Origin of the sequence: Cellulomonas soli (genome assembly GCF_052036975.1) — a bacterium.
GTDB lineage: Bacteria > Actinomycetota > Actinomycetes > Actinomycetales > Cellulomonadaceae > Cellulomonas > Cellulomonas soli_A.
The window spans coordinates 1-57,314 of record NZ_JBQIAR010000002.1 but is presented as its reverse complement, the minus strand read 5'-3'; the positions used below and the strand labels follow the sequence as shown (position 1 = coordinate 57,314).

General features: G+C 73.0%; 50 protein-coding genes and 2 tRNA genes (1 of these 52 running past the window's edge). 14 read left to right on the top strand and 38 right to left on the bottom strand.

Translation table 11 applies throughout. The features are described from left to right. The 7 genes from ACTHAM_RS02740 to ACTHAM_RS02710 form a co-directional block, all read right to left on the bottom strand. Window positions 1–387, bottom strand: partial view of an ammonium transporter gene (locus tag ACTHAM_RS02740; protein WP_440684237.1) — the start only. Its footprint begins 894 nt before the window's first position; only the first 387 of its 1,281 coding nucleotides appear in the window; the start codon lies at window positions 385–387; the stop codon falls past the left edge of the window. 127 nt (window positions 388–514) lie between these two features. Continuing rightward, on the bottom strand, window positions 515–1,294 hold the full coding sequence (locus tag ACTHAM_RS02735) for a glucosamine-6-phosphate deaminase (protein WP_440684236.1): 780 nt from the start codon (window positions 1,292–1,294) through the stop codon (window positions 515–517). Then, a complete protein-coding gene (locus ACTHAM_RS02730; RefSeq protein WP_440684235.1) occupies window positions 1,291–2,325 on the bottom strand; it encodes an SIS domain-containing protein in 1,035 nt (344 codons plus the stop codon). The genes ACTHAM_RS02735 and ACTHAM_RS02730 overlap by 4 nt, the downstream gene beginning before the upstream one ends. After that, entirely contained in the window at window positions 2,322–3,989 is a 1,668-nt protein-coding gene (locus ACTHAM_RS02725; RefSeq protein WP_440684234.1) for a hypothetical protein, read from the bottom strand. Before ACTHAM_RS02725 ends, ACTHAM_RS02730 begins: the two co-directional genes overlap by 4 nt. A gap of 5 nt (window positions 3,990–3,994) precedes the next feature. After that, window positions 3,995–4,897: a carbohydrate ABC transporter permease gene (locus ACTHAM_RS02720; protein WP_440684233.1), complete on the bottom strand. Its 903-nt coding sequence runs from the start codon at window positions 4,895–4,897 to the stop codon at window positions 3,995–3,997. Further along, window positions 4,887–5,849: a carbohydrate ABC transporter permease gene (locus ACTHAM_RS02715; protein WP_440684232.1), complete on the bottom strand. Its 963-nt coding sequence runs from the start codon at window positions 5,847–5,849 to the stop codon at window positions 4,887–4,889. Before ACTHAM_RS02715 ends, ACTHAM_RS02720 begins: the two co-directional genes overlap by 11 nt. Window positions 5,850–5,915: 66 nt before the next feature. Continuing rightward, complete coding sequence (locus ACTHAM_RS02710) at window positions 5,916–7,172, bottom strand: ABC transporter substrate-binding protein (protein WP_440684231.1); 1,257 nt, start codon at window positions 7,170–7,172, stop codon at window positions 5,916–5,918. A gap of 288 nt (window positions 7,173–7,460) precedes the next feature. Here ACTHAM_RS02710 and ACTHAM_RS02705 point away from each other — a divergent pair, with 288 nt between their 5' ends. From ACTHAM_RS02705 to ACTHAM_RS02690, 4 genes are read left to right on the top strand one after another with little or no spacing between them, the layout of a single operon-like run. Next, the gene (locus ACTHAM_RS02705) at window positions 7,461–8,618 is read left to right on the top strand and encodes an ROK family protein (RefSeq protein ID WP_440684230.1); all 1,158 of its coding nucleotides are present in this window, start codon (window positions 7,461–7,463) and stop codon (window positions 8,616–8,618) included. Then, window positions 8,611–9,564, top strand: a complete 954-nt coding sequence (locus ACTHAM_RS02700; RefSeq protein WP_440684229.1) for an N-acetylglucosamine kinase — start codon at window positions 8,611–8,613, stop codon at window positions 9,562–9,564. The genes ACTHAM_RS02705 and ACTHAM_RS02700 overlap by 8 nt, the downstream gene beginning before the upstream one ends. Then, window positions 9,561–12,503 (top strand): glycoside hydrolase family 2 TIM barrel-domain containing protein, encoded by a 2,943-nt coding sequence (locus ACTHAM_RS02695; RefSeq protein WP_440684228.1) that lies wholly within the window; start codon window positions 9,561–9,563, stop codon window positions 12,501–12,503. The genes ACTHAM_RS02700 and ACTHAM_RS02695 overlap by 4 nt, the downstream gene beginning before the upstream one ends. Continuing rightward, entirely contained in the window at window positions 12,500–13,726 is a 1,227-nt protein-coding gene (locus ACTHAM_RS02690) for an MFS transporter (RefSeq protein ID WP_440684227.1), read from the top strand. The genes ACTHAM_RS02695 and ACTHAM_RS02690 overlap by 4 nt, the downstream gene beginning before the upstream one ends. 62 nt (window positions 13,727–13,788) lie before the next feature. Here the strand turns inward: ACTHAM_RS02690 and ACTHAM_RS02685 are convergent, their stop codons facing one another. Next, a complete protein-coding gene (locus ACTHAM_RS02685; protein ID WP_440684226.1) occupies window positions 13,789–13,986 on the bottom strand; it encodes a hypothetical protein in 198 nt (65 codons plus the stop codon). Window positions 13,987–14,538: 552 nt separating this feature from the next. Between ACTHAM_RS02685 and ACTHAM_RS02680 the strand changes: the two genes are divergently transcribed. After that, window positions 14,539–15,021, top strand: a complete 483-nt coding sequence (locus ACTHAM_RS02680; protein WP_440684225.1) for a DUF1269 domain-containing protein — start codon at window positions 14,539–14,541, stop codon at window positions 15,019–15,021. Between the two features lie 72 nt (window positions 15,022–15,093). Continuing rightward, window positions 15,094–16,437 carry a threonine/serine ThrE exporter family protein gene (locus ACTHAM_RS02675; protein ID WP_440684224.1) on the top strand — a complete coding sequence of 448 codons (1,344 nt, stop codon included), beginning with the start codon at window positions 15,094–15,096 and terminating at the stop codon, window positions 16,435–16,437. Window positions 16,438–16,529: 92 nt separating this feature from the next. On the opposite strand, the gene ACTHAM_RS02670 is transcribed toward ACTHAM_RS02675, so the two are convergent. The 7 genes from ACTHAM_RS02670 to ACTHAM_RS02640 form a co-directional block, all read right to left on the bottom strand. Then, a complete protein-coding gene (locus ACTHAM_RS02670; RefSeq protein ID WP_440684223.1) occupies window positions 16,530–18,134 on the bottom strand; it encodes a methyl-accepting chemotaxis protein in 1,605 nt (534 codons plus the stop codon). A gap of 263 nt (window positions 18,135–18,397) precedes the next feature. Further along, window positions 18,398–18,470: transfer RNA gene (locus tag ACTHAM_RS02665), tRNA-Arg, on the bottom strand. An 83-nt stretch (window positions 18,471–18,553) separates the two neighbouring features. After that, window positions 18,554–19,846 carry an LCP family protein gene (locus ACTHAM_RS02660; RefSeq protein ID WP_440684222.1) on the bottom strand — a complete coding sequence of 431 codons (1,293 nt, stop codon included), beginning with the start codon at window positions 19,844–19,846 and terminating at the stop codon, window positions 18,554–18,556. A 95-nt stretch (window positions 19,847–19,941) separates the two neighbouring features. Next, entirely contained in the window at window positions 19,942–20,853 is a 912-nt protein-coding gene (locus ACTHAM_RS02655) for a methyl-accepting chemotaxis protein (RefSeq protein ID WP_440684221.1), read from the bottom strand. Then, window positions 20,850–21,386 carry a PAS domain-containing protein gene (locus tag ACTHAM_RS02650; protein ID WP_440684220.1) on the bottom strand — a complete coding sequence of 179 codons (537 nt, stop codon included), beginning with the start codon at window positions 21,384–21,386 and terminating at the stop codon, window positions 20,850–20,852. Before ACTHAM_RS02650 ends, ACTHAM_RS02655 begins: the two co-directional genes overlap by 4 nt. 146 nt (window positions 21,387–21,532) lie before the next feature. After that, window positions 21,533–22,474 (bottom strand): formate/nitrite transporter family protein, encoded by a 942-nt coding sequence (locus ACTHAM_RS02645; RefSeq protein WP_440684219.1) that lies wholly within the window; start codon window positions 22,472–22,474, stop codon window positions 21,533–21,535. 23 nt (window positions 22,475–22,497) lie between these two features. Further along, entirely contained in the window at window positions 22,498–23,241 is a 744-nt protein-coding gene (locus ACTHAM_RS02640; RefSeq protein ID WP_440684218.1) for an SDR family oxidoreductase, read from the bottom strand. Window positions 23,242–23,343: 102 nt separating this feature from the next. On the opposite strand from ACTHAM_RS02640, the gene ACTHAM_RS02635 reads away from it, so the two are divergent. Next, window positions 23,344–24,183, top strand: a complete 840-nt coding sequence (locus tag ACTHAM_RS02635) for a helix-turn-helix transcriptional regulator (RefSeq protein ID WP_440684217.1) — start codon at window positions 23,344–23,346, stop codon at window positions 24,181–24,183. 29 nt (window positions 24,184–24,212) lie between these two features. On the opposite strand, the gene ACTHAM_RS02630 is transcribed toward ACTHAM_RS02635, so the two are convergent. The 5 genes from ACTHAM_RS02630 to ACTHAM_RS02610 all read right to left on the bottom strand — a co-directional run bounded on the left by ACTHAM_RS02630 (window position 24,213) and on the right by ACTHAM_RS02610 (window position 31,360). Further along, a complete protein-coding gene (locus ACTHAM_RS02630; RefSeq protein ID WP_440684216.1) occupies window positions 24,213–25,562 on the bottom strand; it encodes a hypothetical protein in 1,350 nt (449 codons plus the stop codon). Window positions 25,563–25,647: 85 nt separating this feature from the next. Beyond that, window positions 25,648–28,053, bottom strand: coding sequence for a glycoside hydrolase family 3 N-terminal domain-containing protein (locus ACTHAM_RS02625; RefSeq protein ID WP_440684559.1), 2,406 nt, complete (start codon window positions 28,051–28,053; stop codon window positions 25,648–25,650). Between the two features lie 104 nt (window positions 28,054–28,157). After that, a complete protein-coding gene (locus tag ACTHAM_RS02620; protein ID WP_440684215.1) occupies window positions 28,158–29,036 on the bottom strand; it encodes a carbohydrate ABC transporter permease in 879 nt (292 codons plus the stop codon). Beyond that, window positions 29,036–30,022, bottom strand: coding sequence for a carbohydrate ABC transporter permease (locus ACTHAM_RS02615; protein ID WP_440684557.1), 987 nt, complete (start codon window positions 30,020–30,022; stop codon window positions 29,036–29,038). The genes ACTHAM_RS02620 and ACTHAM_RS02615 overlap by 1 nt, the downstream gene beginning before the upstream one ends. 42 nt (window positions 30,023–30,064) lie before the next feature. After that, window positions 30,065–31,360, bottom strand: a complete 1,296-nt coding sequence (locus tag ACTHAM_RS02610; RefSeq protein ID WP_440684214.1) for an extracellular solute-binding protein — start codon at window positions 31,358–31,360, stop codon at window positions 30,065–30,067. Window positions 31,361–31,607: 247 nt separating this feature from the next. Between ACTHAM_RS02610 and ACTHAM_RS02605 the strand changes: the two genes are divergently transcribed. After that, window positions 31,608–32,615: a LacI family DNA-binding transcriptional regulator gene (locus ACTHAM_RS02605; RefSeq protein ID WP_440684213.1), complete on the top strand. Its 1,008-nt coding sequence runs from the start codon at window positions 31,608–31,610 to the stop codon at window positions 32,613–32,615. A 40-nt stretch (window positions 32,616–32,655) separates the two neighbouring features. On the opposite strand, the gene ACTHAM_RS02600 is transcribed toward ACTHAM_RS02605, so the two are convergent. The 8 genes from ACTHAM_RS02600 to ACTHAM_RS02565 all read right to left on the bottom strand — a co-directional run bounded on the left by ACTHAM_RS02600 (window position 32,656) and on the right by ACTHAM_RS02565 (window position 41,217). Next, complete coding sequence (locus ACTHAM_RS02600; RefSeq protein ID WP_440684555.1) at window positions 32,656–33,657, bottom strand: LacI family DNA-binding transcriptional regulator; 1,002 nt, start codon at window positions 33,655–33,657, stop codon at window positions 32,656–32,658. A gap of 94 nt (window positions 33,658–33,751) precedes the next feature. Further along, a complete protein-coding gene (locus ACTHAM_RS02595) occupies window positions 33,752–35,173 on the bottom strand; it encodes a wax ester/triacylglycerol synthase family O-acyltransferase (RefSeq protein WP_440684212.1) in 1,422 nt (473 codons plus the stop codon). 93 nt (window positions 35,174–35,266) lie between these two features. After that, complete coding sequence (locus ACTHAM_RS02590; RefSeq protein ID WP_440684211.1) at window positions 35,267–35,839, bottom strand: TetR/AcrR family transcriptional regulator; 573 nt, start codon at window positions 35,837–35,839, stop codon at window positions 35,267–35,269. A gap of 3 nt (window positions 35,840–35,842) precedes the next feature. Next, window positions 35,843–36,427, bottom strand: coding sequence for a sugar O-acetyltransferase (locus ACTHAM_RS02585; protein ID WP_440684210.1), 585 nt, complete (start codon window positions 36,425–36,427; stop codon window positions 35,843–35,845). Window positions 36,428–36,574: 147 nt separating this feature from the next. After that, window positions 36,575–36,665, bottom strand: a tRNA-Ser gene (locus tag ACTHAM_RS02580). A 65-nt stretch (window positions 36,666–36,730) separates the two neighbouring features. Beyond that, a complete protein-coding gene (locus tag ACTHAM_RS02575) occupies window positions 36,731–37,996 on the bottom strand; it encodes a threonine/serine ThrE exporter family protein (protein ID WP_440684209.1) in 1,266 nt (421 codons plus the stop codon). A 164-nt stretch (window positions 37,997–38,160) separates the two neighbouring features. Further along, window positions 38,161–38,736 (bottom strand): GNAT family N-acetyltransferase, encoded by a 576-nt coding sequence (locus ACTHAM_RS02570; RefSeq protein WP_440684208.1) that lies wholly within the window; start codon window positions 38,734–38,736, stop codon window positions 38,161–38,163. A 3-nt stretch (window positions 38,737–38,739) separates the two neighbouring features. Continuing rightward, window positions 38,740–41,217: a glycogen/starch/alpha-glucan phosphorylase gene (locus ACTHAM_RS02565; RefSeq protein ID WP_440684207.1), complete on the bottom strand. Its 2,478-nt coding sequence runs from the start codon at window positions 41,215–41,217 to the stop codon at window positions 38,740–38,742. A gap of 185 nt (window positions 41,218–41,402) precedes the next feature. Between ACTHAM_RS02565 and ACTHAM_RS02560 the strand changes: the two genes are divergently transcribed. From ACTHAM_RS02560 to ACTHAM_RS02540, 5 genes are all read left to right on the top strand, one after another. Continuing rightward, window positions 41,403–42,212, top strand: coding sequence for a class I SAM-dependent methyltransferase (locus ACTHAM_RS02560; RefSeq protein WP_440684206.1), 810 nt, complete (start codon window positions 41,403–41,405; stop codon window positions 42,210–42,212). A gap of 55 nt (window positions 42,213–42,267) precedes the next feature. Next, the gene (locus tag ACTHAM_RS02555; protein ID WP_440684205.1) at window positions 42,268–43,965 is read left to right on the top strand and encodes an AMP-binding protein; all 1,698 of its coding nucleotides are present in this window, start codon (window positions 42,268–42,270) and stop codon (window positions 43,963–43,965) included. Window positions 43,966–44,015: 50 nt separating this feature from the next. Beyond that, a complete protein-coding gene (locus tag ACTHAM_RS02550; RefSeq protein ID WP_440684204.1) occupies window positions 44,016–45,338 on the top strand; it encodes an MFS transporter in 1,323 nt (440 codons plus the stop codon). Window positions 45,339–45,367: 29 nt separating this feature from the next. After that, window positions 45,368–46,564 (top strand): TIGR04053 family radical SAM/SPASM domain-containing protein, encoded by a 1,197-nt coding sequence (locus ACTHAM_RS02545; RefSeq protein ID WP_440684203.1) that lies wholly within the window; start codon window positions 45,368–45,370, stop codon window positions 46,562–46,564. Between the two features lie 134 nt (window positions 46,565–46,698). Next, entirely contained in the window at window positions 46,699–47,181 is a 483-nt protein-coding gene (locus ACTHAM_RS02540) for a DUF2809 domain-containing protein (RefSeq protein WP_440684202.1), read from the top strand. Here the strand turns inward: ACTHAM_RS02540 and ACTHAM_RS02535 are convergent. Both ACTHAM_RS02535 and ACTHAM_RS02530 read right to left on the bottom strand, forming a co-directional pair. Next, window positions 47,165–48,619 carry an RNB domain-containing ribonuclease gene (locus tag ACTHAM_RS02535; protein WP_440684553.1) on the bottom strand — a complete coding sequence of 485 codons (1,455 nt, stop codon included), beginning with the start codon at window positions 48,617–48,619 and terminating at the stop codon, window positions 47,165–47,167. The genes ACTHAM_RS02540 and ACTHAM_RS02535 overlap by 17 nt on opposite strands. Before the next feature lie 186 nt (window positions 48,620–48,805). Next, a complete protein-coding gene (locus ACTHAM_RS02530; RefSeq protein WP_440684201.1) occupies window positions 48,806–50,020 on the bottom strand; it encodes a trans-sulfuration enzyme family protein in 1,215 nt (404 codons plus the stop codon). A gap of 118 nt (window positions 50,021–50,138) precedes the next feature. Between ACTHAM_RS02530 and ACTHAM_RS02525 the strand changes: the two genes are divergently transcribed. Next, window positions 50,139–50,522, top strand: coding sequence for a NifB/NifX family molybdenum-iron cluster-binding protein (locus ACTHAM_RS02525; RefSeq protein WP_440684200.1), 384 nt, complete (start codon window positions 50,139–50,141; stop codon window positions 50,520–50,522). 41 nt (window positions 50,523–50,563) lie between these two features. Here the strand turns inward: ACTHAM_RS02525 and ACTHAM_RS02520 are convergent, their stop codons facing one another. From ACTHAM_RS02520 to ACTHAM_RS02485, 8 genes are all read right to left on the bottom strand, one after another. Next, window positions 50,564–51,055 carry an SRPBCC family protein gene (locus tag ACTHAM_RS02520; RefSeq protein ID WP_440684199.1) on the bottom strand — a complete coding sequence of 164 codons (492 nt, stop codon included), beginning with the start codon at window positions 51,053–51,055 and terminating at the stop codon, window positions 50,564–50,566. Then, window positions 51,052–51,417: an ArsR/SmtB family transcription factor gene (locus tag ACTHAM_RS02515; RefSeq protein ID WP_440684198.1), complete on the bottom strand. Its 366-nt coding sequence runs from the start codon at window positions 51,415–51,417 to the stop codon at window positions 51,052–51,054. Before ACTHAM_RS02515 ends, ACTHAM_RS02520 begins: the two co-directional genes overlap by 4 nt. A 25-nt stretch (window positions 51,418–51,442) precedes the next feature. Further along, window positions 51,443–52,330, bottom strand: coding sequence for an oxygenase MpaB family protein (locus ACTHAM_RS02510; protein ID WP_440684197.1), 888 nt, complete (start codon window positions 52,328–52,330; stop codon window positions 51,443–51,445). 50 nt (window positions 52,331–52,380) lie between these two features. Then, window positions 52,381–52,917: a hypothetical protein gene (locus ACTHAM_RS02505; protein ID WP_440684196.1), complete on the bottom strand. Its 537-nt coding sequence runs from the start codon at window positions 52,915–52,917 to the stop codon at window positions 52,381–52,383. Window positions 52,918–53,147: 230 nt separating this feature from the next. Further along, window positions 53,148–53,708: a hypothetical protein gene (locus ACTHAM_RS02500; protein WP_440684195.1), complete on the bottom strand. Its 561-nt coding sequence runs from the start codon at window positions 53,706–53,708 to the stop codon at window positions 53,148–53,150. Window positions 53,709–53,769: 61 nt separating this feature from the next. After that, window positions 53,770–54,720, bottom strand: coding sequence for an alpha/beta hydrolase (locus ACTHAM_RS02495; protein WP_440684194.1), 951 nt, complete (start codon window positions 54,718–54,720; stop codon window positions 53,770–53,772). A gap of 41 nt (window positions 54,721–54,761) precedes the next feature. Continuing rightward, the gene (locus tag ACTHAM_RS02490) at window positions 54,762–55,670 is read right to left on the bottom strand and encodes a cation transporter (protein ID WP_440684193.1); all 909 of its coding nucleotides are present in this window, start codon (window positions 55,668–55,670) and stop codon (window positions 54,762–54,764) included. A 147-nt stretch (window positions 55,671–55,817) separates the two neighbouring features. After that, the gene (locus tag ACTHAM_RS02485) at window positions 55,818–57,125 is read right to left on the bottom strand and encodes a DUF4232 domain-containing protein (protein ID WP_440684192.1); all 1,308 of its coding nucleotides are present in this window, start codon (window positions 57,123–57,125) and stop codon (window positions 55,818–55,820) included. Between the last annotated feature and the right edge of the window lie 189 nt (window positions 57,126–57,314).

The window sequence follows — 57,314 nt, the reverse complement described above, 5'->3', positions numbered from 1 at the left end:
CCGGTCGGCCGAGGCCCCGCTGATCAGCGCTGCGGTGAGGATCGCGAACATCATCTGGAACGCGACGAACGCCAGCGGCGGCACGCTCAGGTCGAGCCCCGGCACGGCGAGGTCCGCGCCGTGCAGCCCGACGAACCCGAGCCCGCCGACCAGCCCGCCGCCCGCGTCCTGGTCGAACGCGAGCGAGTAGCCGATGACGACCCACGTCACCGACACCACGGCGATCGCCGCGAAGCTCTGCATGATCATGCCGAGCACGTGCCGCGACCGGACCATGCCGGCGTAGAAGAACGCGAGCCCCGGGGTCATCAGCAGCACCAGTGCGGTGCACACGATGATCCAGGCGGTGTCGCCCGTGTCGACCGGCACCTCGGTCAGGAGTGGCATCGTCGGCATCCCTCGTTCACGGCCCGCACACCTCGTCCGTGCGGCGCAGCCGCGTCAGGGTAGTGGCTCGCCCGAGAGCCGCGGACCGCCGTCTCGACGGCAGTCCGCGGCACCCCTGCCGATCACTTCACCGCGGTTCGGCCACCCCCGCCAGGCGTGCGGCGCCCACACCGAACGATGCCGGCAGGTGGCGCGCGGCCGCGGCGTCCAGCAGCACGGTGACCTGCGGGTGCCGCTGGACGAGCGAGGCGGGCACCTCGGCGGACTGCTCACCGGTCAGGGCGGCGGCCACGGCCTCGGCCTTGTCCGCACCGGTCGCCACCAGCAGCAGGTGCCCCGCGGCGCCGATGGTGCCCAGACCCTGGGTGATCGCGTGCGTGGGCACGGCGTCGACGTCGCCGCCGAAGAACCGGGCGTTGGCCTGCCGGGTCCGGACCGTGAGCGGCACGACCCGGGTGCGCGAGCCGGCCGGGGAACCGGGCTCGTTGAATGCCAGGTGCCCGTTGTGGCCGATGCCGAGGATCTGCAGGTCGACGCCGCCGGTACGCGCCAGGGCGGCCTCGTAGTCGGCGGCGGACGCGTGCGGGTCGCGAGCCGCGCCGTCAGGGACGTGCACGGACGCCGGATCCAGGCCGAGCGGCCCGGTGACCGTGCGGGCCACGACGGCGTGGTAGCTCTCGGGGTGCGACGCCGGGAGGCCGACGTACTCGTCGAGCGCCCACGCCTGGACCCCGGAGGTGTCCAGACCCTCACGGACCCGCTGGGCGAGCGCGTCGTACAGGGGTCCCGGCGAGGACCCGGTGGCGACACCGAGCACCAGGTGGGGTCGGGAGATAAGTGCGGCCACGACGACGGCGGCCGCGGCCGCGCCCACGGCGGCAGCGTCGGGCAGGACCTCGATCCTCATGCCGGGACCTCCTTGCTGCCGAGCCGCGCGTGGAAGTCGGGGAAGACGTCCTCCTCGGGGCTCAGACCGCGAGCGCCGGTGAGCTCGATCGCGAGCAGCTGCAAGGGGACCAGTGCGGCGAGGCGGGCGGCATCGCCGTCCTCCGGCAGCGCGATCCTGACCTCACCCGCACCGGTGGACGCGAGGCCGCCGGCGATCACGTGCAAGGCCCGTCCGCCGAGCTCGACGACGAACCGGGCCAGCCGGTCGGCCCGGTCGGCGAGCGGACCGTGCCCGCCCACCACCACCAGCAGGCTGCCGGGGTGCAGCCGACGGTGCGGGCCGTGCAGGAACTCCTCGACGTCCCAGACCTCGACCGGGACCCGAGCGGTCTCCAGGATCTTCAGCGCGCCCTCGTCCGCGACCGGGCGCCAGGGCCCCCACGTGACGACGTGCACCTCGGTGGGGGTCGGCGCGGTGACCAGGCCGGCGATCGGCGCGGCGGCCCGGGCGACTGCGGCGGCGACGGCGTCCGGTGCCGTCCCGAGGTCGCTGTCCGGGTCGGCGTCGTCGAGTGCGCGCGCCAGCAGATGCAGGGCCATGACCGTGCCGGTGCAGCCCTTCGTCTTGGCTCCGACGCCCTCGGGGCCGCACGCGATGTCGAGCGACGGGTACCGGTCGTCGGTGGGTTCCCCGGTCACGAGGAGCGTGGCAGCACCGGCGGCCCGCGCACGCTCCAGGACGGCGAGCGTCCCGGTGCTGCGCCCGCTCTGGGAGACACCGACCACCAGCAGGTCAGGTCCGAGCACCAGGTCACCGGGGAAGTGCAGGGCGTCGGTCGGGACGAGCACGCGGACCGGGCGGGCGAACGAGGACGCAGCCAGCCGGGCGGCGTGGTGCGAGGTCCCCGAGCCGACGAGCAGCACGCGCGCGGTCCGTTGCGCCCCCGCCGCGCGCAGGGCATCGGCCGCGGCCGACGGCAGGCTCGTCAGCTGCCGTGCGAGGACCCCCGGCTGCTCGCGGACGTAGGACGCCACCGTTGCGGCGGTCATGCCGTTCCCCCCGTCGTGATCGTGACCTGCAGGGGTTGGTCGGTCCAACCCCCGACGAGGACGCGCACCCCGGGGACGCGGTCCTCGCCATGCACGTAGGTGAACAGCTCACCGTCGTCGTACCGGGGTGGCAGCCCGCTGTCGTGCCCGGACACCTGCACGCGCAGCTCGTCGCTGCCGGATCGCAGGGTCAACGGACCCTCGCGCAACCAGAGGGCGTCGGCGAGCTCCGGGTGCGGGTCGGCGCCGACGAGCACCCCCTGCCCGAGTGTCAGCTCGACGGCCAGCCGGGTGCGTGGACCCTGGCAGCGCACCTCGACCGTGGCACCGTCGTCGCGCAGGTCGACCACCACGGTGGTGGCCAGACGCAGGTCGCTGCGCTCGCGCGCCGGGAAGTCCATCTGGGCGAAGAACCGGCCCTCGTCGGTCAGCAGGTAGGCGCCGTCCGCGCGGCGCCTGTCGGCGGCGAGCGGTTGGTAGTACCCGCTGACCGTCGAGCCCGTGAGGACCACGCGCTCGTCGGTGACCTCGACGGTGTCGGGACGGAACGCGCCGGTGTCGAAGAACGCCGGCGCGACGCGCAGGGCGTGCAGGCGCGCAGCCCCGCGGCGGTGCTGGAGCAGGGCGGCGGAGTTCGCCAGCCCGGAGGCGATCCGCCGGGTGCGGGCGTGGTCCGACCCGCCGAACACCGTGCTCGCCGCCGCGCCGGAACGACGCCGGACCAGGCCGATGGTCCGCAGGGTCACCGTCCCGTCCCGCGGTGCCGCCGCCGCGGGGAGCGACCGCAGGCGCGCCGGGTCGACGAGCCCGTCCGCCAGCTCCCGTGCGCACTCCAGCCGCGGGTCCTCGCACGCAAGGACGGCGAGGCGGGCGAGCGCCCCGTCGTCATCGGTCACGGCGAACCGGCGCAGCTGACCGGCGAAGGAGTGGACGCGGAAGGTCTCGCGCTGGTCCTGGCGGCGGGAGTGGATGCTGACCACCTCGCCGTCGTCGTCCACCAGCGGGACCAGCGAGCGCAGGGAGGCGCGGACCGGCTCGAGCAGCTCCGGGCGGCCGAGCAGTCGGGCGAGGGTCAGCAGCGACGGGTTGGACACGTAGGCGGCGTAGTTCGGGCTGCGCTCGGAGTAGAAGCCGTCGGCGTCGATGTCGACCCCCTCGGCCAGCCACTCGTCGATCCGCCCGATCAGCCGCTCGTCGCCCGTCAGCCGGTGCAGGCCCGCCAGCGCCGCGGACAGCTCCCACCGATGGTTCGGGGTGTGCACACCGCCGACCAGCAGGGCCTCGACGGCCCGCTCGCCGACGGCCCGGAGGCGACCGGCGACGTCCGCCGGGCCGGGGTCGCCCTGCGACTCGAGGAGCTCGAGCGTCAGCGACAGGTCGTTGATCGTGAACGAGGTGTCCGGCGGCGAGACGAGGTTGTCGCCGTCGAACAGCCCGGTCGGCCCCTGGGACCGTTCAAGGTGCGCGACCAGGGCCGAAGCGGCCGCGGCCCGGGCGGGCGCCGGCGCGTCCACCAGGTCGGCGAGCACGAGCACTCGCACGGCGTGCATGGCGGCGCGGTGCGGCGTCGTGGGCCGCACGCCGTCCCGGACGGCGGCGAGGATCCCCTCCGCCTCGGCCAGCGTGCCCGTGACGAGGCGGGCGCGGTAGGGCTCGTCGATCACGGGCGTCAGTCCTTGAGCCCGGAGTTGAGGTCGGCGCTCATGACGTACCGCTGCGCGACGAAGAACATCACCACGAGCGGGACGATCGAGATCACCGAGGCGGGCAGCAGGAGCGTCCAGTCGATGTTCTCGGCGCCGACCAGGCTGCGCAGTGCGACCTGGAGCGTGAACTGGTCGGGGTCCGACAGGACGATCAGGGGCCAGATGTAGTCGTTCCACCGCCACTGGAAGCTGAAGATCGCCAGGGTGATCGCGATCGGTCTGGCGAGCGGGAGCATGATCCGGAAGAAGATCGTCAGCTCCCGCGCGCCGTCGATCCGGGCGGCGTCCAGCAGCTCGTCGGGCACCGTGAGGAAGAACTGCCGGAACATGAAGATGCCCGAGGCGGTGATGACCGACGGGACGATGATGCCCGCGAGCGTGTCGTACAGGCCCAGGTCGCGGATGACGGTGAACGTCGGGGTCAGGATCACCTCGGTGGGCAGCATGGTGGTGGCGAGGACGCACACGAACAGGGTGCTGAGCCACCAGGCGCGGTACTTGGCCAGCGCATAGCCGGTCGCCGCGCTGAAGAACACCGTGAGCACGGTGGTGACGGAGGCGACGACGAACGTGTTGCGGAAGTACAGCGAGAAGTCGACCCGGTCCCAGGCGCGCCGGTAGCCGTCGAAGGTCCAGGTCTCCGGCCAGAGCGTCAGCGGGAAGCGGAACAGCTCGCCGCCCGGCTTGACCGAGCTGAGGACGAACCAGACCAGTGGGAACAGGAACAGCACGACCAGGACCGCGAGGGCAAGGGTTGAGGGCAGCGAACGGGTGAACCGCACGCGCAGGGGCACGCGCCGTAGCCGCAGCGGCGGTCGGTCGACCGGCGCGGGAGCGGGACGGACGGACGTGGTCTCAGAGGCCATCGCGGATCCTCTTCTCGAAGCGGAGCTGGACGAGGGCGACCACGAGCAGGATCGCCATCAGGACCATCGAGACGGCGCTGGCGTAGCCGACCTGGGCGCGATCGAAGCCGGTCTCGTAGATGTACTGGACGATCAGACGGTTCTCCGTGCCGGGTCCGCCGCCGTTGAGCGCCTGGACCATCGCGAACTCCTTCATCGACCCGATGGTCGACAGCAGCACGACCATGAAGGTGGTGGGGGCGATACCCGGCAGGGTGATGGCCCGGAAACGCTGCCAGGCGTTGGCGCCGTCGAGCTGGGCGGCCTCGTAGTACGAGGTCGGGACGTTCCGGATGGCGGCGACGTAGAGCAGCATGGTGAAGGCCGTGTTGGCCCAGGCGGTGGCGACGATGACGACGGCCAGCGCGAGGTTGGCGTCCGAGCTCCATGCCAGCGGGTCCATGCCGAGGCGGCCGAGGACGTCGTTGACGATGCCGAAGCTCTCGCCGAACAGCCACCGCCACACCACGCCGGTGACGATCGGGGAGACCAGCCAGGGGATGAAGAACACGACCTTGGCGAACCCGGTGCCACGGGCCCACTTGTTCGTGAGCAGCACGGCGATGCCGAGGGACAGCGCGACCGTTGCGGGGACGGCCAGGACCACGTACAGCGCGGTGCGGCTCAGCGCCGCCCAGAAGTCGGTGTCTCCCGCCAGGTCGGTGTAGTTCTCCAGCCCGACGAAGTCGAGGTCGCCGATGCCGCGGTAGTCGGTGAAGGAGTACAGCAGCCCGAGCGCCCCGGGCCAGACGAAGAAGAGGCCGAAGAGGACGATGACCACCGCCGTCAGCAGCAGCGGCGCGAGCGTGTACCTCCCGTAGGGGCGACGGCGGCGCGGTCGCGGCGTGGGTGCGGCGGGCGCGGGCCCCGCGAGGGGCACCACGTCACGTCGCGGTGCGTGAGCCAGGGTCATCAGGTCCTCCCGGGTGGATCGGGCGGGTGCGCCGGCCGCCCGCGACGGGGCGACCGGCGCACCGGGTCAGTCGGAGTACGCCTCGGTGGTCTGCTCACCGATCTCACGCACGGTGGTGGCGAGGTCCTGCTCGCCGTTGAGGTACTTGACCGTCTCGTCCTTCAGCGGCTCGTACTCCAGGACGCGCCCCTCGTAGGAGTTGCGCAGCGCGGTCGTGGCCTGGTCACCGGCGATCGGGTCGGACGCCTCGATCTCGGCGTAGTACATGTCGAACGCCTCGGCGTTGTCCGCGTACTCCACGTCGAGGCCCTCGACCGCGGGCAGGAAGCCGGAGATCTGGGAGAGCTCGGCGTAGTTCTCCTGGGTGTACATCCAGTCGATGAACGCCTGCGTCTCCTCCTCGACGCCGGTGCCGTCGAACGCGACCATCCAGTTGGTGCCGAGGTTCGTGGCGCGGGTGGGCTGCGCCGGCATCAGGGCAGTGGTCCACTCGAAGTCGGTGATGTTCTGCGAGAAGTCCGTGACCTGCCAGACGCCGGAGTAGTACGCGGCGACCTGCCCGCTCTTGAACATCGCGGACGGGTCCTCGCCGGACAACCACACCGAGCGCGGCATCAGCTGGTCGTCGTTCATCGACGCGAAGTACTCGAGCGCCTCGGCGCCTGCCTCGTCGAGCGTCCACGTGCCGTCCTCGTCGGGCTGCACACCCTGCGAGCCGAACTGGTACATGAAGGAGCGCAGGCGGTGCGCGGAGCCGTCCATGACCATGCCGTACCGGGCACCGGTCGCCGACTGGACCTGACGGAGAGCCGCGGTGAGCTCGTCCCAGGTCCATGGCTCGTCGCCGATGCCGGGGTAGGCGACCCCGGCCTGGTCGAACAGGGACTTGTTGAGGAACAGGCCGACCGCGGTGAGGTCGCTGGGCAGCGCGTGGATCTCGCCGTCCTCGTTCTCGACCAGGAGCGACTCCATGACGTCGCGCTCCTGCGCGATGCTCGTCAGGTCGAGCAGCTCCGACTCCCACAGCGGGTCGATCTCCGAGGCGCGGGCCAGTGCGGGCAGGTCACCTGCCTGGGCGCCCGACCGCAGGCGGGTGACCAGGTCGTCGTAGGGCACGTCGACGATCTCGACGTGCACGCCGGTCTCCTCCTCGTACTTGTCGGCCATGGCCTGGTAGCCGCCGCCCTGGTTGGCGTCGCCCGACAGGACGAACTCCAGCGAGACAGGGTCGTCGGAGGCGGCCTCGGAGCTACCGGCGCAGGCGGTGAGGGTGAGTGCGACGGCGGCCAGCGCCGATGTCGCGGTGAGGGTACGAAGCTTCACGTTTCCTGACCTCTCGGGGAACCTCCTCCCGGGCGGGCCGGGTCGGAGGGAAGGGCGGACGGGGCGGAGCTGGGGCGCGTCCCGGGGACACCGAGGTTGCGCGTGGTGGCCTTTGCTATCAGTGCGATGGCAAAGAGTTCAAGGCCGGAAACCGCCTCAGGGCCTGCGAGAAACCCAGAATTTACGTGGCGACACACGGCGGCTACATCCGAAGCAGCGACCTTGCCGGATGACCCTCGGAGTGGTTTCATCTCGCACTGATAGCAAAGTGAGCGAGAGGCGGAAGCAATGGTCAGGAACGCAGCGCGCACCGCCACGACGCGCACGGTCACGGACATCAACCGGACGGCGGTGCTGGACGCGCTCACTGCGCACGGGCCCCTGTCACGCTCCGACCTGCGCCGCGTGACCGGGTTGTCCCCAGCGACGATCGACCGGCTGTGCGCGGCACTGCTCGAGGAACAGCTCGTCGTGCGCGCCGGCGTCGAGCGGTCCTCCGGGGGGCGGCCCTCCACTCTGCTGCGGTTCGCCGGCGAGCGGCGCGTCATCGTCACGGTCGAGGTCGCCGCCGCCGGGCCGCGCGGCATGCTCATGGGCCTGGACGGGTCCCGCAGCGACCGCAGGGAACTCCCCACGCCGACCGGCTCGGACCCGAACGAGCGCCTGGAGACGCTGCTCACCCTCATCGACGACCTCCTCACCTCCGCGAAGGTCGCCGGCCGCACGTGCCTCGGGATCGCCGTCGTGGTCCCCGGCGTCGTCGACGACCGCGGACGGGTGTCGAACTCCGCCGAGCTGGGCTGGCAGCAGCTCGACGTCGGCTCGATCGTCGGGCACCGGTTCGGGTTGCCCACCCTGGTCGAGAACGACGCCAACGCGATCGCGTTCGGCGAGTGGGCGCACGGCCCCGGGGACGGCGTCCAGAGCCTGGTGGCGCTGGTCCTCGGCGTCGGCGTCGGCGCGGGCATCGTCTCGGACGGCGCGCTGGTGCGCGGCGCACGGTCCGGCGCCGGCGAGGTCGGCTACCTGGTCACCGACCGGTCCGCGTTCGGGCGGGTCTTCGCCCGGCAGGGAGACCTGGAGTCCCGGATCGGTGCAGTGCCGGCGCGGTACACGGGCCCGGACGCGCCCACGGACGCCGCCGGGTTGCTCGCCGCCGCAGCCGCGGGCGACCCCCTCGCCACCGAGCTCGCCGCCGAGCTGCTCGACCACCTGGCATTCGCGGTCGTCGCGCTGGCGACCGTGATCGACCCGGCAGTCGTCGTCCTGCACGGCCACCTGCCGGCCGACGGCGACTGGGTGGTGCGCCAGCTCGAGCTGCGGCTCGCCGGTCGCATCCCGTTCCCGCCCACCATCCTCCGGTCCGGGCTCGGCACCGACGCGGCCCTGGCCGGTGTCGGTGAGCTCATGGCCCGGCGCACGAAGGGATCCGTCTACCTTGCCTGAGATCGCGCCCGAGCGGATCGGCCGCTCCCGCACGACACCCACGACCGGGACTGCGACCGTGGGCGTCGACGTCGGAGGTACCAAGACCCACGTCGTCGCGCTCGGCCCCGATGGCGGACGTGCCGACCTGGTCGTCCCCTCGTCCGAGTGGCGGCACGGTTCGCTGTTCGCGAGCACGGAGAACTTCGCCCGGCTCGCCGCCCTCGTGGCGCGAGTGGTGCCCGCCGGTGCAGGCACGACGCGCGTCGCGTACGGGATGCATGGCATCGACACCGCGGCCCAGCAGGCGATCGCCACGGCCGAGCTGGTCAGGCACACCCCCGGTCCCGTCCTGGTCGTCAACGACGCGCTGCTGCTCGGCCCCGCAGCCGGGTACACCGAGTGCCTCACCCTCGTGGTCGGCACCGGAGCGGCACTGCTCGGCACCACCCGGGACGGCACCCCGCTCAGTGCCGACGGCTACGGTGCGGTGCTCTCCGACCACGGCAGCGCGCCGGCCCTGGTCCGCGAGCTGGTCCGCTCCGCCCTCCGCTCCGCGGACTGGGGCACCCCGGCAGCGACCCTGGACGACCCGGCGGTCCGTGCGCTGTGCGACGCGTACGCCGTGACCACGCTCCAGGACCTGGCACTGGCCGTGTCCCTGCAGCCCGCGATGACGTGGGGCGTGCATGCGCCGCTCGTGTTCGACGCGGCGGCACGTGGATCGGCACTGGCGGGCGGTGTGCTGCGCGACGCGGCCGACGTGCTCGCACGCAACGTCGCCGCACTGCGGCGCCGGGGAGCGGTCGGTGACGTCGTGGTCGCGGCGGGTGGGGTCATCACCCAGCAGCCCGTGCTCCGCGAGCTGCTCGCGGCGCGCCTGACCGAGGAAGCCGCCGACCTGCGCCTCGAGGTGCTCCGCACGCCCCCCGTCGAGGGCGCCGTGGCACTGGCGGCGGATCTGTGATCTCGGGCGCCGACCTGCGCAGGACGAACCTGATCGCGGAGCTGGCCTCCACCGACCCGCCGCGCGGGACGCTCCCCCCGCGCGCGCACCTGCTCTCCGACGCCCCTCAGCAGTCCCTCGACGGGACGTGGCGACTACGGACCTGGCCCTCCCCACGTCACGTGGTCGACGACGCGTGGACCACTCCCGCGGCGACGGACCCCACGGCCTGGTCCGACGTGCACGTACCGGGGCACTGGGTGCTGCAGGGGCACGGCACCCCGGCCTACAGCAACCTGCAGCTCCCTTTCCCCGTCGACCCGCCGCACCCCCCCGACACGAACACGATCGCCGACCACCGGCTCGTGTTCACCGCCGACGAGTCCGTCCTGGAGCACCCGACCGCGTTGCGGTTCGAGGGGGTGGAGGGCGCCGCCACCGTCTGGCTGAACGGCGAGGAGCTCGGGACCCTGCGCGGCAGCCGACTCACCCACGAGTTCGCCACCACCGGGATCGTCCGGCACGGCCAGAACGTGCTGGCCGTGCGGGTCGCGCAGTGGTCGGCGGTCAGCTACCTCGAGGACCAGGACATGTGGTGGCTGCCGGGCATCTTCCGGTCGGTCACACTCCTGGCCCGGCCCGCCGGGGGCGTCCGGGACGTGTTCGTGCACGCGGGCTACGGCCACCGCGACGGTACGGGCACCCTGCGGGTGCAGGTCGAGCTCGAAGGGGGCACCAGCGGGACCGCGCTGCTCGACGTGCCCGCGCTGGGCCTCAGCAGCGCCCCGGTCGGCGTCGAGCACCGGCTCCCGGCGGTGCGGCCGTGGTCGGACGAGGACCCGCACCTGTACGACGCCACCGTGCGCACCGCCACCGAGACCGTGCGGTTGCGTGTGGGGTTCCGCACCGTGCACGTCGAGGACGCGACCCTGCTGCTCAACGGACGCCCCGTGCTGCTGCGCGGCGTCAACCGTCACGAGCACCACCCGGTCCGAGGCAGGGCCGTGACCCCGCAGGACGACCGGGCCGAGCTGCTGGCGATGAAGCGGCACAACATCAACGCCATCCGGACCTCGCACTACCCCCCGCGCGCGGACCTGCTCGACCTGGCCGACGAGCTGGGGTTCTTGGTCGTGCTCGAGAACGACCTGGAGACGCACGGGTTCGAGCTGGTCGGGTGGCGTCGCAACCCCTCGGACGACCCTCGGTGGCGAACGGCCGTCCTCGACCGGGTGCGGCGCACGGTCGAGCGGGACAAGAACCACGCCTGCGTGCTGCTGTGGTCCCTCGGCAACGAGGCCGGGACCGGGCAGAACCTCGTCGCCGCCGCCCGCTGGGTCGCCGAGCGCGACCCCGGCCGGCTGGTCCACTACGAGGGTGACCGGTCCTCGACGGACGTCGACGTCTACTCACGCATGTACGCCACCACCGACGAGGTCCTGGCGATCGCCACCGAGCCGCCCGGCGGGGCGACCGAGGCGGAGCGCCATCGCCGTTCCCTGCCGTTCGTCCTGTGCGAGTACGCCCACGCGATGGGCAACGGACCGGGCGGTCTCAGCGAGTACCAGGAGCTGTTCGAGGCCAACCCGCGGCTGGCGGGCGGGTTCGTGTGGGAGTGGGTCGAGCACGCACTGCTCGACCCGACCTCGCCGACCACCCCGGACGGACGGCCCCGGTGGCGGTACGGCGGGGACTTCGGCGAGCAGGTGCACGACGGGAACTTCGTGATCGACGGTCTCGTGCACGCCGACCGTACCCCCGGACCGGCACTGGCCGACCTGGCCCAGGTCTTCGCCCCTGTCCGGCTGCGCCTCGCGCCGGACGGCGGACGGCTCACCGTGCGCAACCTGCGGCACACGCGCGACACCGGTGACCTCGACCTGGTCTGGTGGTCGGACGCGCCGGGCCACGGGCACGCCACGATCCTGGATGCCCCGCTCGTCCCGGCGGGCACGCAGGCGCACCTCGCGCTGCACCTGCCTCCCGCCGTGGCCGGGGCGACCGTCACCGTGGCGGCCCGCACCCGGCAGTCGAGCCCCTGGGCACCGGCAGGGCACGAGGTCGCCTGGACGCAGCGGGTCGCACCGCCCACCGTTCCCGCCCTCGTCGGCTCGCCGGTCGCGCCGGTCGTCGACCCGTCCGGGATCCGCCTCGGTCCGGCCCTGCTCGACCCGACCACCGGGATGCCGGTCCGGCTCGGCGACCTGGCCCTGCACGATGTCGCACTCGGGCTGTGGCGGGCTCCGACCGACAACGACCGCGGCGTCGGCTGGGACGAGCCGGATCGTCCACCGATGGCGGACCGGTGGGCCTCGGCCCGGCTGCACGACCTGCGCTCACGTCTGGTGTCGATCGAGGTCGCACCTGACGCCGTCGTCGCCCGGACCCGGGTCGGTCCCCCGGTGCTCGACGCCGGCGTCGACTGCACCTGGCGCTGGAGCGCGGACGGCCACGGTCTCGCGCTCGAGCTGACGGTGGAGCCCTACGGCACCTGGCCCTGCGACTGGGCGCGGGTCGGCGTCGACCTGTGGATCGAGCACCCCACCGACGAGGTGCGGTGGACCGGCTACGGTCCGGGTGCGCAGTACCCGGACACCGGCCAGGGGGCACGGTGGGGGATGTACGTGGCCGATCGCGACGCCTACGCCGTGCGCACCGTGCGACCGCAGGAGCACGGCGCCCGGGTGCTCGACGAGGCCCTGGTCGTCACCGAGGGCGCGGGCATGGACCTGCGGGTGCGCACGGGTCGGGCGTCGCTTACCGTCCGACCCTGGTCACGCACCACGCTCGCCGCAACCGCCCACGACGACGCCCTTCCGTCCGCCACGTCGACCCACCTCTCGGTGGACGCGGCGCGGTCCGGTGTCGGCACGGCCTCGTGCGGGCAAGGCGTGCTGCCGCAGCACCGCCTGCCCCCCTCACGGCAGGTGCTGCGTCTCGTGCTCGGCGCGGCCCCGTGACCACGACCCGCGAGCCCGACGCGGCGCCCGCGACCAGCCCCGGGGCGTGGCGGCTGCGGGCGCTGGTGCTCGTGGCCTACTGCATCAACGGCTTCAGCCTCTCGGCCTGGAACGTGCGACTGCCGGCCATCGGCGATCAGGTCGGCCTGGACGCCGGTGGGCTCGGCCGGTTCCTCATGGCCAACGCCCTGGGGACGCTCGTCACGATCCCGCTGGCCGGACGGTGGGTCCAACGCGCCGGCGCACCGCGCGCCTACGCGGGCGCCACCGTCGGGTTCGTCGTGGCGTACGCCGGCCTGGCACTCTGCTTGCACATCCGCTCGGTGACCGGGCTGCTCGTGGCAGCGGTGGTGCACGGGGCAGCCTTTGCCCTGACCAACGTGCCGCAGGCGGTGCTGGGCACCGAGGCCGAGCGACGCGTCGGCCGCACGATCCTGCCGCAGTTCCACGCCGCCTACTCGATCGCCGCCGCCGGAGGGGCCGCTCTCGGTGGCCTCGCGGCCGGTGTCGGACTGGGTCCGGCTCCCCAGCTGGTCGTGCTCGCCGTCCTCGCGGCCCTCGCCCGCGGCGCGGTCGGCGTCGCCCTGCGCACCGAGGGTGCCCTGCCCCTGCGGGTGGTCCCGGTGGACACCGGCACCCCGATCGCCCGCAGCGCGCACAGCCCCCGACGTGGCGGTGTGTGGCTGGAGACCTCGACCCTGCTCCTGGGGACCGTGGTGTTCGGGGCCGCGCTGTCCGAGGGCACCGCGAACAACTGGATGGCCCCGCTCGCCGTGGCCGAGCTCGGCGTCGACGAGGCACGGGCCGCCATGTTCGTGTCGGTGTTCCTCGTCGCGCAGACCGTCGGCCGCCTGGCCGGCGGTCCCCTGGTCGACCGCCTCGGACGGTCCACGACCCTGGTCGCGTCGGCGGTGGTGTCCGCCGTGGGCGTGATCGCCGTCAGCGGCGCACCCGTGCTGTGGGTGGCCTGGGCGGGGGCGGCGGTCTGGGGTCTGGGAGCGGCTCTCGCGGTCCCGGTGGCGGTCAGCATCGCCGCCGGGCAGGGACGCTCCGCCGAGCGGATCGCGGCGGTGACGTCGTTGTCCTCGTTGGCGAACGTCGCCGGTCCGCCGCTCATCGGGTCGGCCGCCGACCTCGTGGGCCTGCCGTGGGCGATAGGCGCCGTCGCGGTCGTCCTGGTCGCCGGCGCTGTGGCCGGACGCGCCGCGCGGCGGTTCGCGTGAGCGCCGGGCGGTCTACTCGCTGACCGGGCCGCCACCTGGATGAGCGTGCGTCCCGGACCGGCTCACGCGGGCGTCGCGGCGAGCTGCTCGACGAGCCGCCAGCGCGACGCTGTAGCCTCGACCACCCGCATCCCGGCGTCTGGCACCAGCAGCAGGGGCCGGCGCCGATGGTGCTCATGGGCCTCGTCGGGCGCCAACTGGTCGAGCCGCCGCTGGACACCTCGGCCCAGCCGCGCGGACGACTCGACGTGGTCGGCCATCAGCAGCCTCCCGCCGGGCCGCAGCACACGCCCCAGCTCACGCCCGGCTGGCGTCGACGAGCGTGAGATCGGTGGCGCGATGCGCGTAGAACGGCAGGTTCGCCCCGGTGCCCACAGCGACCCCGACGCCGGACGCACGCCGGTTCGAGCAGCACCGGGGGACGACGAAGGCCCGGCACCATCACGGTGCCGGGCCTTCGTCCGACTGGTGCGCCCGACCGGCACCTCGGTCAGGAGTGGCATCGTCGTCATCCCTCGTTCACGGCCCGCGCGCCTCGTCCGTGCGGCGCAGCCGCGTCAGGGTAGTGGCTCGGCGAGGGACGCCCGTCATCGCGCCCAGACCCGCGACGATCCGTCAAGCAGCGGGTCGGTTGGCCACCAGGTCGTCCCGGCCACGGGTGCTTCGCACCGCCGGGAGGACGGGGTCGACGTGGTCTCGGTCCTGGACCTGCCCCCTGAGCGGAGCCACCAGCGCCCACCGTCCGCCGCGGACGAGGTTGGACGCGACGGCCGGACCGGGCGCCGACATACTGGCGTCGGGAGGGATGTGCCATGACCACGTTCACCGTGTGGCTGTACGACGACCCGGACCGCGCCGAGGAGGTCGAGAAGATCCTCCGCAACGCCGCGGACGAGCACCTGCTGACGATCGACGACACGGCCACCGTCTCGTGGCCCGCCGACGCCAAGAAGCCCTCGACGCACCACCGTCACCAGGACGTCGCCCGTGGGGCCGGCTGGGGCGCCATGTGGGGCTTCCTGTTCGGCATGCTGTTCTTCGTGCCGTTCGTCGGAGCGGCGGCAGGCGCGGCGCTCGGCGCCGGCCACAAGGCGGTGCAGGGCATCGGCATCCGCGAGGAGGACCTCGACAGGATCCGTGAGTCGGTCAAGCCCGGGACCTCGGCGCTGTTCGCCGTGACCGACGGCGCCGACCTCGACCGCCTGGGCGAGCGGCTGCACGGGCTGGGCGGCACGCTCGTCACCACCAACCTGACCGACGCCGAGCGCGCGACCCTGCGCGACCTCGTCGACTAGCCGCCACCGACGGCGCCCGCGGACCGGCCGGGCCCACCCGTCCAGCCCGCCGGTCGCGCGGGGGGGTCGCCGATGGCCGCGGGTGACGCCGCAGCCCGGGTGCTGGGCTCGGTCCGCAGCAGGGTCGCCGCGTTCCTGCGCGCGCCGTCGCGGGACACCGCCCCGGACGCGGTCGAGTCGGTCAGCACCGTCGACCCCGACCTGGTGCCGCTGCTCACCGCGCTCGGCGTGTGCCTGCTCGACGCCGGTCAGGCCAGCAACGAGGTGGAGGAGGCCCTGAGCGCCGTCGCGAGCGCCCGGGGCGACAACGAGGTACGGGCGTTCGTCGTGCCGACGGGTGTGCTCGTGCAGGTCGACGACCCGGGCGGGGTCAGCACCCACTACGCCAGCTCCACCGGGCGGCCGTTCTCGCTGGGCCAGGTCGCTGCGCTCGAACGGCTCGTCCGTGACGTGGCCACCGGGACGACGGAGCTCGCCACTGCCCGCGGACGCCTCGCCCGGCTGGCGAGCGCGCCGCCCCGGTTCGGCCCGGCGCTCGGTGTGCTCGGGAACATCCTGCTCACCGTCGGCTTCGGGCTGTGCCAGCGGCCGTCGCCGGGGGCCGTCGGCGGGCTCGTGATCCTCGGGACGCTCGTGGGTCTCGCCCGTGCGACGTTGCCGAAGACGCCGGCGCTGGCCACGGCATTGCCGGTGCTCGCCTCGTTCGTCGTGTCGGTGCTGTCCACCGAGGTGCTCGGGCCGCGACTGGGGGTGGACCCCATCACGCTCATCACCCCGGCGCTCGTGACGTTCCTTCCCGGCGCCGCCCTGACCACCGCGACGATCGAGCTCACGCACAACCAGGTCGTCTCCGGTGCGAGCCGGCTGGTCTACGGGCTGGCACAGCTCATGCTCCTGGCGTTCGGCGTCGTCGCCAGCGCCGCCGTCGTCGGCGCACCTGACCCCGTCGCGCCGGAGCCGTTCGGTCCGTGGATCGCCTACGTGGGGGTGGCGCTCGTCGGCTGCGGCTTCGTCCTGTACCTGTCGGCACCGAAGGGGTCGCTGCCGTGGATCGGCCTGACGCTGTACAGCGCCTTCGTCGCGCAGGCCGTCGGCAGCGCGGTGCTGTCGCCCCAGCTGTCGGGGTTCGTGGGCGGCGTGGTGCTCATCGTGGTCTCGCGCCTCATCGCCCGGCTGCCGTCCGGCCCGCCCCGCCTGGTGACCGCGCTGCCAGGGTTCTGGCTGCTGGTGCCCGGCGCGCTGGGGTTCATGGGCGTCTCGGAGATCGCCACCTCGGGCGCTCGGGCCGGGGGCGAGCTGATCGACATGGTGCTGGCGCTGTTCTCGATCTCGCTCGGGATCCTCACGGGCACCGGGCTGAGCAACGAGGCGAGCTCCCTGCGGCACACCTGGCAGCGCCGCGCTCAGCGCCCTTGACGCGGCCACGCACGACGGTCGCTGCCTCTGGCGCTTCGCCGCCCGCCGCCGGGCGGGGGTCGGCCCCGGTCGCCCGGGGCCGACCACGTCGCTCAGTAGCGGAACCGCGACACCCGGGCGCGCAGGTCCTCCGAGGTGCGGGCCATCTCGCCGATCGCCGCGCCCATCTGGTTGAGGGTCTGCGAGGACGTGCTCGCCGCCGTCGCGACGCCGGTGATGTTGCTGGCGATCTCGCCCGACCCGGTCGCGGCCTCGGCCACCCCGCGGGACATCTCGTTCGTCGTGGCCGTCTGCTCCTCGACCGCGCTGGCGATCGTCAGCTGGTAGTCGTTGATGCTCGCGATGATGCCGGAGATCTCGCCGATGGCGTCGACCGCGCCCGTGGTGTCGGCCTGGATGGCCTCCACCCGGCGCGCGATGTCCTCGGTGGCCTTCGCGGTCTCGCTGGCCAGCTCCTTGACCTCGCCGGCGACGACCGCGAAGCCCTTGCCTGCCTCGCCTGCGCGGGCCGCCTCGATCGTGGCGTTCAACGCCAGCAGGTTCGTCTGCTCCGCGATGGACGTGATGACCTTGACCACGTTGCCGATCTCCTGGCTCGACGACCCCAGGCGGGCGACCTGGTCGTTCGCCGACGCCGCCACGCTCGTGGCCGCCCCGGCGACCTTGGCCGCCTCGGTCGCGTTCTGCGCGATCTCCCGGATGCTGGCACCCATCTCCTCGGCACCGGCGGCGACCGCCTGCACGTTGCGGGAGACCTGCTCGGCGGCCGCAGCCACCACACCCGCCTGCGCCGACGTCTCGTCCGAACCCGCCACCACCTGCGTGGACGCCGCCGACAGCTCCTCGGCCGTCGAGGCGACCGTCTGCGCGGTCTCGACCACGCCGGCGATCACCTCACGCAGGCTCGTCTGGGCGAGGTCGAGCGAACGCGCCATGTCGCCCAGCTCGTCGGTGCTCGTCACGTCCGCCGCGACCGTCAGGTCGCCGTGCGCCATGGAGTCCAGCGCCGCACGCACCCGCCCGGCGTCCCGAGCCAACCGGCGCGACACCACCAGCCCGACCACCATGACACCCGCGAGGCCGACCACCAGGACGACGACCACCGTGACCAGCGTCTGCCGCGCGACGCCGCTCGCCTCGGCCGAGTTCTCGTCCGCAGCCGCCGCGACCGCCGTGTTCTCCGCCGCGATCGCGTCCGCGGCCGTGCTCGTCAGCGGCAGGATCTCCGCGCGGTACAGCGCCGCCGCACCGCTCACGTCACCACCGTCGGCCATCGGGAACAGCTCGTTCTTCGCCAGGTCGACCATGCCCTGCCATGCCGTGTCGAACGCCTCCCACGACTCCCTGTCGACCGCGAGCGCGTCGTACGCGGCCTCCTGGTCGGCGATCTTCTGCACGTACTCGTCGAGCTGCTCGCGCAGGTCCTGACGGACCTCCTCCGAGGCTGCCGGGTACTCCACCATGCGCGCACGGCCCGCCTGGAACGCCCGCGACAGATCGCTGACCTGCCCCAGCTGCGCCACGTTCGCGCTCGTCCGCTCCACGTCCCCGCTGAGCCGCGTCAGACCCAGGGCGGCCGCGCCGAGCACGACGACCCCCACGACCCCGGAGGCGACCAGCAGTCCGAGGACCTTCGCAGCGATGGTCAGGCGCCGGCCGCGGCGAGGCGGCGGAGACACGGCAGACGGGTGGGACATGGTGCTCCTCGTGGGTGATCGGGGCCGGACATCCCCTCGAGGACGGGCCCACGGTGCGTAGATCTCACCCACCCCATCGGTCGCCCCCTGGGGGTGTTGACCACTCGACAGCGGGACGAGCCGATGCGTCCTGCCTGGTCAGCGGGCCAGACCGGCGAGTGGCGGCTGTCAGACCGCCAGGTGCCTCAGGCGCGGCAGCCGCTTCTGGTCGCGGGACGACGGAGGCCCGGCACCGTCACCGGTGCCGGGCCTCACGCCTGCGGTGCGCCCGAAGGGACTCGAACCCCCAACCTTCTGATCCGTAGTCAGATGCTCTATCCATTGAGCTACGGGCGCATGGCCCTCGCGGGCCGTAGACGAGGATACAGGTCAGGGGGCGCCCACCCAAACCGGGATCTGCGTGGGCTCGCTCACGCGGGTCAGCCGCAGGTCACCTGGGCGTCGGCCGACGAGATGGTCTCGCCGGGCGTGCGGTCGGCCAGCGGGTCGATCGGGGGCGTCGCGGCGGGGGCGCCGGCCGCAGGGGCGGCAGGGTCGGCGGGCGTCTGCGGCGTCCCGCCGGCTGCGGGTGCACCGGCATCCGGGGTCTCAGGGGTGGCCGCTGCGGCCGGCGCGGCGTCCGCGAGCAGGCGCGCCCACAGGTCGTCGGCCTCGTCGGTCCACTCCACCCGGTTCTTGTTGTTGGGCGTCGGCCCGGACGGCACGGTCTGGAAGACGACGCTGGCCGGGTCGACGCCCTTGAGCGAGAACGCCAGACCGGTGATGGAGAACCCGCCCGAGACAGTGACGGCGCTGGTGGCGGCGTCGACGGTGCGCAGCAGCGAGGGTGCGTCGGTCAGCAGGTTCGAGTCGAGGATGGTGCGGACCGTCGCAGCCACGAGCGCCTGCTGCCGGTCCAGGCGGTGCGTGTCGGAGCCGTCGCTCAGGTTGTGCCGCGCGCGCGCCAGGGCGAGCGCCGTCGGACCGTCGAGCACGTGCTGACCGGCAGGAAGGTTCAGGCCCGAGTCGACGTCCTGCATGTCCTCCCGCGTGCACAGGGGCACACCGCCGATCGCGTCGACGACGTTCTGGAACCCGATGAAGTCGACCACGATGAACCCGTCGATGCGGATGCCTGTCAGCTGCTCGACGGTCAGCTGCGTGCACGTCGCGGCGGAGGCCAGGTCGAGCCCGGTGTCCCACCCGCGAGCGAACGCCGAGTTGAACATGGAGCCGTCAGACGCCTTGGTGGTGCCACCGCCCGTCACGGGGCAGGCCGGGATCGGCACGATCGCGTCCCGCGGCAGCGAGACGACCTCGATGCGGGAACGGTCGGCGGAGATGTGCAGGAACATCGTCGTGTCGGACCGTTTGCCCTCCTCGTCGCCGCCGATGACACCGTTGACGCCCGTGCGGTCGTCGGACCCGATGAGCAGCAGGTTGACGGGCAGACCCGCGTTGGGGTCGTCGGGGTCGGGTGCGGGGGGCGCGGGGCGGTCGACGTCGTCGAGCAGTGCGCTGTTGTCGAGCTGGTCGACGTTGTTGGTCATACGCCAGGCGACGGCCGCGGCACCGCTGGCGCCGGCGACGACGACGGCCGTGAGCACCAGCGCCAGCGAGCGCAGTACGCGCCGTTCACGGTGCCGACGCCCGTGCCGCACGACATCGGGGTGCCGCCCCCGGACGTGCGCGGGCACCTGGTCGGACGCACGCGTCTTCCCCCTGTCGGCCATAGGGCCACGCTAGGCAGCGGCTGTGCGGGGCGCCGATGTTCGGGGTGGAGGTCCGGTGAAGGCATCGTCGCTGGTCAGCGACGACCGCGGGCCGGTCAACCCAGCTCGGCGAACCGTCCGATCTCGGAGCGCAGCGTCTCGGCCATCTGCGCGAGCCCGTGGTCGCCGGCCGCGGCAGCGATCCCGGCCACCTCGCCGTCCATCTCGCGGATCACCGAGGCGATGCGGGCGATGGTGTCGGCGGCCTCGGCGGCGGTGCGCTGGGCGGCGGCCACGTGCGCGGTGATGTCCTGCGAGGACGCGGCGACACCGTCGGCGAGGCTCTTGACCTCGGCGGCCACGACAGCGAACCCGCGACCGGCCTCGCCGGCGTGCGAGGCCTCGATGGAGGCGTTGAGGGCGAGCAGCCTCGTGCGGGCGGCCACCTGCCGGATGAGCGTGACGGCCTCCTCGATCCGCGCGGACGTGGTCTCGAGCTCGTGCACGGTGGCCAGCGCGCCGTCGACCTGGCTGACGCCCGCGTGGACCTGGTCAGAGAGGGTCTCGGCGGCCGCACCGAGCTGCGTGGAGGCAGCGGCCACATGACCGGCGATCTCGACGGTCTGCCCGACCATGCGTTCGCGGGTCTCGTGCTGCGCGGCGAGCGCGGTGGCCGACTGCTGCATCTGGGCGCGGGCGGCATCGATGCGTTGCGCGGCGTCCCGGTACGCGCCGGGCAGGCCACGGACGAGCATCCGCCGGTGGTACCGCCCTTCGGCGGCCGAGGTCAGCGCGGTGCCGGCCTCGCGCACGAACGCGTCGACGACGTCGAGCACCCGGTTGAACCCGGCGCGCAGGTGCTGCAGCTCGGCGGACCCGGTGAGCGGCGGGACACGCTGCTCCAGGTTGCCGGCGGCTGCGGCGTCGAGGGTGCGGCTGATCGCGGCCAGGCCGGCGGCCATCTCGTCGCCGGTGCGGTCGGGGACCATGGCCGCGCTCCCAGCTCGCGTCGCGCGTGCGCCCCTCATGCCGCCGCTCCCTGCGCGTCCGTGATGACCTGCCAGACGAACTCGTCGTACGTCTGACCGCGGTCCGCGAGCGCCTCGCGCAGCAGGCGGCTGCCGGCCTCGACGGCGGCGCGGCCGGTGCCGTGCCGCTGCTCCTCGGCGCGCAGCTGCGCGTACAGGCCGCTGACGGCACGGATGGCGGCGGGTTCGGGGCAGCGCCGGTTGGAGTGGTAGCCGGTGATGCGCCCGCCGGGCCCGAACGACGGCGTGACGTGCGCGAGCACCCAGTAGTGCGCACCGTCGGCGGCCAGGTTGTCGACGTAGGCGAAGATCTCCCGCCCGGCGGCCACGGTGTCCCACAGCGTCTGGAACACGGCACGCGGCATGTCCGGGTGCCGGATCAGGCTGTGCGGCTGGCCGAGCAGCTCGGCCTCGCTGTACCCGGACACCTCGACGAACACGTCGTTGGCGTAGGTGATGCGCCCCTGCAGGTCGGTCTTGGAGACGATGATCTGCTCGGCACCGAACGTGCGCACGGCGCCCGTCGGGGTCACGCGGGGGGTCCTCACAGATGACGCCTTCCGTCGGTCCGGTTCGTTCGACGGGTCGCTCATCGGTGCGTCACCGCAGGTCATGAGGGGACCTCACCCGGGACCTTCGACATCTGGGCTGTTCGGGTGGGTGCCAGCACCCGGGGCGATCAGGCCTGCGGCTCCTGCCCTCGCAGCCACTTCGAGTCGTCGTTGACGTAGGCGTAGTAGAGGCCGATGAGCAGGCCTCCGCCGATGAAGTTGCCGAGCAGCGCGATGGCCACGTTCGCCGACGCCAACCCCAGGTCGATGCCCTCCTTCAGCCCGACGATGCTGAACAGCACGGTGTTGGCCACCGAGTGCTCCAGGCCCAGGAACGCGAAGATGAACACCGACATGATCATGACGAGCGACTTGGTCAGGTCGTCCTTGATCAGCCCGTTGTAGACGAGCAGCATCGCCAGGTTGATGCAGAAGTTGCACAGGATCGCGCGGACCAGCAGATCGGTCCACCCGGACGGCCCGGCGGAGACGTACGCGAGCTTGTGCTCGACGGAGGCGACCATCTGGTCGAACGCGGCACCGTCGACGACGGTGGAGAACCGGACCAGCACCGCGATGAACAGGCCGCCGACCAGGTTGCCGACGTAGCAGAGCACCAGCAGCCGCAGCGCCCGACCCCAGCTGGTCCGCCGGTGGTACGCGCCGATGGAGACGATCATCATGTTCGAGGTCAGCAGCTCGGACCGCGAGTAGTAGATGAAGACGAGCGCCCACCCGAACGCCAGCGCCCCGGCGATCCTGCCCAGCGGGTACAGCGAGGAGCCGTCGATCTCGACCGCGTCGAACGCGGCGATCACCGCGTAGTTCGTCGCGTACATCAGGCCGATGATCACGCCGGCCATCGCGGCCCGCTGCAGGTACCGGCGGGCGAGCGCACCGGACATCGTGGTCTTGGTCTCGAGCGCCTCGAGCACGGTGCTGATGAAGTGCTTCCCGGGGAACAGGGCCTGCGGGTCGGGGGCGGCGGCGCTCACGGGGAAACCGTCCCACAGCCGCACCGCGCACGCACCGAACCGGGCCGGGCGGCGCACCGCGTCGGGCGCGCTCAAACCCCGACCCGGGCCCCGCCGGCTCAGTGCGTCCGGGTGCTCAGCGCGCCGAGCACGGCCTCGTAGGTGCCGCGCTCGCGCGCGAACCTCAACGGGTGCACGGCCTCGACGAGGATCTGCGGCGGTGTCGGCTCCTGGCGGAGCAGCTCGAGCGTCTCGTCGAGGAAGACCTCGAGCGGGATCGCGGTCTCGGCGGTCTGCTGCCCCATGAGCGTGGTGCGCACCGCGGGCGGCGCGATCTCGACCACCTCGACCTGCCCGGCGAGCTGCACGCGCAGGGACTCGGTCCACGACGCGAGCGCTGCCTTGGTCGCGTTGTACGTCGGTGTGGCGGGCAGCGGCACGTAGGCCAGCCCCGACGTGGTGGTCAGCAGCGCCGCGTCGGGGCGCCCGGCGATCAGCGGTACGAGCGCCGCAGCGAGACGGATCGGCCCGAGCAGGTTGGTCGCCACCGTCAGCTCGGCGGTCGCCAGGTCGGCGCCCGTGCGCAGGTCCTCCGGCAACATGACGCCCGCGTTGAGCAGCACGGTGTCGAGCATGGGGAACTGGTCGGCGAGCTCGGTGACGGCGGCGGCGATGGAGCCCGGGTCGGTCACGTCGAGCACGAGCGGGTGGATGTGCGGGTGCTGGGAGACCTCGGCGAGCAGGTCGGCACGGCGTCCGGCGGCGATGACGGTGCTGCCCGCGTCGGCGAGGCGTTCGGCGAGCCCGCGGCCGATGCCGGAGGTCGCGCCGGTGACGAGGATGGTGCGGTGCGTGATGTCCATGGGCACCACCGTGCGGTCGGAGAGACGGGCCGACCAGAGACCCGGGCATCCAGGGATCCCCGCTCCCTGGATGCCCGCGCGCACGGCACGCATGATGGCCGCATGGACCGACCGGGCCTCGCCGACTTCCTCCGCGCACGCCGCGAGGCGCTGCGTCCCACCGACGTCGGTCTGCCGGAAGGCCCGCGCCGCCGCACCCCGGGCCTGCGCCGCGAGGAGGTCGCCGCACGCACCGGCATGTCGACCGACTACCTGGCGCGGCTCGAGCAGCGCCGCGGACCGCAGCCGTCGGAGGCGATGCTCACCGCGCTCGCCCGCGCGCTGCACCTGAGCCTCGACGAGCGCGACCACCTGTTCCGCCTGGCCGGGCACCGCCCTCCGCCGCGCGGGCACCGCTCCGACCACGTGCCCCCGGCCGTGCTGCGCATCCTGGACCGGCTCGAGGACACCCCCGCGATTGTCGTCTCCGAGCTGGGTGAGGCCCTCGTGCAGAACCGGCTGGCCCGCGCCCTGGTCGGCGACGAGTCCGGCTTCACCGGTCTGCGCCGCAGCCAGTACTACCGATGGTTCGCCGAGCCTGAGACCGAGCGCGCGCTCTACCCGACCGAGGACCACGCCCGGCAGTCACGCACGCTCGCCGCGGCGCTGCGGGCGGCTCTCGGCTCGGAGACCAGCGGTCGCGACGCGCGCGCCATCGCCGAACGCCTCGCGGCCCTCTCCCCCGAGTTCGTGGAGATCTGGGCGGCCCACGAGGTCGGCGTGCTGCCCTCCCGGCACAAGACCCTGCTGCACCCCGAGCTGGGCCCGGTCGAGGTCGACTGCCAGTTCCTGCACACCGAGAACCACGCGCAGTCGCTCCTGCTCTTCACGGCCGCGCCGGGCAGCCCGAGCGACGACAAGCTCCGGCTGCTCGACACCGTGGCCACGACGCGCAGAGGCTGATCGGGCCGGCGACCGGCGGCGCCCCGTCGTCAGCTCTCCCCGCCCACGACGTACGAGGTCAGCCCCTGCCAGTACGGCGTGGTCGCCGCATCCGACGGCTCGGGCAGCAGGGTCGTCAGCGCACCCGTGGCCGGGTCGTAGCCGAGCAGCGTCGAGGGGACCTGATCGCCCTCGCACCGGCCCTCGACCGCGACGACGACGACCCCGTCCACGACGCTGGGCACGAAGTCGCGACCGGTGTAGGCCGGGTCGGCGGCGGACAGGACAGCGGTCGCCCCGCGCGCGTCCACCCGGTACAGGCCGTCCGCGCAGGAGTCACCCTCGGGGACGGGCGCGGCAAGGTCCGCGAGGGCGTCACCCGGCACGAGCACGTCACCGTCGGCGAGGCGGACACCGTTGGTCCAGGGCATCGGGTCACCCGGCTGGAAGGCACGCACCACCGTGCCGCCGCTGGTGCCCCACTCGTCCGTGGTGAACGACACCCACCGGGGATTCACGGACTGCAGGCCGACGCCGGTCTGGAACGGGTCCGCATCCATGCAGATCCCCAGGAGGGCATCCTCCGCCCACCACGACACCGCTCGGCAGGCGTGCGGGGCAGCGCCCGCGGACACGGTCGCGCTCGTCGTCCGGGTGTCGATGTCCACCAGCGTGGACCAGGCCAGGTAGTGGCTCCCGTCGGGCGACACGGCCTCGGGGCCGGACAGGGTGAGGGCGTCGATCGCGAAGGTCTCGGCCTCGGTCTCCACGGTCAGCCGGGAGCTCGAGTCGGTGGACCACAGGGTGCGGCCGTCGAACGAGCCGATGAACCGGCTGTAGCCGGACAGGGGCGCATCGACGGGCGTCAGGGCGCCGCTGGTCAGGTCGAGCGTGGCGAACGTGGGCGCCGGGGTGAGGGTCGACCCTGCGACGTCCGACTCGTGCGACCCGGCCTCGACGAGCGCCGTCGACTCCCCCGGTGTCCAGGCGATCACGTGGTGCTCGACCCACGAGCTGGCCTCCGGGCCCTGCTGGGCCTCGAGGTCGACCTCCGTCAGCAGGTAGCGGGTCCCCTCGGGGCTGACCAGGAACACCGCCTCGGTGCTGGGAACCTGCGACGGGTGGGCGTTGCGGGCCTCGACCGTGTGCGGGACGTAGGTGGCGAGCACCCAGCCGGGCCCGGCGTCCTCGAGCAGCCCGGCCGGCGCCTCCAGGTACGACGGGAGGCCCGGCACGGTGACCGTACGCGCGGTGGGGGTCGCGACGGGTGTGGCCGCCGACGCGGCGGCGACGCCCTCGCTGCACCCGGCGAGGAGCACCAGCGCGCCCGCCGCGAACGTCCACCGGGCGAGCGCCGAGGCGTCCCGCCGGGGCGAGCGGGCAGGGTCGAAAAGGGACATCTCGGACATCTTCACGGGGGCGAGGATGCCACACGGGCACGCCCGTGCGTGACGCACCCCGGCCGGACCGGGGTGCGTCAGCCCGTCAGACCGCCGTGACCTTCACCTCGACCATCCGCGGGTCGTCGCCGGTGACCTCGTGCACCGGCCCGGTGAGCGCGAGCGCGCGTCGAGGGGTCGCCGTGCCGGGGACCTGGCGCTGCGCACGGTCCTTGGCGCTGCGGATGGCCCCACCGGTGGTGTCGGTGACCTCGGCGGTGGCCGCGGACGCCGACGAGTGCGAGGCGACCCACACCTCGGTGGCACCCGGCTCCACGATCCGCACGAGCCGGGCGTCGGAGAACGCGAACCGCATGGCGGGCACCCGGAACGTCACCCGACGCGACTCACCGGGCTCGAGCTCGACCCGGCCGTAGCCGAGCAGCTGCGCGACGGGCCGGACGATGGAGCCGACCAGGTCCCGGCCGTAGAGCTGCACGGTGTCCGTGCCGGCGATCGCACCCGTGTTGGTGACCGTCACCGCCGCCTCGAACGTGCCGGCGGTGTCGACCTCGTCGGCGACCGTCAGGTCGCTGTACGCGAACGAGGTGTAGCTCAGACCGAAGCCGAACGGCCGCACGGGGGTCGGGTCGGTCGCGGTGACGTCCGACGGTCCGCCCAGGATCGGCCGCAGGTACCGGTAGGGCTGCGCACCTGCCGCGCGCGGCAGCGAGACGGGCAGCCGACCCGACGGGTTGACGGCACCGGTGAGCACGTCGACGATCGCCTCGGCCCCGCACTCGCCGGGGAAGAACGACTGCACGACGGCCGCGGGGCGCTGCCCGTCACCGTCGAGCGCCCAGCTGATCGCGTACGGGCGGCCGGTGAGCAGGACCATCACCACGGGCGTGCCGGTGGCGACGAGCGTCTGCACGAGCTCGCGCTGCACGCCGGGCAGGTCGAGCGTCTCCACGTCGTTGCCCTCGCCGACGGTGCCGCGGCCGAACAGGCCGGCCTGGTCACCGACCACCACGATCGCCACGTCGGCGCCCTCGACGGCCGCCACCGCCTCGGTGAACCCGGAGGTGTCCTTGCCCTCGACGGCGCAGCCCTCGACGTGCACCAGCTCGGTGCCGGACCCCGCGTACGTCTGCTCGAGGACCTCCAGCACGCTGCGGATCTCGAACCCGAGCGGCAGGTCCGGGTGGTGGGCCAGCACGTGGTTCGCGAACGAGTAGCAGCCCATGAGCGCCTCGGGCCGGGCCGCGTTCGGGCCGACCACGGCCACGCGACCCAGCGGGCCGGCGAGCGGCAGCACGCCGTCGTTGCCGAGCAGCACCACCGACTCCTCGGCCAGCCGCCGGGCGAGCGCACGCTGCCGCGGGGAGTCCAGGTCGACGACGCTCGGCGGCTCGTCCTCGAACGCCTCCGGGTCGAGCAGGCCCAGCTCCTCCTTCTGCGCGAGGGCGCGCAGCACGGCACGGTCCACCCACGCCACGTCGAGCTGACCGGCGCGCACACGCTCCGCCAACGGCTCGAGGTACGCGTCACCGGTGGGCAGCTCGATGTCGATGCCGGCGACCAGCGCCAGCGCGGCCGCCTCACCGCGGTCGGCCGCGACGGCGTGCATGACCTCGAGGAACGCCACCGCGAAGTAGTCCGCGACGACGACGCCGTCGAAGCCCCACTGCTCGCGCAGCACGTCGTGCAGGTAGCGCGGGCTGCCGGCCACCGGCACGTCGTCGATCGCCACGTAGGCGTTCATCACCGAGCGGACGCCACCGTCACGGACGGCCATCTCGAACGGCGGCAGGTACACGTCGGCGATCTCCCGCGGCCCGGCGCTGACCGGGGCGTGGTTGCGCCCGGCGGCCGAGGCCGAGTAGCCGACGAAGTGCTTGAGGGTCGCGTGGACGCCGGCCTCCTGCAGGCCGCGCACGTACGCGGTGCCGACCGTGCCGACCAGGTAGGGGTCCTCGCCGATGCACTCGTCGACCCTCCCCCAGCGCGGGTCGCCGATCACGTCGAGGACCGGGGCCAGACCCTGGTGGATGCCCAGCTCGCGCATCGAGTCGCCGATCGCACGGGCGGCCTCGTGCACCAGCTCGGGGTCGAAGGTCGCTCCCCACGCCAGCGGGGTGGGGTACGTCGCGGCCTTCCAGGCGGCCAGGCCCGTCAGGCACTCCTCGTGCACGAGGGCCGGGATCCCGAGCCGGGTCTCCCGCTTCAGGCGCCGCTGCTCGGCCCACAACCAGGCGGCCCGCTCGACGGGGTCGACCGGTCGGGTGCCGTACACGCGGGTGTAGTGGCCCAGGCCGTGCCGGGTGATCTCGGGCAGCTGCCCGGAGTCCTTCTGGCCGGAGGCCATCTCGGACTGCATCGGCGCGACGGTGCCGTTCTGGTCGAGCCAGTAGCCGACGAGCTGGGCGAGCTTCTCCTCCAGCGTCATGGAGGCGTGGAGGGCTCGGACGCGCTCGGACACCCGGGGTGGGGCAGGTGGAGCGGTGGGGATCTCGGACACGCGTTTCTTCTTCCCTGGGCAGGTGAGGCGAGGGTGCGGTGACGGCAGGTGCACGTCCTGGCGGCGGCTCCCAGGCCGCCGCCAGGACGTCGGGCTCAGCCCTTGACGGCGCCGGTGAGGCCGCCGACGATCCGCCGCTCGAACAGCGAGAAGAAGATCAGGGCGGGGATCATCGACAGCGAGGTGAAGGCGAGGACCCGGGCCGTGTCGACCGAGTACTGCGACGCGAACGCCTGCACGCCCAGCGGCAGGGTGTAGGCGGTCTCGTCGTTGAGCACGAACAGCGGCAGCATGTAGCTGTTCCAGCTGGCGATGAACGCCAGGATGCCGACGGTGACGACGCCCGGCACGGACAGCGGCACGACCATCCGGAAGAAGAACCCGAGACGGCTCGCCCCGTCGATGGACGCCGCCTCCTCGATCTCCTTGGGGATCGCCTGCAGGAACGGCACCAGGATGATGATGGTCGTCGGCAGGGCGAAGGCGATCTGCGGCAGGATGATGCCGGGCAGGCTGTTCATCAGGCCGAGGTTCTTGATGAGGATGTACAGCGGCGTGATCGCCACCGTCATCGGGAACATCAGCCCGGCGGCGAACAGTGCGTACATCGCGCCGCGGGCGTTGAACCGGTAGCGGGCCAGCACGAAGCTGGCTGCCACACCCAGCACGACCACACCGATCGTCGTCGAGATCCCGGCGATGGCCGAGTTGCCGACCTGCTGCCAGAAGATCGAGCTCTTCAGCACGTCGACGTAGTTCTGCAGCTGCCACGTGCTCGGCAGGCCCGAGGGGTCCGTGGTGATCTCGGAGTTCGTCCGGAAGCCGCCGATGATGATGTACACCACCGGGGCGACGCAGATGCCGACGAACGCGAATGCGACCAGGTAGGTGACCCAGCTGGCGCTGCCGCCGGCGCGGCGCCGACGTGCGGAGGTGGTGGCCCGGGTGGGCACCGGCGCGGTGATGGCGGCCATCACTTCTTCCCTTCCGTGAGCGCACCCTCGGTGTCACGCCGGAGCACGAAGCGCTGGTACGTCAGGGCGATGACCAACGAGATGACGAACAGGACGACCGCGACGGCGTTGCCGAAGCCGTAGTTCCCGGCGTTGCGCCCGTTGACCACCATGTAGGTCGCCATGGTGGACGTGCCTGCCGTGGCGGCCACGTACTGGCCCCAGACGATGTAGACGAGGTCGAACAGCTGCAGCGAACCGATGATCGACAGGAACGCCCAGATGCGGATGGTGGGGCCGAGCAGCGGCAGCGTGATGCGCCGCTGGATCTGCCAGTACGAGGCACCGTCGATGGCGGCGGCCTCGAACAGCTCCTCGGGGATCGACTGCAGACCGGCGAGGAAGAGGATCACGGCGAAGCCGATGTACTTCCACGAGATGATGATCATCAGCGACCAGATGGCGACGTCCGGGTTGGACAGCCAGTCCACGGTCCAGCTCTCGAGGCCGATCTTGGTCAGCAGGTCGTTGACCGCACCGTTGGTCTGGAGCATGAGGCTCCAGCCGGTCCCGACGATGACCTCGGAGATCACGTACGGCACGAAGATGAGCACGCGGATCAGCGAACGTCCGCGCATCTTCTGGTTGAGCAGCAGCGCGAGCCCGACGGCGAACGGCCCCTGGATGACCAGGGACATCACCAGGATGAAGCCGTTGTGCTGCAGCGCGTCGATGAACGTGGAGTCCTGGAAGATCGTGACGTAGTTCTGCAGGCCGACGAACTCGGTGGGCGGTCCGTAGCCCTTCCACTTGAAGAACCCGTAGTACGCCGCCATCACGACCGGGAAGATCACGAACGCGACGAAGAGGACGACTGCGGGTCCCGACAGCACCGCGATCTCGAGGTGCTTGCGCCAGTCGACGCGGCCTCGCCGCGACCGGCGGGCCGGGGACGGCGCCACGCGGGCACCGTCCCCAGCCGCTGAGGGACCCTCAGGCGACGTCATGACAATCGAGCTCTCGCCCTTGGAGTCACTCATGGTGTCCTGCTACTCCTTGGCTGCGGCGTCGTTCACGGCCGTGACGATGTCGTCCGGGGTGCCCTGGCCGGCGAGCATGTTGACCACGCCGGTGTTCAGGGCGTTGCCGACGTTCGCGCCGAAGAGCGTGTCGAGCCACACCGAGACGTACGGCGCGTCGTTGTACGCCGCGAGCACGTCGAGCAGGGCCGGGTCGGTCACGACGCCCTGGGCGTCCTGGCTGGCGGGCAGCGTCTGGAACGCCTTCGCGTAACCCTCCTGGTACTTCTGCTGCATCGCGAAGTTCAGGAACTCGGCGCACTCCGGCGGGGCGTCGGCCGAGCAGGAGAAGCCGTCGACGCCGCCCATCATGGCGCCGTCACCACCCTTGCCGGTCGCGGTGGCCGGGAACGGGAACCAGCCCAGGTCCTCCAGCGCGGTGCCCTCGGGCGTCAGCGACGCCACCACACCGGGCTCCCAGGCGCCCATGAGCTCCATGGCGGCCTGGTGGTTGGCCAGCAGACCGGCGGACGAGCCGGCACCCTGCTGCGCGGTGGTGGTCAGGTAGCCCTCGTTGAACGGCTCGACCGCGGCGAACGCCTCCAGGTCCTCACCGGCCGTCGTCCAGCACGGGTCGTCGAAGGTCATGTCCTTGGCGGCCTGCTCCATCGTCTCCGGCGAGCACTCGCGCAGCGCGAAGAAGTAGTACCAGTGCGCGGCCGGCCAGGCGTCCTTGGCGCCGAGCGCGATCGGGGCGATGCCCGCGGCCTTGAGCTTCTCGACGGCGGCCTCGAGGTCCTCCATCGTGGTCGGCGTCTCGGTGATGCCGGCCTGCGCGAACAGGTCCTTGCTGTAGTAGATACCGCCGGGCAGCACCGACATCGGCATGCCGTAGACCTTGCCGTCGATGGTGAACGCGCTGAACGCCGCGTCACCGACCGCGGCCTTGGTGGCGTCATCGATCGTGGCGGTGAGGTCCTGCGCCTGGCCTGCCTCGACGACCGCGGCGAGCTTGCCGCCACCGCGGGCCATGAAGATGTCCGGCGCGTCGCCCGAGTTGAGGGCGGTCTGCAGCTTGCCGTCCATGTCCTCGTTCTGGATGGCCTGGATCTCGATCGTGACGCCCGGGTTGGCCGCCTCGAAGTCGTCGACCGTGGACTGCCAGAAGGCCTTGCCGTCGCCGGTCGTGGAGTTGTGCCAGAACGTCATCTGGACGTCGCCGTCACCACCACCCGACGCCGTGTCGTCGCTGCTGCCGCAGGCCGCCAGGCCCAGTGTCGCCATGAGCACCGCGGCGGAGGCCGCGAGCGTCTTCCTTGACCTCATCAGATCCGTCCTCTTCGTTGAGTTGACCGAACAGTGATCCACCCCGACCGGGGTCGACGAGCGCGCCGCAGGCGTCAGACCTGCTGACGACTCCGCCGGACTCCGGACGCTCGCACCAGTGCGAACCCCCGTCGTCCTGTCGTCGCTGACCGGGACACACGGGTGACTCTGGCAGGCGGGACACCGGTTGGTCAACCGTTGTCGATAACGGTTTAGCAAACGTTGTCGGATCGCTAGGATGAGGCGCATGGCACGCCGGGTGACGATCACCGACGTCGCGCAGGAGGCAGGCGTCTCCGTCGCGACGGTCTCCAAGGTGATCAACGGCCGGGACGGTATCGCCCGCGCCACGGTCGCCCACGTGCAGGCCGTCGTCGAGCGTCTCGGGTACGAGTCGAGCCTCGTGGCCAGGGGCATGCGCTCGAGCCGGACGCACACGCTCGGCGTGCTCGTCGCCGAGTTCGAGCCGTTCACCAGCGAGATCCTCAAAGGGGTCGGCGCCGCACTGGCCGAGACCGACTGGGCACTGCTGGCCTACACCGGCGGCAGCCCCCACCGGTCGGGCTGGGAGCGGCGCTACCTGAACCGGCTCAGCGGCACGCTCATCGACGGCGCGATCCTGGTGACCCCGACCGTCGTCGACGCCGATGCCGACGTGCCCGTGGTCGCCGTCGACCCGCACACGGGCCCGGGGGCCATGGCCACCGTCGACTCCGACAACCTCGGCGGGGCGACGCTGGCGACCCGACACCTGCTCGAGCTCGGGCACCGGCGCATCGGCCTCCTCGGCGGCCGGCCCGACCTGGAGTCGTCGGCACTGCGCGAGGCCGGGTACCGACAGGCGCTGCAGGAGGCCGGGATCGCCGTGGACCCGGCGCTCATGCACGTGGCCGAGTACCGCCGCGAGGCCGCCGAGAAGCCGCTGGTCGCCATGCTCGGCCTCGACGACCCGCCGACGGCCGTGTTCGCCGCCAACGACCTGTCCGCCATGGGCATCCTCGAGGCCGCCGCGCGTCTGGGCATCCGCGTCCCCGAGGACCTGTCGGTGGTCGGCTTCGACGACATCCCCGAGGCCGCCGCCACCACGCCGGGCCTGACCACGATCCGGCAGGAGATCCAGGGCCTCGGGCGTGCCGCCGTCGGCCTGCTGCTCGAGATGCTCGCCGACCCGACCGTCGAACCGTCCCACGTGCGGCTGCCGACACGGCTCGTGGTGCGCGGCTCCACGCAGGCGGTGGCCCGGGCACCCAGGTGACCAGGCACGGCCCGCTGCGAGGCCGCCGAGCCGGCCAGGCTCAGCGCTGCGGCGTGCTCCCCCGCTCCACCACACGCATCGCCGCATGGTGCAGCACAGGCTGCTGGGGCCCGCGGCCCGCGATCCGCCGGGCCAGCAGGTCCACCGCCACCCGCGCGATCTCCGCCCGACCACCGTCGACCGTCGTCAACGTCGGCAAGGTGTACCTGGCGTCCTCCGTGTCGTCGAAGCCGACCACCGCGACGTCGTCCGGCACCCGCAAGCCCCGCACCTGCAGCTCGTGCATCGCACCGACGGCCAGCGCGTCGTTGAACGCGACCACCCCGTCGGGCACCACACCGGACTCGAGCACGCCGGTGATCGCCAAGGCCCCGTTCGAGCGGTGCCACCCGTCGTCGGTCCAGGCGACCAGCCGCTGGTCGACCTCGAGACCGGCCGCCTCCAACGCCTGGCAGTACCCCTCGTACCGCAACGTCGACGTGCCGTGCGCCCCCTCGTGCGGGGCGCCCAGCACCGCGATCCGCCGACGCCCGTGCCCCAGCAGGAGCTCGGTGGCGGCGCGCGCACCCTCGCGGTTGCGCATCGTCACGTGGTCGACCGCGGGCGAGAAGATCTGCTCACCGAGCAGCACCAGCGGGAAGTCCACCTCGACCAGCGCGGAGTCGGCCTGCTCCAGGGCGACCGGGCTGAACAGCAGCCCGTCGACCACGCGCCTCCGCGGTCCACCGAGCGCCGCCAGCTCGCTCTCACGGGAGAAACCCGTCGGCTCGATCAGCACGTGCAGGCCGTGCTCCCGCGCCGCGGCGACGACCTCGTCGGCCAGCTCGGCGAAGTACGGCTGGGCCAGCTCGGGGACGACGAGACCGACCAGACCCGTCCGACCCGAACGCAGGTTGCGGGCCAGCTCGTTGACCTCGTAGCCCAGCTCCTCGATCGCCTGCTCCACCCGCTCCCGGGTGCTGGCACGGATGTGCGGGAAGTCGTTCACCACGTTCGACACGGTCTTGACCGAGACGCCGGCGTGCCGCGCCACGTCGATCATCCGCACCACGGGCCTGCTCCCTCCGGCTGGTCGTCGCGGGCTCCGCAGCGACCCTGCGGCCGGCGACACCACGTCCCCGCCCCGCCGCACGAGCCTAGACGTCCGCGACGCCCACGGACGCCGGTGCGGCGAGCGTGCGCAGCTCCTCACCGACGGCCAGGACCAGCCGGTCAAGGTCGGGCACCGCCTCCGCGTCCCCGGTGACACCGATCGTCAGGCGCCCGCCGCACGAGACCATCGCCGCGCAGACCCGCACACCCTGGCCCAGTGGCACGTACGGGACGAGCTCGAGCACGCGCCGCCCGGCCAGCTGCTGGGGCGCCGCCGGTCCCGCCACGTTCGAGGCCACGACGTTCACCCGGCCCTGTCCGCGCCGCCCATACGCGCGCCCGGCGCGCAGCAGCGCCGGTGCCGGCACGTGGTCCGCCGCTCGCACCACGGCCGCCGTCGCCTCGGGCACCCCGGCGGCCTTCTGCGCGGCCGTCTGCCCGGCCACCGCCGCCAGCCGCGCCGTCGGGTCGTCGAGGCGCACCGGAAGGCGCACGAACACCGCCGAGGCCAGGTTCGCCCGCGTCCCGGTGCGCTCCGTGACGGGCGGCGACACGGGCACGATCGCCCGCAGCACCGTGGCGTCCAGGTCCGCGCCGCGCTCGGTGAGGAAACGGCGGTAGCCGCCCGCGAGCGCCGCCAGGAAGACGTCGTTCACCGTGCACCCCGCACGGTGGGCCTGGTCCCTGACCGGTGCGAGGTCGACGCCCGTCCACCCCCAGCGGCGCGCCGGGCACAACGGACCGAGGAGCACCGAGGCGGGCAGGTCCGGTTGGACCACCTGCGCCAGGCCGAACCGCAGCTGCGCGACGAGTCGCCGCGTGCGCACCGGGTGACGTGCTGCCCGGGCGACGGCGCGCACGGCGCGGGGAGGCAGCCGGACCGACCACCACGCGAGCTCGCCGACCAGCTGGGCACGCGTCGGCGCCGGCCGACGCTCGACCGCGGGCAGTGGCCCGGCGGGTGGCGGTCCGGCGGGCCGCGCGGGGTGCCGTGCGGGGTCGACGTCGCCGAGCAGCGTGCCGAGCAGGTCGGCGCCGGTGCGCCCGTCGATCATCGCGTGGTGGGCCTTGGCGACGACGGCCCACCGACCACCCGTCAGGCCGTCGACCTGCCAGAGCTCCCACAGCGGCCGGGCGGGGTCGAGCCGACGGGCCATGAACGCGCCGACGAGCTCGCGGAGCTGCGCGTCCTCACCGGGCGGTTCCAGCACGACGTGCCGCACGTGGTGACCCAGGTCGAGGTCGGTGTCCACCCAGAGCGGGCGGCCGAGGTCGCCCGGCATGGGCATGACGCGTCGGCGGTGCCGTAGGACCGCGGGGAGCCGTTCTCGCACGTGGGCCAGCAGCTCACCGGGTGCGGGCGCCGGCCCCTCGAGCAGCAGGACCGACCCGACGTGCAGCGCCTGCACGTCGGACTCCATCGGCAGGAAGATGGCGTCCAGCGCGTGGAGCCGGTCGACGGCCATGGCACCACTGTGGCACCGGCGTCCGTGCGGCACCGGGTCGACCCGGTGCCCGTTGAGCTGGTCATCACCGGGGGTCCGGTCGCGACGCCTCGCTCAGGCGCGCACGATCCGACGTACCGCCAGCTCGATGTCCGCGTCGTCGTGGGGCTCGCTGTCCAGCGCCCGGTGGATCGTCATGCCCTCGGTCAGGGCGTCGAGGACGCGCGCGGTGACCGGGTCGAAGCACCGCTCCAGCGCCGCGCGGCTGCTGCGCATCCAGGAGTGCGTGAGCGTGCGGTACGACGGATCGCGCGCGGCCAGCGTGTACAGCTCGTAGGTGAGCACCTGGTCCCGTGGCGTCGCGAAGACGTCGAGCCGGATCGAGTCGACCACTGCCCGGATGCCGGCCTCCGTGTCACCGGCCGGCACCGCGTCCATGCGCGTGGCCACCCGGCTCGCGACGGTGGCCGCGAACCGGGTGAACGCCTCGCGCAGCAGCTCCTCGCGCCCGCTGAAGTGGTACGTCATCGACCCCAGCGGCACCCCGGCGGCCGCGGCGACCCGCCGGTGCGAGGTGCCGTCGACACCGTCCTCGGCGATCACGTCGATGCAGGCGTCGATGATCCGGTCGCGCCGGCCCGGGTCGTTGCGGCGGGTCCGAGCAGGCGCGGCGGGCGTCGACGTCATGCCTCAGATCTTCTCGCGGATCACCCGAGCCGGGTTGCCGACGGCCACGACATTCGCCGGGACGTCCTTGGTGACCACGGAACCGGCCCCGATGACGGAGTTGTCGCCGATGGTCACCCCTGGGCACACGATGACCCCGCCGCCGAGCCACACGTTGTCGCCGAGGACGATGGGCTTGGCCGCCTCGAGCTTGTCCTTGCGGGGCTGCGGGTCGATCGGGTGCGTCGGGGTGAGGAGCTGCACGTGCGGGCCGATCTGGCAGTCGTCGCCGATGGTGATGGGGGCGACGTCGAGCGCGGTCAGGCCCATGTTGATGAACGTGCGGGCACCCACGGTGATCTGGTTGCCGTAGTCGACGTAGACGGGTGCGCGCACGTGGGTGCCCTCGCCGATGCTGCCGAACAGCTCGGCGACGACGGCCTGACCGGCGTCGGGGTCCTGGTCATAGGCGGCCGTGAAGCGGGCGGCGGTGCGCACGGCCCGCTTCTGCGCCTCGATGATCGAGGGGTCGTCGGCGATGTAGAGGTCACCGGCCAGCATGCGCTCGTGGTTGGTGCGCGGGTCTCCGGCGAAGTAGTCCGTCATCATATGTACGATCGTACACGTCGAGTGCCGGCCGATCGGCGGTTCACCGGATCCCGGAGACGACGAAACCCGGGCCCCGAGCACCTCGCGGTGCCCCGGAACCCGGGTTTCGACGACAGACGGCGCCGACTTGCATCGACACACCGAACGCGGAGACGGTGGGATTTGAACCCACGGAAGAGTTTGACCCCTTCACGGCCTTAGCAGGGCCGCGCACTAGACCTGGCTATGCGACGTCTCCAAGACGGGGACAGGCTACCCGGGCACCTCGCCCCGGACCAAAAGGAGCCCGCGAGTCCCGGTGCGTCAGTGCTCGAAGCCCCACTCGCGGTCGGTGAGCATGCGGGCGATCGCCAGGCCGACGGCCAGGGCGGTGACGATGAGGGCCGCGGTCACGCCGTAGCCGAGGGCCTCGACAGTGTCGCCCTGCGACAGGTAGTACACGGACCGGTAGGCCGGCACCCCGGGCACCATGATCGTCACGGCGGGCACGTAGACCGTGATCCGCGGGACGTTGAGCCGGGGCGCCACCCAGGCAGCCAGCAGGCCGACCGCGCAGGCGGCCACGGCGGCCGCGGCCTGCGGCGGCCAGTCGAGGGAGTTCACGGCCATGATCCGCAGCGTGTTCGGCACCGCGGCGATCGCCGCGGCGACCAGGGCCATCCGCCACGAGCCGTTGAACATCAACGCGAAGCCCAGCACGCCGAAGAACGAGGCGAGCAGCCGCAATCCCTCGAGCGCGAGCGGCGGCATGTCGGGGGCCTGCGGGGGATCGGGCGACAGACCCACGAGGATCGAGACCGCCCACACGGCGAAGGCCGCCGAGACGAAGATCATCAGGGCGTAGGCCAGTCGTGCCAGCCCCGCCGAGAAGTCGAGCTTGGCCAGGTCGAGCGCGCCGGTGACCAGCGGGAACCCGGGCACCAGGAACAGCGCCGCGGCCACGTAGCCTGCCTCGTGCGGCCCCTCGACGCCCGTGACCGTCAGCAGCTGCACGAACCCGAGGTACGCCAGCGACGAGGCCGCACCGGCCAGCATCGAGACACCGAACTGGTTGAACCCGCGGTGCAGCATGGTGCGCCGCAGCCCCTGCCCGAGCCCGGCGCCCAGCATGGCGCCGAGGATCTCGACGGGACCGGCGCCGTTGAGGAACGCGAACGCCGCACAGGCCAGCGCCGCCCACGCAGCGTTCAGCCACGTCGGGTACAGCGGCGGCTTCTTGGCGATCCGGTCGAGCTCCGCGTCGACCTGCTCGACGGTGACCTCGCCACGGCGCTCCACGTCCTGCGCGAGCAGCTCGAGCTCGGCGAGACGGTCGGTGTTCACGCCGATGGTGCGCACCTCGGTGACCTCGGTGCGGAACGAGCGGCCGCGGTGCGACGTCGTGGTGATCTCGGTGAGCGTCACGTGCGCCTCGTGGCGATCGACGCCGAGCGCCTTGGCCACGCGCGCCATCGAGGCCTTCACGCGGTAGGACCCCGTGCCGGAGGACAGGCTGAGCCGCCCCATGCGGAGGGCCACGCCTGAGCGGCGGATCAGTTCGAGCTCGTCGTCGTCCGGGATGGTCGGCACGGCACCATGATGACGTGCCACCATCCCGGACGCCCGGGACGTTCGGGATGGTCGCGGACGAGCCGCCCCTGGACGCGTCGACTCCCCCTGCGTGCCGACGCCGTCACGTGCCAGGAGTGCCGACCTCGGCCCGTGATACACCGGCCGACCACGACCCTGCACAGTCAGACCCCGGGCACCCACTCGTGGCGGAGCATCGCGTAGGTGTAGCCGTCGAGCCAGCGGCCCGAGCGGTGCAGCGACTCGGCCACGAACGCACCCTCACGCCGCATGCCGAGGCGTTCCATCAGCCGCCAGGACGGCTCGTTGTCCGCGAAGCAGTTGGCCAGCACACGCCGCAGCCCGAGCTCGTCGAAGCACAACGCCAGCAGCCGGCGACTGGCCTCGGTCGCCAGCCCCTGGCCGTGCCAGGCAGGATCGAACGACCAGCCGATCTCGGCCTGCACGCCGCGCGCGCCGTCGACCGCCTCGGTCTGGGCCCACGCGTCCTCGACCCGCACCATGAGGTCGCCGACGACCTGCCCCGCACGCTCCACGAGGAGCGTGCGGGCGAGCCGGTCGGGCTCGAGGTAGGTCGCGACGAACGCCGGCTCGTCGGCCGGACGGCTCGTCATCCACTCGGTGACCTCGGGCAGCCGGCGGTAGCGCCAGACGGCGGGCGCGTCCGCTGCGGTCGCCGGGCGGATCAGCAGCCGCTCGGTGCGCACCGGCCACGAGACGTCGATCAGGGTCTTCGGCACAGGTCAGACGAACGGCGGCGCGACGGGCTCGGCGTGCCAGATGCGGTCCAGGTAGTCCTTGATGGACCGGTCGGAGGAGAAGAACCCGCTGCGGGCCACGTTCAGCACCGCCGAGCGGGTCCACCCGTCCTGGTCGGCGTAGGCCGTCTCGACCCGGTCCTGCGCGTCGATGTACGACTGGTAGTCGGCCAGCACCAGGAACCGGTCCTCGTGCAGCAGGTTCGACACGACCGGCTCGAACACGCGCCCGTCGCCGCCCGAGAACGTGCCCTGCGCGATGTGGTCCAGCGCGCGCCGCAGCGTGGGGTTGGCCGCGTAGTACGTGGAGGGGCGGTAGCCGGCGTCCACAAGGTCGGCGACCTCCGGCTCGGACAGGCCGAACAGGAAGAAGTGCTCGTCGCCGACCAGCTGGCGGATCTCGACGTTCGCGCCGTCGTCCGTGCCGATGGTGAGCGCACCGTTGAGGGCGAACTTCATGTTGCCCGTGCCGGAGGCCTCCTTGCCGGCCAGCGAGATCTGCTCGGACAGGTCGGCGGCGGGCACGAGGGTCTCGGCGAGCGTCACGTTGTAGTTGGCGGGGAACGCGACGCGCAGTCGGCCCTCGAGGGCCGGGTCGGTGTTGATCGTGCGCCCCACGGCGTTGATGAGCCCGATGATCTGCTTGGCCATCTTGTAGCCGGGTGCGGCCTTGGCACCGAACGCGAACGTGCGGGGCGTCACCTGGTCGATCGGCAGCTCGCCGCTGGTCACGCGGTCGTACAGCGTGATGACGTGCAGCAGCTTGAGCATCTGCCGCTTGTACTCGTGCAGGCGCTTGACCATGACGTCGAGCATCGCGTCGGGCGAGATCTCGATGCCGTCGCGCACGGCCAGCAGGTCGACCAGGCGCGTCTTGTTCTCCCGCTTGATCTGCGCGAACCGGCGGCGGAACTCGGCGTCCTCGGCCAGCGGCTCGAGCTCGCGCAGCCGCTCCAGGTCGGTGACCCAGCCGTCGCCGATGGCCTCGGTGATCAGCCCGGACAGCGCAGGGTTGGCCATCCGGACGAACCGGCGGGGGGTGACGCCGTTGGTGACGTTGGTGAACTTGTCCGGGTAGTACGCGGAGAAGTCGTTGAGCACCTTGTCGCGCAGCAGCTGCGAGTGCAGCTCGGCGACACCGTTGACCTTGGCCCCGGCGACCGTGGCCAGGAACGCCATGCGCACGGCCCGCTCGGGGAACTCGGCGATGATCGACATGCGGCGCACCCGCAGCTCGTCACCCGGGTAGGCCTTGCGCACCTGGGCGAGGAACTCGTCGTTGATGCGGTAGATGATCTCCAGGTGCCGGGGCAGCAGGCGGCCCAGCAGCTCGACGGACCACACCTCGAGCGCCTCGGGCAGCAGTGTGTGGCACGTGTAGGCGAACACCTGCTGCGTGATCGCCCACGCGTCGTCCCACGACCAGCCGCGGTCGTCGACGAGCAGCCGCATCAGCTCGGGGATCGCGATGACGGGGTGCGTGTCGTTGAGCTGGAACACGATCCGGTCGGGCAGCTTCGTCAGGTCGAAGTCGCCCGGCAGCACGTTGTCCAGGAAGTCGGCCAGCGAGCACGCGACGAAGAAGTACTGCTGCTGCAGGCGCAGCTCCTTGCCCTGCGGCGTGGAGTCCTCCGGGTAGAGCACCTTGGAGATGTTCTCGGCGAAGGTCTGCGCCCGCACCGCGTCGGCGTAGTCGCCGGAGTTGAAGATCTGCAGGTCGAACGACTTCTCGGCGCGCGCCGACCACAGGCGCAGCGTGTTCACGCGGCCGTTGCGGTACCCGGGGACCATGTAGTTGTAGGGGACGCCGATGACGCTCCAGCCGGGCAGCCAGCGGCTGCGGGCGTTGCCCTCGTCGTCGATGTACGTCTCGGTGCTGCCGCCGAAGTTCACCTTCACGGCGGCCTCGGGGTGCGGGAACTCCCACGGCGAGCCGAGCTCGAGCCAGGTGTCGGGCTGCTCGACCTGCCAGCCGTCGACGAAGGTCTGGCGGAAGATGCCGTACTCGTAGCGGATGCCGTAACCGATGGACGGCACGGACAGCGTGGCGAGCGAGTCGATGAAGCACGCGGCCAGCCGGCCGAGGCCGCCGTTGCCGAGGCCCGGCTCCTGCTCCGCCTGCCGCAGGTCGTCGAGGTCGATGCCCAGGCTGGTCAGACCTTCGGTGACGATGCCGTCGATGTCGGCCGCGAGCAGCGCGTTGTCCAGCTGACGCCCGAGCAGGAACTCCGCGGACAGGTAGGCCACGGACTTGGCCTGCACCTGCCCCTGGTGGCGCAGGGTCTGCATCCAGCGGGACATCAGGTGGTGGCGCACCGTGCGCGCGAGCGCGAGGTACTTGTCGTTGGTGGACGCACGCGACAGGTCGACGCCCTGGCCGAAGTGCAGCTCGCGCAGGAACTCCTGCACGAAGCCCTCGACGGTGCGGTCGGGGACGGTGATGGGGTCCAGGCTCTCGCTCATCGGCCCACCGTAACGGGCTGCCGCGTCACCGCCAGACCCTGCCGGTTACGGCCTGGTGACGCGACGGTGTGCCCGCGGCGTCCCGCCGGGCGGACCTCGGTCCCCCACCGTGGCCCCGGACGCCGCCGTACCGTGCAGGCACCGGGCGGCCCGGCCGGGGCCCCGACACAGGACGGTGGGGTGCCGTGTCCACGTTCGACCAGGTCAAGCGGGCCGCATGGGCTGGGCGTGCTGAGGCGTACGCCGAGACGTTCGGCCCGCTGTGCGGCCGGATGGTGGGCCCCCTCCTCGACACCGTTGGGGCGCTCACGGGCGCAGAGCTCCTCGATGCCGGCACCGGGCCGGGCGCGGTCGCGGCGGTCGCGATCACCCGCGGTGCGCGCGTGACGGCCGTCGACCCGGACGAAGGCATGCGCCGCCTGGCCCGCCTGGCCGCGCCGGAGGCCGACGTGCGCGACGGCGCGCTGCCGGACCTGGATCTGGCCGATGCGTCGTTCGACGTGGTGGCGGCGAACTTCGTCCTGAACATGGTCGGCGACCCGCGGGCGGCGGCGCGCGAGCTGGTCCGGCTGCTGCGACCTGGCGGGCGGGTGGCGGCAACGGTCTGGCCACGCCCGGTGAGCGTTCTTCACCAGCTGTGGGAGGACGTGACCGACGCGGCAGGGGCGCAGCGTCCGGCGAGTGCCGCACCCCTGGAGCCGGCGATGGACTTCGCCCGGTCGCCGGACGGCCTGGCCGGGCTGCTGGAAGGCGCCGGCCTGAGCGACGTGCGCGCCGAGCGGGTGGAGTTCGTGCACCGGGTGGACCCGGACGTCTGGTGGTCGGGTCCGGCCCGCGGGGTCGCGACGATCGGCGCGGTGCTGCTCGCACAGAGCCCCGACGTGCAGGTGCGCATGCGGCGGGAGTTCGACCGACTGAGCCGTCGCTATCTGGTCGGCGGGATGCTGCACCTGCCGACCGCGGCGGTGCTCGCGCACGGGACCCGTGCACAGTGAGACCACAACAACCTACGGGGTAGTAACTTACGGTCCCGTAGGTTAGTGTCGAGGCATGGCCACGGAACGACCCGCACTGCCGCTCGTCTACCCCGCCGGGGTCCCCCGCGACCTCACGGTGCCCCACGAGCCGCTCACCGCGGCACTCGAGCACTCCGCGCAGACGTGGCCCGACCGCGTCGCCGTCGACTTCCTCGGCGGGACCACCACCTACCGCCAGCTGGCCGACAAGGTCGCCCGCGGCGCCCGGGCGCTGCTCGACCTCGGCGTGCAGGCCGGCGACCGGGTCGCGCTCGCGCTGCCCAACTGCACCGCGCACGTCGTCGCCTTCTACGCAGTCCTGCGCATCGGGGCCGTCGTCGTCGAGCACAACCCGACCTACACGGCCGACGAGCTCGCCCACCAGCTCGCCGACTCCGGCGCCACCACCGCGATCGTCTGGGAGAAGACCGTCCCGGCACTGCTTGCCGGGCAGCCCCAGACCGCCGTACGCACCGTCATCGCCGTCGACCTCAGCGCCGACCTGCCCTGGGCCGCCCGGTTCGCCCTGCGGCTGCCCGTCGCCAAGGCCCGGCGCACCCGCGCCGCCATGCGCGGCCCCGTGCCCGACGACGTGCCGCTGTGGCACGACCTCGTCCGGCGGACCGCCCCGATCGACCCGGCGCACCCCACGCCCGCCCCCGAGGACGTCGCCGCCCTGCAGTACACCGGCGGCACCACCGGCACCCCCAAGGGCGCCGTCCTCACGCACGCGAACCTCGTCGCCAACGCCGTGCAGGGCCACCTGTGGACCGCGGCCGTGCCCGGGGCCGAGGTCGTCTACGGCGTGCTGCCGTTCTTCCACGCGTTCGGCCTCACCCTGTGCCTGAGCTACACGATGCGGGTCGGCGCGACACTCGTGGCGTTCCCCAACTTCGACCCCGCACTCGTGCTCGCCGCGCAGCGGCGCCGGCCCGGCACGTTCCTGCCCGCCGTCCCGCCCATGCTCGACCGCCTGGTCACCGCCGCCGAGAACGCCGGCGCCGACCTCACCTCGTTCACCTACGCGATCTCCGGGGCCATGGCGCTGCCCGCCAAGACCGCCGCCCGCTGGGAGCAGGCCACGCAGGGGCTCGTCGTCGAGGGCTACGGCATGACCGAGACCTCACCCGTCGCGCTCGGCAACCCGCTCGGCCCGGACCGCCGGCCCGGTGCGCTCGGTCTGCCGTTCCCCGGCACCGACATCCGCATCGTCGACCCCGAGGACCCGGACGTCGACGTCGCACCCGGCGAGCGCGGCGAGCTGCTCATCCACGGCCCCCAGGTGTTCCAGGGCTACTGGAACCGCCCCGAGGAGACCGCCGAGCAGCTGCTGCCCGGTGGCTGGTTGCGCACCGGCGACATCGTCACGATCGTCGACGGCTACGTGGTCCTCGTCGACCGCATCAAGGAGATGATCGTCACCGGCGGGTTCAAGGTGTACCCGTCGCAGGTCGAGAACCACCTGCGCGGCATGCCCGGCGTGCAGGACGTCGCCGTCGTCGGCATCCCCGGCGGGGACCTCGGCGAGAAGGTCGTCGCCGCCGTCGTCATGGACCCCGGCGCCAAGCCCGTCGACCTGGACGCCGTCCGCGCCTGGTGCGAGCAGCGCCTGGCCCGGTACGCGCTGCCCAAGCAGCTGGTCATCGTCACCGAGCTGCCCCGCTCGCAGGTCGGCAAGGTGCTGCGCCGCCTGGTCCGCGAGCACGTGCTGACGCTGGCGCCCACCGTCTGAGCCCTCCGGTCGCCGGTATTCGGTGGCCGTTGTCAGACCCGTCGCACACGATGGGGTGGGTGAGCACCCCCACGCCCGAGCCGGCGACCGACGAGACCGCCGACGACCCGACGGCCGAGGCGCCCGCCGAGCTGCGACCCGGCTGGCGGCGGGACACCGCTGTGTTCCTCAGCGGGCAGACCGTCTCGCTGTTCGGCTCCATGCTCGTGCAGTACGCGATCATGTGGCACCTGACGCTGCAGACGAAGTCCGGCACCGTCATGGCCCTCGCGTCCGTCTTCGGGTTCCTGCCGCAGGCGATCGTGTCGGTGTTCGGCGGGGTGTGGGCCGACCGGCACGACCGCAAGAAGCTCGTCATCGGGGCGGACGCGACCATCGCCGTCACGACGCTCGGCCTGGCGCTGCTGATGCTCAACGGCGTCGAGGACCTGTGGCTCGTGTACCTCGCGCTCGCGATCCGGTCCGTGGGCGCGGGCATCCAGATGCCCGCCGTCACCTCGCTGCTGCCGCAGATCGTGCCGACCGAGAAGCTCATGCGGGTCAACGGGATCAACGGCACCATCCAGTCGGCCATGATGCTGCTCGCCCCGGCCGTGGCCGCCGCCGTGTACGCGAGCGCCTCGATCGTGGCGGTGTTCTTCGTCGACGTCGTCACCGCGGTCATCGGCATCGGGCTGCTGGCCAGCATCGCCGTGCCGCGACTCGTGCGCACCGACGCGGACGGGCCCCGGCCGGCGTACTTCGCGGACCTGGTCGGGGGTGTGCGCTACGTGCTCGGCCACGACTTCGTCCGGTGGCTGCTCGCGCTGTACGGCGTGGTGTTCGTGCTGGTCGTGGCCCCGTCGTACCTGACCCCGCTCATGGTGGTGCGCACGTTCGGCGACGAGGTGTGGAAGCTGACCGCCAACGAGATCTCGTTCAGCGTCGGCATGCTGCTCGGCGGTGCGCTGATCGCCGTGTGGGGCGGGTTCCGCAACCGGGTCACCACGATCCTCGCCGCGACCTTCGCGTTCGGTGCGCTCACCATCGGCCTCGGAGTGGCCCCCGGCATGTGGGTGTTCTTCGGGTTCATGTTCCTGATCGGGCTCGGGGTGCCGTTCTTCTCCACCCCGGCCATGACCGTGCTGCAGGAGACCGTCGAGCCGGAGATCCAGGGGCGGGTGTTCGGGTTCGTCGGCATCGTCATGGCCGTCGCGATGCCCCTCGGCATGGCCGTGCTCGGCCCGCTCGCCGACACCGTCAGCGTCGAGGTGCTGCTCGTGATCTGCGGTGTGCTCATGGTCGCGGTCGCGCTCGCCGCCGTGTCCGTGCCTGCCGGTCGCCGCGCGATGGCGGCCGCTCACGCCCACGCGTCGGGCGAACGTCCCACGTGACCGGCCGGCCGCGGTGGGAACATCCGGCCATGTCGCAGCGCAGCGCGCACCCCGTCGTCCGAACCGTCCGCCACGACCCCGCCGACCGGCCGCTGCTGGTCATCTGGGAGTCCACCCGCGCCTGCGCGTTGTCGTGCGTGCACTGCCGTGCCGAGGCGCACCCTGCGCGGCACCCGCGCGAGCTCGACACGGCACAGGCCACCGAGCTGATGGCGCAGGTCGCCTCGTTCGGCAAGCCGTCGCCGATCTTCATCATCACCGGCGGCGACCCGTTCGAGCGGCCCGACCTGTTCGAGCTGGTGCGCCGCGGACGCGCGATGGGGCTGTCCATGGCGGTGTCGCCGTCCGGTACCGCCAAGCTCAACCGCGAGTCGCTGATCGGGCTGCAGGAGGCCGGGGTGACGGCCATGTCGCTGTCGCTCGACGGCGCCACCGCCGAGACGCACGACGGGTTCCGCCGCGTGCCCGGCACGTTCGACCGCACCGTCGCCGCCTGGGAGGAAGCCCGGTCGCTCGGCATGAAGGTGCAGGTCAACAGCACGATGTCGAGCCGCACCGTGCACGAGCTGCCCGACCTGGCCGCCATGCTGCGCGAGCGCGGCGCCATGACGTGGAGCGCGTTCATGCTGGTGCCCATGGGCCGCGGCGTGGACCTGGGCACGCTGTCCCCGGCCGAGGCCGAGGACGTCATGAACTACCTGTACGACCTGGGCCCGTACCTGCCCGTGAAGACCACCGAGGGGCACCACTTCCGGCGCGTCAACCTGCAGCGCGCGGTGCTCGAGGCGCGCGGCGAGGACCACGTGAAGGTGCTCGGCCTGGGCGACCTGTACGCCGAGCTCACCGAGCGGACCGCCGCGTTCGGCTGGGGTGAGGGCGTGCGCAACCGGCGCCCCCCGGTCAACGTCAACGCCGGGTACGGCTTCGTGTTCGTCTCGCACGTCGGCACGGTGCACCCCAGCGGGTTCCTGCCCGTCGGCGCCGGCGACGTGCACGACACCCCGCTGCCGGAGATCTACCGCACCTCCGAGCTGTTCACCGGCCTGCGCGACTCCTCGCAGCTGCAGGGCCGGTGCGGCGAGTGCGAGTTCTCCCGGGTGTGCGGCGGTTCCCGCTCGCGGGCGTACGCCGCCACGGGCGACCCGTACGCGTCCGACCCGCTGTGCGGGTACCAGCCCGGCTCGTTCCCGTACCCGCAGGACGTGGCGGCGCTGCTGGCGTCCTGACGCCACCTCCTGCTGCCGGCCGGTGCTCGGACGTCCGGGCACCGGGTCTGCACGCAGCCCCCGCAGGACGTCCTCGCCGACCCGGCTCAGGGTGCGGCGCGGTCGCCTAGCGTCGGGGCAGGAGGTGCCGTCCCATGCCTGACCAGCCCGAGCGCTCACCCGTGCCCGTCGCGGGGAGCGCCGTCACCCCGACCGCCGCCCCGCGCGCCCGGCGCCGTGGCCCGCTGCTCGTGGCCGTCGGTGCCACGCTCGTCGCCGGGGTCGCCACCACCAGGCTCCCGGAGACGTCGGGCACCCTGACCGTGCTCGGCGACGCGGCCGGCGACGTGCTGTACGCCGTGATGGTGTGGCTGGTCCTCGCGCTGGTCGCCCCGCGCACCCGGACCCGACTGCTGACGGCCGTCGCCTTCGGGCTGTGCGCCCTCGTCGAGCTCGCGCAGCTGACGGGTGGCCCGGCCGCAGTGGTCGACACGTTCCCGCCGGCGCGGTACCTGCTGGGCACCACGTTCGTGGCGACGGACCTGCTCGCCTACGCGGCCGGGTGCCTGGCGGCCGCGGCGCTCGACCGGCTGCTGCCGCGGCACGTCGCCCTGTCCGCTGTCAGCGCTCCCAGGTGAAGCGGACCGTGCGTTCGGCCACCGACACGTGCGTGAGGCGCACCCGTACGGCCTCGCCGAGCGGGAGCTCGGGTCCCGGTCCGGCAGCCGTCGCAGCCCCTCCCGCCGCCGGCGCCGGCGCCCCCTCGGGCACCGATGCGACGCGTGCCCGCACGGCGGGGTCGCGCAGCTGCACCACACCGGAGGTCTTGTCCTCGCGCACGTCGACGACGACCGCGTCGAACACCTCGCCGGTGCGGTCGGCCAGCAAGGCGGCCTCGACCAGGTCCAGGCATGCGCGCTCGTAGGCGGAGGCGCGCGCGTCACCCGACGCCATCCGGGACGGCAGCTCCGGCAGGGCGGCTCGTACCCAGTCGGGGACCGGCACCCCGGCACTGAGTGCCAGGCACGTCTCGCCGACGAACCGGTCGACGAGGCGGCGCAACGGTGCGGTGGTGTGCGCGTACGGCGCGGCGATGGCCGCGTGCTCCGCGTTGGCCGGGCGTTCGCCGTCGAACGCCACGTACGCCGCGCCGCGCATCAGCGTGGCCGCCTCGGCGAGCAGCGCGGCCTGCGCGGGGTCGGACGCGTCGAGCCCGGAGACCACCTCGGCGTGCCCGGCGCCCTCGGGCCACGGCACCCCCAGGGCCCGCGCGGTCCGGCGCAGCCGCGCCACGTCGCGCGGATCGGCGGCAGGCAGGGTCCGCAGCACGCCGATGCCGCCCTCGAGCATGATCGAGGCGGCGGCCATGCCGGTGAGCAGGGAGATCTGCGCGTTCCAGCCCTCGACGGGCAGCGTGCGACGGCTCGTCAGCGCCCAGTGGCCGTCCTCGCGCCCGGCCTCCTGCTCGGGCATGGGTAGCGTCAGACCGCCACGGTCGCGCTCGGCCTGCTCGCGCAGCAGGCCGACCTCACGCAGCAGCAGGAGCACCTCGTCGGCCGTGCCGGCGTCGAGGGCGTCCTGCACCTGCTCGTAGGTGTACCGCGCACGGCTGCGCACGGTCGCCCGGCGCACGTCGCAACCGGTCAGCACGCCGGCCGCATCGAGGTCGAGCTGCCACCACAGCGCGGGGCGCTCACCGTCGGGCAGCAGGCTCGCGGCACCCTCCGACAGCTCGGGCGGGTGCAGCGGGGTGCGGCCGTCCGGGGCGTAGAGGGTGACGACCCGGCGGCGGGCCTCGTCGTCCACGGGACCACCCGCCGGCACCCACGCGGCGACGTCGGCGATCGCGTAGTGCACCCGGTAGCCGGCACCTGCTCCCCCGCGGCGCTCGATGTGCACCGCCTGGTCCAGGTCCATCGACCCGGCGGGGTCGATCGTCACGAACGGCACGTGCGTCGCGTCGACCGACTCCGTCGGCACCTGCGCGACGGCCGCGCGTGCGGCGTCAACCACGTGCGGCGGGAACGCCTCGGGGACGTCGAGCTCGGTGCGCACGGCGGCCAGGCCGGCCCGCACGGCACGGTCGACGGCGTCGGCGGTCGCGGCGGCCGGTGGGGCGAGCCGGACGGGCGGCGCCTGCGGGGTGGGCACGGGCGGCGGGGGTACGGCACCGGGGGCGACGAGGGGCGTCGTCGGCCGCAGGCGGACGTGACGTCGGGGCACCGACCGAGCGTACGGCGGCCACGCGCGGGTCAGGAGCGGTCAGCCGCCGAGTGGGCCGAGCACCTCGTCGAGCGCGGCACCCAGGTCGGCCAGCAGGTCCTCGACGTCCTCGAGCCCGACCGACAGGCGCAGGTGCCCCCAGCGGCGGAACTCCTCGGGGTAGGCGGCCACGCGTGGCCCGTCGGTACCCACGTGCACGATCAGCGACTCGTCGTGCCCGAGCGACACGGCCGAGGTGATGACCCGCAGCGCGGCCACGAACCGGTTCTGGGTGTCCGGGTCGCCGTCGACGGCGAACGCGAGCATGGCGCCGTACCCGCGGCCGCCGAACTGCCGGGTGGCGAGCTCGTGCTGCGGGTGCGAGGGCAGCCCCGGGTAGGCGACGTAGGCCACGCGCGGGTCGGCGTCCAGGAACTCCGCGACGCGCTGCGCCGAGGCCAGGTGCTGCCGCAGGCGCAGAGGCAGGGTCACCGACCCGCGCTGGATGAGCCAGGCGTTGAACGGCGAGATGACCCCGCCGACGTCGACCTGCGCGTCGGCCTTGAGCGGCCGGACCAGCGCGGTCGAACCGATGACCGCGCCGCCCATGGCGTCCCCGTGCCCGTTGACGTACTTGGTCAGCGAGTGGATCACCAGGTCGGCTCCGTCGGCCAGCGGGCGGTACAGCGGCGGCGGCGTGAACGTGGAGTCGACCACCAGCAGCGCACCGCCGTCGTGCGCGACCTGCGCCACGGCCGCCACGTCGGTGACCTTGGTGGTCGGGTTGGCGACGGCCTCGACGTGCACGAGCCGGGTGGTGGGGCGCATCGCGGCGCGCACCGCCTCGACGTCCGAGGCGTCCACGAACGTCGCCTCGATGCCGTACCGGGCGGGCAGCAGCTCGGTGTACAGCCGCCAGGTGGCCTCGTAGGTGACGTCCGCGACGACCACGTGGTCGCCGCTGCGCAGGTACCCGAAGATCACGGCGTGGATCGCGGCGACCCCCGAGGCGAGCACGACGGCGTCCTCACCGCCCTCCAGCGCCGCGAGCTTGGCCTGCAGACCCTTCTGGTTCGCCCCGGAGTTCCGCGTGTAGAGCGGGGTGTCGACGTCGGACCAGCTGATCGAGGCCGGGTCCTGCGGCAGCGCGTACGAGTTGGCCATGACGATCGGCGTGCGGATGGCCCCGGAGCCGGCGTCGATCGCGTTGCCGGCGTGCACCGCCTGGGTGCCGAAGGCGAGGGACTCGGGCCGGTGCTTGTCGGGGCGGGTCACGCGGTGATGCTAGGACCGACCCGTTGCGGCCAGGTGAACGTCGCAGCAGGTGGACGTCGTCGCTTCCGGGCGGGTCGGGACCATGGGCACGGGTGTGCGTCCTCGCCGCCTGCGCAGGATGGACCCCAGCACCCGCGCCGTCCCCGAGGAGCACCCCATGATCGTCTGCATCCCCGTCACCGACGACGGCCTGGTCGGCCACGGCTGGGGTCGCGCGGCGCGCGTCGCGCTCGCCGAGGTGGTCGACGGTCAGATCACTGCGTGGGACGAGGTCGACGTCCGGTGGGACCTCGCACACGACGAGGGCACCGAGGGCTCCCACCACGCCCGCGTCGCACGGTTCGTCCGCGAGCGCGGCGTCGGGACCGTGGTGGCCGGGCACATGGGCCCGCCGATGGTGAACATGCTCGGCAAGCTGAAGATCGTGACGGTGCTGGGTGCGCAGGGGTCGGCGCGCGACGCCGTGCTGCAGGCGGTCGCGGCCGGGACCCCCGCGGTCTGAGCCGGGCGCGGGGCACCTGCCCGGTCCCCCGCGCCCGCCGGTCAGGGCTGGGCGGCGAGGATCGCGTCGATCTGCCCGAGGGCTGTGGTCATCCCCTCGACCATGCCCATGCCCAGGACCTGCTCGAGCTGCTCGGTGGAGGCGAACCGCGTGGTGATCACCATGCGGGTCACGTCGCCGTCGGGCTGCAGCTCCATGTGCCCGCGCATGGTCGGCTGGGTGCGGTCGGGGGCGCCGGAGTCGTCCGCGAAACCGTCGTCGAACACGATCACGCGGTGCGGGTCGATCGTGATGAACGTCCACCAGCCGTGGGCCTTCTCTCCGGTGGGACCGGTCATGTAGTACCGGGCCTCGCCGCCGGGCACGAACTCGTGGTCGACGAACGTGGCGGGCCACTCCGGCGGCCCCCACCACCGCTCGAGCTGGCGGGGGTCGGCCCACAGCTGCCAGATGCGCTCGGGGGTCGCGTGGAGCTCGGACGTGATGGTGAAGGTGAGCGCCTCGGGGTCGGTGGCGCTGTGGAGCACGGTCATGGTGCGTCTCCTGGGCTGTGCGGTGAGGTGTCGGGTTCGGCGAGCAGGTCGTCGAGGCGGTCGAGCCGTCCGCGCCAGAGCTGTTCGTACTGCTCGAGCAGGCGGGCGGCGGTACGGATCGTGTCGACGTCGCCGCGGACGAGGCGTTCGCGGCCGTGGTGTCGCTTGGTGACGAGCGCGGCGCGCTCGAGCACGGCGACGTGCTTCTGGACCGCCGCGAAGCTCATGTCGTAGCGCTGCGCGAGCGCCGACACGGACTCCTCGTGCACCAGCACCCGGGTGACGATGTCGCGTCGGGTGCGGTCGGCCAGCGCCGCGAAGAGACGGTCGACACTGTCCTGGTCCAGCTCATCTACAACCATGTGGTTGCACATTACTCGGCCGACGTCAGCCAGGGAAGGGGTCCCCCTCCGGTGCGTCCGGCGTGGTGGCCAACGACCACCGGATCAGCCCGGTGACCATCCGCCCTGCCGGTCGTGCGACAGCCCGCCGCACCGGCGACGAGCCCGGCGCGACCAACGCGCGCGCCCACGGCGGCAACGTCGCCACCGCGCACCCGGTCAGCCCCGCGTACGGCACACGCAACGTCCACGGCACCGGCGGCTGGTGAAGCAAGAACCCGATCGTGTCCCGCGCCGCCGGCGACACCGACAGCTCCGGGCGGAACGCGTCGAGCTGCGCGGCCAGCTCGGCCTCCGTGCGCGGCGGGTCGACCACCCCGAGCCGTTCGGCGACCGTCGCCAGCTGCGCCACGTACCGGTCGTACCCCGCCGGCGTCAGCGGGTGCGCCCCCACCGCCCGGTGCGCCGCCACGAAGCTGTCGACCTCCGCGACATGCACCCACCGCAGCAGGTGCGGGTCGCTCGCCCGGTACCGCACCCCCTCCGGCGACGTCCCCCGCACCCGCTCGTGGATCGCCCGCACCCGGTCGACCGCCGCCTGCGCGTCGTCCGCCGTGCCGAACGCCGTCACCGCCAGGAACGTGCTGGTCCGCGCGAGCCTGCCCCACGGGTCGCTCCGGTACCCCGAGTGCCCGGCCACCCCGGCCATCGCCGCCGGGTGCAGCGCCTGCAGCAGCAGCGCACGCAGACCCCCGACGAACATCGAGGCGTCCCCGTGCACCACACGCACCGGCGACCCCGGCGGGAACCAGCGCGGGCCCGGCGTGCCGTGGATCCGCTCGCGCGCCGCCGCACCGTCGGGCCCGGCCACCCGCGCGAACAGGGCATCACCGGCCCGCTGCCGGACCGCGCCGAGCGGAGACGTGCGCACCATGCGTCGATCGTGCCCCGACCGGGGCGTGCGCGCGCCTCGCGGCGCGCGAGTCAGCGCGTCAGGCGGTACGCATCCGCGGTGATCTCGACCTCTCCCCCGACCTCGTTGGTGCACACGGCACCCACCTCGAGGAGGGTGCAGGTGAGCCCGCCGTGCGTGACGACGGTGCCGACGGGCAACGCGTCGGTGAAGCTGACCGACCCGGAGATCACGTCACCCCCGCACGCGAGCTCGCCTTCCGTGGCCGTGGAGGTCAGGAAGACGCTCAGGCACGGAACCTCGTACTTGAGGTACTCGTCGGGGACCACCCACGTGGGAGCCACCTGGAGCTGGCACTCGAGCCCGTCGTCCCGGACGACGCACTGGACCGACTCCGAGCGGAACTCGGCCAGGTCGAGCGCCGGGACCGGCGAGGACGTGTCATCGGTCGGAGTCGCTGCCTCGGACGGCGTCACCTCCTCGGACGGCGTCGCGACGACGTCCCGAGCAGGGGTGGCCGACGGCGAGGGGGCCGGGTCGCCACCCGTGCATCCGGCAAGCAGAACGAGAAGGAGGAACGCCGGCAAGGCTCGTCGCATCGGGGCCATGGATCGATCGTGGCACGCGCACGAGGCCGGCACAGGCCGAACGGGCGGCCGTTCTCGCACGTCGGAGGCCCGCTCTCCGCGCCGGACCGCCGTCCGTCGACAGCCACGCGGACATGCGCTCCAGGCTCACGGGGGCCGTGAGGACGGACGCGAGCACCCTGCGTCGATCGTGCCCTGCGACGGTCGTGCACGCCCCGCGGAGCGCGTGTCAGGGCCTCAGGCCACGAGCCTCACGCGTCGCGTGACAGCCGGTAGGCGTCCGCCCTGATCTCGACCTCGCCGCCGACCTCGTTCGAGCAACGGGCACCCACCTCGAGGAGCGTGCAGGTGAACCCGCCGTGCGAGACCACGGTGCCGACGGGCAGCATCTCGGAGGTGAGAACTGTCTCGGAGAGCATGTCACCGGGGCAGCCGAGCTTCCCTTCCGTCTCGGTCGACCTGAGGGACACGACGGTGCACGGCGGGCCGTACTCGAGCAACTTGGCCGGAACCTCGTAGGTCGTCGGACCCAGGAGCTGGCACTCGACCACGCCCTCCCACACGACGCACTGGACCGAGTCCGTCTGGAACTCGGCCAGATCACGCACGGTCGTCTGCGTCGCGGCGTCGCCGGTGGCGGTCGCCATCGGCGTGGGGTCAGCCGTGGGCGTCGCATCCTGCGACGGCGTCGCCACCGTGCTGGGCGTCGGCGAGTCCGACGGCACAGGATCGGCATCGAGGTCGGACGCGCCGCACCCGGCGAGCAGCAGGAGGAGCAGCACGGCTGGCAGGGCCCTACGCGTGACGGTCACAGAGCGATCCTGTCACCGGCACACCCCTGCCGGGGCAGGAACCGGCCACCGTTCGCGCACGTCAGAGCCACGCCGCCATGCGGTCGAGGCTCGCCAGGGCCGTCGGGTCACCCGGGCGGTCGAGGTGACCATGCACGGCGGCCGGCTCGGTGACGCGCACCACGGGAACCCCCGCATCGGCCAGCTGCTGGGCGAACAGCTCGCCCGACGCCCGCAGCGAGTCCCACTCCACGTTGAGCACCAGCGCCGGCGGCAGCCCGGCCAGCTCGGCCTCGCCGCAGAAGGCCTCCGATGCGGGCACACCCGCCGCGAGGTAGCCGTTGAGCAGATCGACGCTCAGCGGTGTGAAGGCCATCTCGGTCGCCGGCATGGCGTCCAGCGCGGCCCGCAGCTCGTCGGAGATCGGCGGCAGGTGCGCATGCATCGTCGGGTACACGAGCAGCAACGAACGGGGCACCGGACCGGCACCATCACGCAGGCGCACCGCGGTGAGCCCCACCAGCGCGGCGCCCGCGCTCGCCCCACCCAGGTGCGGCACCGGTGCGTCGACCTGGTCCGCGCGGTCGGTCGCCCACCGCCACACCGCGAGCGCGTCGTCGACAGGCTCCGGCAGGAACACCTCGCCGTAGGCCTTCACGTAGTCGCCCGTCAGCACCACGAACCCTCGTGCGGCCAGCTCGAGCGCCACCCAGTGCGACTCGGGCATGTCGAGGTCACCGCCGAGGAACGCCCCACCGTGGAACCACACCAGGTCGGGAGCCACGGCGTCGGCCGCGCGCCCCTCGGGCACGTACAGCCGGGCGGGGACCGCGCCGTGGGGGCCCGCCAGCGGGACGTCCTGCACGGTGACGGTCGCGAGCTGCGGGCGCAGCCGGACCAGGGCGGCCGTGCTGACGTCGTCCTCGCGCGGCGGGAACGGCGGCTCGCCCGCCTCGAGCGCGGACACCATCTGCCGCACGGGCAGGGGCGGTTCGACGAGCCGGTCGGCCCAGGTACGTGTGGTGCTGGTCATGCTTCCTCCGTCAGGACGTCCACGGGTCGTCGAACCGGCTGCTAGGCAGCCAGCTCGGGGTCGGTGGTGAGCTCCACGGTGGCCCACAGCTCGTAGCCGAGGGTCTCCAGGCCGCGCAGCAGCGCCCGACGGACCCGGTCCTCCCCGGAGACGTCCCAGAGGCCGGCCGCCACGACGAAGTCGACCTCGACGTAGAGGCGCTCGCCGAGCTTCGTGGCCCGCACGATCGCCTCGGGCAGGTCGAACTCGTCGCGCACCTTCCGGACCTCCCGGTCGATGGCGGCGGCCACGTCGGCGGGCGGAGCGGCCTCCATCAGCTCCAGGCCGGCGGCTCGCAGCAGCCGCAGCGGGATCCGCACGAGCACCACGCACGCGAGCAGCACGAGCACCGGGTCGGCGTACCGGACGGCCTCGTCGAGGGACCAGGCAGCCAGCAGCAGGGCCACCGCGGCGCCCACCGCGTAGACGAGGCTGAGCAGCGCACCGGCCCGCCACTGGGCGACCTCGGCGGCCACCAGGTCGGAGTCGGGGGCGGTGCGCGCCAGCCAGCGGACCAGGGCGAGCGAGGCCAGCATCGACAGCACCCCGTACCCGACGACCGCCCCAGCGGCCACGTCGGAGCCACCGGCGACGATCACCGCGACCGCGTCCGCCGCCGCGTAGACCAGCGTGCCGAGCAGGGCCGCCCCTTGCACGGCGATGGCGATCGGGGTGATGGCCTGCCGCCCGAACGGGAACCGTGCGTCCGGCGCGGTCGCCGCGGCCCGGGACGCACTCAGCGACAGCGCGGACAGCACGATGCCGAGCAGGACGAACGCGCCGTCGAACAGCAGCACCCGCGACTGCGCCACGATGCCGCCGACGAGCGCCAGCGAACCCAGCACGCCGGCACCGACGATCGACCCGATGAGCGCGCGGCGCTCGAGCGTCCTGGCGTCGACCTCAGCCACGGCAGCTCAGGCCCCCGCCGAGCACGTCGGCCCCGATCCGCACGATGCCCTCCCGTGGTGCGTCGTCGCTCCTGCACCGGTCAACCTACCGACCCGGCACGGGCGATGGGATCGGGACGCGTCGTCGGCACCGACGCACCCGAGGTCTCAGCCCTCGCCGTCCGCCCAGCCGTCCACCGTGCGCAACCAGGCGCCCACCTGCACCTGCGCACCGGCCAGCACGTCGAGCTCCCGCTCCAGCGCGACCGGCACCGCCTGCTCTCCCGGTTCCGCGGCGACCAGCAGCGAGACCGTCACGTCCGTGTCCTGCGTGGTGGACATCGCACCCCACTGGAGCTCGCAGCGCACGCTCGCGCCCGGCGGCAGCACCTGACGCACAGCCGCCGGGCTGCCGCTGGGTGTGCCCGTCTCGACATCCGGCGCCGGGGTGCCCGACGCCCGGACGAACGTGATCTCCGGCCGACCGCTCAGCGCGCACGGGTCGGCCGCGACGCTGGTCGCACGCAGCAGCAGGAAGCGGCTGCCCGCCGCGGCGTCGGAGCCCACCACCCGCACGTCCAGGTCCGCGGCGGTGCACGTGCGCACGCTCGGGTCGTCGGGCCAGCGGTCCCCGGCGGCGGAGGCCTCGGCCAAGGTCGGGTCGGAGGCGGGCAGCGGCTCACCGAGCACACCTCCCTGCTCCCGGAACGAGGAGGCGACGGAGAACTGCAGCCGTGCTCCGGCCGGTGGCGTCAGTGCGGACAGCAGCCCGGCGACCTCGGCCACCCGGTCGTCGCCGGTCACCTGGACCTCGAGCCACAGGCTCCCGTCGGTGGCGCCCTGGCTCGACAGGAACATCCCCGTCACACCGTCCCACCCGTCCACCTGCGCGACGAGGTCGGCGACCTCCGGCGTGAACGACCCGGCAGGGACGTACGAGGAGACGCGCTGGCTCGCCGTGGTCACCATCGCCAGCGGCACGTCGTACTGCTGCGCCACCTCGGCCACCGCCGGCAGGTCCCCCGCCGCGACCACCGTGACGGAGTCGGCCTCACCCTGCACCTGGATCGCCGTGACCCCGGGCAGCCCGGCGAGCGCCCGCACCTGCCCGAGCCGCTGCTCCGGCTCGTCCCCGGCGCCCAGCGCGACCCGCACCCCGGGGCTCGTGCCGGTCCCGTCGCGCCACACGGAGGCCGGCGGACCGTCCCGCCGGTCGACGACCTCGACCACGAGCTCCGCCAGCGCGACGAACGCCTCGATCTCCGGCTCGGTGGTCTGGACCGCCACCTCGGTGAGCACCTGCGGGCGGACACCGTCGTACGTCGGGGCGACCTGCACCACACCCTCCAGGGCCGCCAGCTCGCGCAGCAGCGTGTCGGCATCCGACTCGTCGGGATCACCCCCGAAGCAGCCGGCCAAGGCCAGCACCACGGCCAGCACAGGCGCCAGAGCGGCGAGGGTGCGGAGACGCGTCACGTGGCCGACGGTAGCCAGCCCGACACGCACCAGGGGCTGGTTCGGTGGCCGCGAGCCGGATCCGCACAGCACGCACACACGACGGCGTGCCGGACCACAGGGCGGAGGGCGTGGTGTGTGGTTTCAGCACATCGGCGACAGCATGTCTCAGGACATCGGCGACAGTTGTCCGGGATGCTCGCTCATGTC

Bases quoted from the DNA above. Each gene is read 5' to 3' on its own strand.
- ACTHAM_RS02620 (WP_440684215.1), bottom strand. From the start codon at position 29,036: ATGGCCGCCATCACCGCGCCGGTGCCCACCCGGGCCACCACCTCCGCA.
- ACTHAM_RS02545 (WP_440684203.1), top strand. From the start codon at position 45,368: ATGTCGCAGCGCAGCGCGCACCCCGTCGTCCGAACCGTCCGCCACGAC.
- ACTHAM_RS02715 (WP_440684232.1), bottom strand. From the start codon at position 5,849: ATGACCCTGGCTCACGCACCGCGACGTGACGTGGTGCCCCTCGCGGGG.
- ACTHAM_RS02605 (WP_440684213.1), top strand. From the start codon at position 31,608: ATGGCACGCCGGGTGACGATCACCGACGTCGCGCAGGAGGCAGGCGTC.
- ACTHAM_RS02550 (WP_440684204.1), top strand. From the start codon at position 44,016: ATGGGGTGGGTGAGCACCCCCACGCCCGAGCCGGCGACCGACGAGACC.
- ACTHAM_RS02615 (WP_440684557.1), bottom strand. From the start codon at position 30,022: ATGACGTCGCCTGAGGGTCCCTCAGCGGCTGGGGACGGTGCCCGCGTG.
- ACTHAM_RS02585 (WP_440684210.1), bottom strand. From the start codon at position 36,427: ATGATGACGGACTACTTCGCCGGAGACCCGCGCACCAACCACGAGCGC.
- ACTHAM_RS02705 (WP_440684230.1), top strand. From the start codon at position 7,461: ATGGTCAGGAACGCAGCGCGCACCGCCACGACGCGCACGGTCACGGAC.
- ACTHAM_RS02680 (WP_440684225.1), top strand. From the start codon at position 14,539: ATGACCACGTTCACCGTGTGGCTGTACGACGACCCGGACCGCGCCGAG.
- ACTHAM_RS02590 (WP_440684211.1), bottom strand. From the start codon at position 35,839: ATGACGTCGACGCCCGCCGCGCCTGCTCGGACCCGCCGCAACGACCCG.
- ACTHAM_RS02640 (WP_440684218.1), bottom strand. From the start codon at position 23,241: ATGGACATCACGCACCGCACCATCCTCGTCACCGGCGCGACCTCCGGC.
- ACTHAM_RS02540 (WP_440684202.1), top strand. From the start codon at position 46,699: ATGCCTGACCAGCCCGAGCGCTCACCCGTGCCCGTCGCGGGGAGCGCC.
- ACTHAM_RS02635 (WP_440684217.1), top strand. From the start codon at position 23,344: ATGGACCGACCGGGCCTCGCCGACTTCCTCCGCGCACGCCGCGAGGCG.
- ACTHAM_RS02730 (WP_440684235.1), bottom strand. From the start codon at position 2,325: ATGACCGCCGCAACGGTGGCGTCCTACGTCCGCGAGCAGCCGGGGGTC.
- ACTHAM_RS02565 (WP_440684207.1), bottom strand. From the start codon at position 41,217: ATGAGCGAGAGCCTGGACCCCATCACCGTCCCCGACCGCACCGTCGAG.
- ACTHAM_RS02505 (WP_440684196.1), bottom strand. From the start codon at position 52,917: ATGGCCCCGATGCGACGAGCCTTGCCGGCGTTCCTCCTTCTCGTTCTG.
- ACTHAM_RS02675 (WP_440684224.1), top strand. From the start codon at position 15,094: ATGGCCGCGGGTGACGCCGCAGCCCGGGTGCTGGGCTCGGTCCGCAGC.
- ACTHAM_RS02660 (WP_440684222.1), bottom strand. From the start codon at position 19,846: ATGGCCGACAGGGGGAAGACGCGTGCGTCCGACCAGGTGCCCGCGCAC.
- ACTHAM_RS02655 (WP_440684221.1), bottom strand. From the start codon at position 20,853: ATGAGGGGCGCACGCGCGACGCGAGCTGGGAGCGCGGCCATGGTCCCC.
- ACTHAM_RS02610 (WP_440684214.1), bottom strand. From the start codon at position 31,360: ATGAGGTCAAGGAAGACGCTCGCGGCCTCCGCCGCGGTGCTCATGGCG.
- ACTHAM_RS02555 (WP_440684205.1), top strand. From the start codon at position 42,268: ATGGCCACGGAACGACCCGCACTGCCGCTCGTCTACCCCGCCGGGGTC.
- ACTHAM_RS02510 (WP_440684197.1), bottom strand. From the start codon at position 52,330: ATGGTGCGCACGTCTCCGCTCGGCGCGGTCCGGCAGCGGGCCGGTGAT.
- ACTHAM_RS02525 (WP_440684200.1), top strand. From the start codon at position 50,139: ATGGACCCCAGCACCCGCGCCGTCCCCGAGGAGCACCCCATGATCGTC.
- ACTHAM_RS02595 (WP_440684212.1), bottom strand. From the start codon at position 35,173: ATGGCCGTCGACCGGCTCCACGCGCTGGACGCCATCTTCCTGCCGATG.
- ACTHAM_RS02630 (WP_440684216.1), bottom strand. From the start codon at position 25,562: ATGTCCCTTTTCGACCCTGCCCGCTCGCCCCGGCGGGACGCCTCGGCG.
- ACTHAM_RS02515 (WP_440684198.1), bottom strand. From the start codon at position 51,417: ATGGTTGTAGATGAGCTGGACCAGGACAGTGTCGACCGTCTCTTCGCG.
- ACTHAM_RS02520 (WP_440684199.1), bottom strand. From the start codon at position 51,055: ATGACCGTGCTCCACAGCGCCACCGACCCCGAGGCGCTCACCTTCACC.
- ACTHAM_RS02685 (WP_440684226.1), bottom strand. From the start codon at position 13,986: ATGGCCGACCACGTCGAGTCGTCCGCGCGGCTGGGCCGAGGTGTCCAG.
- ACTHAM_RS02720 (WP_440684233.1), bottom strand. From the start codon at position 4,897: ATGGCCTCTGAGACCACGTCCGTCCGTCCCGCTCCCGCGCCGGTCGAC.
- ACTHAM_RS02495 (WP_440684194.1), bottom strand. From the start codon at position 54,720: ATGACCAGCACCACACGTACCTGGGCCGACCGGCTCGTCGAACCGCCC.
- ACTHAM_RS02600 (WP_440684555.1), bottom strand. From the start codon at position 33,657: ATGATCGACGTGGCGCGGCACGCCGGCGTCTCGGTCAAGACCGTGTCG.
- ACTHAM_RS02670 (WP_440684223.1), bottom strand. From the start codon at position 18,134: ATGTCCCACCCGTCTGCCGTGTCTCCGCCGCCTCGCCGCGGCCGGCGC.
- ACTHAM_RS02735 (WP_440684236.1), bottom strand. From the start codon at position 1,294: ATGAGGATCGAGGTCCTGCCCGACGCTGCCGCCGTGGGCGCGGCCGCG.